Annotated in this window: 53 protein-coding genes and 9 tRNA genes (1 of these 62 only partly in view); 49 read left to right on the top strand and 13 right to left on the bottom strand. The window is 60.2% G+C overall.

Going from position 1 to position 55,668, the window contains the following annotated elements:
- Positions 1-1,022, bottom strand: partial view of a pyridoxal phosphate-dependent aminotransferase gene (locus UIA24_RS17970; protein ID WP_065760468.1) — the 5' portion only. Its footprint begins 190 nt before the window's first position; 1,022 of the gene's 1,212 nt are visible here — the first part of the coding sequence; the start codon lies at positions 1,020-1,022; its stop codon lies beyond the left edge, outside the window.
- Positions 1,023-1,187: 165 nt separating this feature from the next.
- Between UIA24_RS17970 and msrB the strand changes: the two genes are divergently transcribed.
- Together msrB and UIA24_RS17960 are read left to right on the top strand one after the other, a co-directional pair.
- Positions 1,188-1,583 (top strand): peptide-methionine (R)-S-oxide reductase MsrB, encoded by a 396-nt coding sequence (gene msrB / locus UIA24_RS17965; RefSeq protein ID WP_065760467.1) that lies wholly within the window; start codon positions 1,188-1,190, stop codon positions 1,581-1,583.
- Positions 1,584-1,611: 28 nt separating this feature from the next.
- Positions 1,612-2,097, top strand: coding sequence for a glutathione peroxidase (locus UIA24_RS17960; RefSeq protein ID WP_065760466.1), 486 nt, complete (start codon positions 1,612-1,614; stop codon positions 2,095-2,097).
- Positions 2,098-2,121: 24 nt separating this feature from the next.
- Here UIA24_RS17960 and UIA24_RS17955 read toward each other — a convergent pair whose 3' ends face one another.
- The gene (locus UIA24_RS17955; protein ID WP_330523470.1) at positions 2,122-4,473 is read right to left on the bottom strand and encodes a response regulator; all 2,352 of its coding nucleotides are present in this window, start codon (positions 4,471-4,473) and stop codon (positions 2,122-2,124) included.
- 81 nt (positions 4,474-4,554) lie between these two features.
- Between UIA24_RS17955 and UIA24_RS17950 the strand changes: the two genes are divergently transcribed.
- The gene (locus tag UIA24_RS17950) at positions 4,555-5,448 is read left to right on the top strand and encodes an ATP-binding protein (RefSeq protein WP_065760464.1); all 894 of its coding nucleotides are present in this window, start codon (positions 4,555-4,557) and stop codon (positions 5,446-5,448) included.
- Positions 5,441-5,935 carry a GAF domain-containing protein gene (locus tag UIA24_RS17945; RefSeq protein ID WP_330523469.1) on the top strand — a complete coding sequence of 165 codons (495 nt, stop codon included), beginning with the start codon at positions 5,441-5,443 and terminating at the stop codon, positions 5,933-5,935. The genes UIA24_RS17950 and UIA24_RS17945 overlap by 8 nt, the downstream gene beginning before the upstream one ends.
- Positions 5,936-6,066: 131 nt before the next feature.
- Here the strand turns inward: UIA24_RS17945 and UIA24_RS17940 are convergent, their stop codons facing one another.
- Positions 6,067-6,834, bottom strand: a complete 768-nt coding sequence (locus tag UIA24_RS17940; RefSeq protein WP_065760462.1) for a hypothetical protein — start codon at positions 6,832-6,834, stop codon at positions 6,067-6,069.
- A gap of 285 nt (positions 6,835-7,119) precedes the next feature.
- Between UIA24_RS17940 and UIA24_RS17935 the strand changes: the two genes are divergently transcribed.
- The 4 genes from UIA24_RS17935 (at position 7,120) to UIA24_RS17920 (ending at position 7,532) form a co-directional block, all read left to right on the top strand.
- Positions 7,120-7,195, top strand: a tRNA-Glu gene (locus UIA24_RS17935).
- Between the two features lie 2 nt (positions 7,196-7,197).
- Positions 7,198-7,273: transfer RNA gene (locus UIA24_RS17930), tRNA-Gly, on the top strand.
- Between the two features lie 103 nt (positions 7,274-7,376).
- Positions 7,377-7,452 (top strand) — tRNA-Glu (locus UIA24_RS17925).
- 4 nt (positions 7,453-7,456) lie between these two features.
- Positions 7,457-7,532 (top strand) — tRNA-Gly (locus UIA24_RS17920).
- A 194-nt stretch (positions 7,533-7,726) separates the two neighbouring features.
- On the opposite strand, the gene UIA24_RS17915 is transcribed toward UIA24_RS17920, so the two are convergent.
- Positions 7,727-8,137: a PA2817 family protein gene (locus UIA24_RS17915; RefSeq protein WP_065761473.1), complete on the bottom strand. Its 411-nt coding sequence runs from the start codon at positions 8,135-8,137 to the stop codon at positions 7,727-7,729.
- Positions 8,138-8,212: 75 nt separating this feature from the next.
- Positions 8,213-10,660, bottom strand: coding sequence for an acyl-CoA dehydrogenase (locus tag UIA24_RS17910; protein WP_330523468.1), 2,448 nt, complete (start codon positions 10,658-10,660; stop codon positions 8,213-8,215).
- Between the two features lie 188 nt (positions 10,661-10,848).
- Here UIA24_RS17910 and UIA24_RS17905 point away from each other — a divergent pair, with 188 nt between their 5' ends.
- From UIA24_RS17905 to UIA24_RS17895, 3 genes are all read left to right on the top strand, one after another.
- Entirely contained in the window at positions 10,849-11,472 is a 624-nt protein-coding gene (locus UIA24_RS17905; protein WP_099775465.1) for a glutathione S-transferase family protein, read from the top strand.
- Between the two features lie 123 nt (positions 11,473-11,595).
- On the top strand, positions 11,596-12,528 hold the full coding sequence (locus tag UIA24_RS17900; RefSeq protein WP_065761470.1) for an ABC transporter ATP-binding protein: 933 nt from the start codon (positions 11,596-11,598) through the stop codon (positions 12,526-12,528).
- Positions 12,525-13,304 (top strand): ABC transporter permease, encoded by a 780-nt coding sequence (locus UIA24_RS17895; protein ID WP_099775464.1) that lies wholly within the window; start codon positions 12,525-12,527, stop codon positions 13,302-13,304. Before UIA24_RS17900 ends, UIA24_RS17895 begins: the two co-directional genes overlap by 4 nt.
- Here UIA24_RS17895 and UIA24_RS17890 read toward each other — a convergent pair.
- Positions 13,272-13,811 carry a DUF2062 domain-containing protein gene (locus UIA24_RS17890; protein WP_065761468.1) on the bottom strand — a complete coding sequence of 180 codons (540 nt, stop codon included), beginning with the start codon at positions 13,809-13,811 and terminating at the stop codon, positions 13,272-13,274. The genes UIA24_RS17895 and UIA24_RS17890 overlap by 33 nt on opposite strands.
- 141 nt (positions 13,812-13,952) lie before the next feature.
- On the opposite strand from UIA24_RS17890, the gene UIA24_RS17885 reads away from it, so the two are divergent.
- The 8 genes from UIA24_RS17885 (at position 13,953) to murB (ending at position 20,776) form a co-directional block, all read left to right on the top strand.
- Complete coding sequence (locus UIA24_RS17885) at positions 13,953-16,166, top strand: DNA internalization-related competence protein ComEC/Rec2 (RefSeq protein WP_330523466.1); 2,214 nt, start codon at positions 13,953-13,955, stop codon at positions 16,164-16,166.
- 71 nt (positions 16,167-16,237) lie between these two features.
- The gene (locus UIA24_RS17880; protein WP_177442416.1) at positions 16,238-16,873 is read left to right on the top strand and encodes a MotA/TolQ/ExbB proton channel family protein; all 636 of its coding nucleotides are present in this window, start codon (positions 16,238-16,240) and stop codon (positions 16,871-16,873) included.
- Positions 16,870-17,301, top strand: a complete 432-nt coding sequence (locus UIA24_RS17875) for an ExbD/TolR family protein (protein ID WP_065761466.1) — start codon at positions 16,870-16,872, stop codon at positions 17,299-17,301. The genes UIA24_RS17880 and UIA24_RS17875 overlap by 4 nt, the downstream gene beginning before the upstream one ends.
- Positions 17,301-18,311: a tetraacyldisaccharide 4'-kinase gene (lpxK, locus tag UIA24_RS17870; protein WP_330523465.1), complete on the top strand. Its 1,011-nt coding sequence runs from the start codon at positions 17,301-17,303 to the stop codon at positions 18,309-18,311. The genes UIA24_RS17875 and lpxK overlap by 1 nt, the downstream gene beginning before the upstream one ends.
- A 38-nt stretch (positions 18,312-18,349) precedes the next feature.
- Positions 18,350-18,535 (top strand): Trm112 family protein, encoded by a 186-nt coding sequence (locus tag UIA24_RS17865; RefSeq protein ID WP_065761464.1) that lies wholly within the window; start codon positions 18,350-18,352, stop codon positions 18,533-18,535.
- Positions 18,532-19,296, top strand: coding sequence for a 3-deoxy-manno-octulosonate cytidylyltransferase (kdsB, locus tag UIA24_RS17860; protein WP_065761463.1), 765 nt, complete (start codon positions 18,532-18,534; stop codon positions 19,294-19,296). The genes UIA24_RS17865 and kdsB overlap by 4 nt, the downstream gene beginning before the upstream one ends.
- Complete coding sequence (locus UIA24_RS17855) at positions 19,296-19,760, top strand: low molecular weight protein-tyrosine-phosphatase (RefSeq protein ID WP_065761462.1); 465 nt, start codon at positions 19,296-19,298, stop codon at positions 19,758-19,760. The genes kdsB and UIA24_RS17855 overlap by 1 nt, the downstream gene beginning before the upstream one ends.
- Positions 19,757-20,776, top strand: coding sequence for a UDP-N-acetylmuramate dehydrogenase (gene murB / locus UIA24_RS17850; RefSeq protein WP_330523464.1), 1,020 nt, complete (start codon positions 19,757-19,759; stop codon positions 20,774-20,776). The genes UIA24_RS17855 and murB overlap by 4 nt, the downstream gene beginning before the upstream one ends.
- A 110-nt stretch (positions 20,777-20,886) precedes the next feature.
- Here murB and rne read toward each other — a convergent pair whose 3' ends face one another.
- Entirely contained in the window at positions 20,887-24,018 is a 3,132-nt protein-coding gene (gene rne / locus UIA24_RS17845; protein WP_330523463.1) for a ribonuclease E, read from the bottom strand.
- 746 nt (positions 24,019-24,764) lie between these two features.
- Between rne and rluC the strand changes: the two genes are divergently transcribed.
- Genes rluC through UIA24_RS17830 form a run of 3 tightly spaced genes read left to right on the top strand, consistent with a single transcriptional unit; the run spans position 24,765 to position 27,390 of the window.
- Positions 24,765-25,721, top strand: a complete 957-nt coding sequence (gene rluC, locus UIA24_RS17840; RefSeq protein WP_065761306.1) for a 23S rRNA pseudouridine(955/2504/2580) synthase RluC — start codon at positions 24,765-24,767, stop codon at positions 25,719-25,721.
- A complete protein-coding gene (locus UIA24_RS17835; protein WP_330523462.1) occupies positions 25,711-26,400 on the top strand; it encodes an HAD family hydrolase in 690 nt (229 codons plus the stop codon). Before rluC ends, UIA24_RS17835 begins: the two co-directional genes overlap by 11 nt.
- A 6-nt stretch (positions 26,401-26,406) precedes the next feature.
- Positions 26,407-27,390 (top strand): S49 family peptidase, encoded by a 984-nt coding sequence (locus UIA24_RS17830; protein WP_102053577.1) that lies wholly within the window; start codon positions 26,407-26,409, stop codon positions 27,388-27,390.
- A gap of 60 nt (positions 27,391-27,450) precedes the next feature.
- Here UIA24_RS17830 and UIA24_RS17825 read toward each other — a convergent pair whose 3' ends face one another.
- Complete coding sequence (locus UIA24_RS17825; RefSeq protein WP_065761309.1) at positions 27,451-28,029, bottom strand: Maf family protein; 579 nt, start codon at positions 28,027-28,029, stop codon at positions 27,451-27,453.
- A 95-nt stretch (positions 28,030-28,124) separates the two neighbouring features.
- Between UIA24_RS17825 and UIA24_RS17820 the strand changes: the two genes are divergently transcribed.
- The 12 genes from UIA24_RS17820 (at position 28,125) to UIA24_RS17765 (ending at position 37,859) form a co-directional block, all read left to right on the top strand.
- On the top strand, positions 28,125-28,652 hold the full coding sequence (locus UIA24_RS17820; RefSeq protein ID WP_065761310.1) for a YceD family protein: 528 nt from the start codon (positions 28,125-28,127) through the stop codon (positions 28,650-28,652).
- A 13-nt stretch (positions 28,653-28,665) separates the two neighbouring features.
- Positions 28,666-28,848, top strand: a complete 183-nt coding sequence (gene rpmF / locus UIA24_RS17815; RefSeq protein WP_010447173.1) for a 50S ribosomal protein L32 — start codon at positions 28,666-28,668, stop codon at positions 28,846-28,848.
- Between the two features lie 3 nt (positions 28,849-28,851).
- Positions 28,852-29,862 carry a phosphate acyltransferase PlsX gene (plsX, locus tag UIA24_RS17810; RefSeq protein WP_083199879.1) on the top strand — a complete coding sequence of 337 codons (1,011 nt, stop codon included), beginning with the start codon at positions 28,852-28,854 and terminating at the stop codon, positions 29,860-29,862.
- A 129-nt stretch (positions 29,863-29,991) separates the two neighbouring features.
- Positions 29,992-30,930, top strand: a complete 939-nt coding sequence (gene fabD, locus UIA24_RS17805) for an ACP S-malonyltransferase (RefSeq protein ID WP_065761311.1) — start codon at positions 29,992-29,994, stop codon at positions 30,928-30,930.
- Positions 30,931-30,947: 17 nt separating this feature from the next.
- Positions 30,948-31,688, top strand: a complete 741-nt coding sequence (gene fabG, locus UIA24_RS17800) for a 3-oxoacyl-ACP reductase FabG (protein WP_065761312.1) — start codon at positions 30,948-30,950, stop codon at positions 31,686-31,688.
- 196 nt (positions 31,689-31,884) lie between these two features.
- The gene (gene acpP / locus UIA24_RS17795) at positions 31,885-32,121 is read left to right on the top strand and encodes an acyl carrier protein (protein WP_003175607.1); all 237 of its coding nucleotides are present in this window, start codon (positions 31,885-31,887) and stop codon (positions 32,119-32,121) included.
- A gap of 104 nt (positions 32,122-32,225) precedes the next feature.
- On the top strand, positions 32,226-33,470 hold the full coding sequence (fabF, locus tag UIA24_RS17790; protein WP_099775455.1) for a beta-ketoacyl-ACP synthase II: 1,245 nt from the start codon (positions 32,226-32,228) through the stop codon (positions 33,468-33,470).
- Positions 33,470-34,285 (top strand): aminodeoxychorismate lyase, encoded by an 816-nt coding sequence (pabC, locus tag UIA24_RS17785; protein WP_065761314.1) that lies wholly within the window; start codon positions 33,470-33,472, stop codon positions 34,283-34,285. Before fabF ends, pabC begins: the two co-directional genes overlap by 1 nt.
- 3 nt (positions 34,286-34,288) lie before the next feature.
- A complete protein-coding gene (gene mltG / locus UIA24_RS17780) occupies positions 34,289-35,413 on the top strand; it encodes an endolytic transglycosylase MltG (RefSeq protein ID WP_065761315.1) in 1,125 nt (374 codons plus the stop codon).
- 9 nt (positions 35,414-35,422) lie between these two features.
- A complete protein-coding gene (gene tmk, locus UIA24_RS17775) occupies positions 35,423-36,055 on the top strand; it encodes a dTMP kinase (RefSeq protein WP_065761316.1) in 633 nt (210 codons plus the stop codon).
- Positions 36,048-37,034: a DNA polymerase III subunit delta' gene (locus UIA24_RS17770; protein WP_065761317.1), complete on the top strand. Its 987-nt coding sequence runs from the start codon at positions 36,048-36,050 to the stop codon at positions 37,032-37,034. Before tmk ends, UIA24_RS17770 begins: the two co-directional genes overlap by 8 nt.
- A 36-nt stretch (positions 37,035-37,070) precedes the next feature.
- Positions 37,071-37,859 (top strand): TatD family hydrolase, encoded by a 789-nt coding sequence (locus UIA24_RS17765; RefSeq protein WP_065761318.1) that lies wholly within the window; start codon positions 37,071-37,073, stop codon positions 37,857-37,859.
- Positions 37,860-38,079: 220 nt separating this feature from the next.
- On the opposite strand, the gene UIA24_RS17760 is transcribed toward UIA24_RS17765, so the two are convergent.
- A complete protein-coding gene (locus tag UIA24_RS17760) occupies positions 38,080-39,213 on the bottom strand; it encodes an aminotransferase class V-fold PLP-dependent enzyme (protein WP_330523458.1) in 1,134 nt (377 codons plus the stop codon).
- Positions 39,214-39,285: 72 nt separating this feature from the next.
- On the opposite strand from UIA24_RS17760, the gene UIA24_RS17755 reads away from it, so the two are divergent.
- The 4 genes from UIA24_RS17755 (at position 39,286) to UIA24_RS17740 (ending at position 42,273) form a co-directional block, all read left to right on the top strand.
- Entirely contained in the window at positions 39,286-39,924 is a 639-nt protein-coding gene (locus tag UIA24_RS17755; protein WP_330523457.1) for a TetR/AcrR family transcriptional regulator, read from the top strand.
- Positions 39,925-40,050: 126 nt separating this feature from the next.
- Positions 40,051-41,019: a GTP 3',8-cyclase MoaA gene (locus UIA24_RS17750; RefSeq protein ID WP_330523456.1), complete on the top strand. Its 969-nt coding sequence runs from the start codon at positions 40,051-40,053 to the stop codon at positions 41,017-41,019.
- 80 nt (positions 41,020-41,099) lie between these two features.
- The gene (locus UIA24_RS17745) at positions 41,100-41,702 is read left to right on the top strand and encodes a DUF4823 domain-containing protein (protein ID WP_065761483.1); all 603 of its coding nucleotides are present in this window, start codon (positions 41,100-41,102) and stop codon (positions 41,700-41,702) included.
- Positions 41,703-41,712: 10 nt separating this feature from the next.
- Positions 41,713-42,273 carry a DUF1285 domain-containing protein gene (locus UIA24_RS17740; RefSeq protein ID WP_330523455.1) on the top strand — a complete coding sequence of 187 codons (561 nt, stop codon included), beginning with the start codon at positions 41,713-41,715 and terminating at the stop codon, positions 42,271-42,273.
- A gap of 100 nt (positions 42,274-42,373) precedes the next feature.
- Here the strand turns inward: UIA24_RS17740 and UIA24_RS17735 are convergent.
- Positions 42,374-42,449: transfer RNA gene (locus UIA24_RS17735), tRNA-Asn, on the bottom strand.
- A gap of 72 nt (positions 42,450-42,521) precedes the next feature.
- A complete protein-coding gene (locus UIA24_RS17730; RefSeq protein WP_330523454.1) occupies positions 42,522-43,718 on the bottom strand; it encodes an amino acid aminotransferase in 1,197 nt (398 codons plus the stop codon).
- A 293-nt stretch (positions 43,719-44,011) separates the two neighbouring features.
- Here UIA24_RS17730 and uvrB point away from each other — a divergent pair, with 293 nt between their 5' ends.
- Entirely contained in the window at positions 44,012-46,027 is a 2,016-nt protein-coding gene (gene uvrB / locus UIA24_RS17725; protein WP_099775452.1) for an excinuclease ABC subunit UvrB, read from the top strand.
- Positions 46,028-46,036: 9 nt separating this feature from the next.
- Here the strand turns inward: uvrB and UIA24_RS17720 are convergent, their stop codons facing one another.
- Both UIA24_RS17720 and UIA24_RS17715 read right to left on the bottom strand, forming a co-directional pair.
- Positions 46,037-47,587 carry an MDR family MFS transporter gene (locus UIA24_RS17720; protein WP_099775451.1) on the bottom strand — a complete coding sequence of 517 codons (1,551 nt, stop codon included), beginning with the start codon at positions 47,585-47,587 and terminating at the stop codon, positions 46,037-46,039.
- A complete protein-coding gene (locus UIA24_RS17715; RefSeq protein ID WP_065761488.1) occupies positions 47,577-48,632 on the bottom strand; it encodes an HlyD family secretion protein in 1,056 nt (351 codons plus the stop codon). Before UIA24_RS17715 ends, UIA24_RS17720 begins: the two co-directional genes overlap by 11 nt.
- Before the next feature lie 144 nt (positions 48,633-48,776).
- On the opposite strand from UIA24_RS17715, the gene gltX reads away from it, so the two are divergent.
- The 10 genes from gltX (at position 48,777) to UIA24_RS17665 (ending at position 54,594) form a co-directional block, all read left to right on the top strand.
- Positions 48,777-50,258, top strand: a complete 1,482-nt coding sequence (gene gltX / locus UIA24_RS17710) for a glutamate--tRNA ligase (protein WP_102053701.1) — start codon at positions 48,777-48,779, stop codon at positions 50,256-50,258.
- 252 nt (positions 50,259-50,510) lie between these two features.
- A tRNA-Ala gene (locus UIA24_RS17705) sits at positions 50,511-50,586 on the top strand.
- Between the two features lie 75 nt (positions 50,587-50,661).
- Positions 50,662-50,737 (top strand) — tRNA-Glu (locus tag UIA24_RS17700).
- A gap of 53 nt (positions 50,738-50,790) precedes the next feature.
- Positions 50,791-50,866: transfer RNA gene (locus UIA24_RS17695), tRNA-Ala, on the top strand.
- Positions 50,867-50,910: 44 nt separating this feature from the next.
- A tRNA-Glu gene (locus tag UIA24_RS17690) sits at positions 50,911-50,986 on the top strand.
- Between the two features lie 165 nt (positions 50,987-51,151).
- Positions 51,152-51,691, top strand: a complete 540-nt coding sequence (locus UIA24_RS17685; protein ID WP_330523453.1) for a TetR/AcrR family transcriptional regulator — start codon at positions 51,152-51,154, stop codon at positions 51,689-51,691.
- A 21-nt stretch (positions 51,692-51,712) separates the two neighbouring features.
- Positions 51,713-52,546: an alpha/beta hydrolase gene (locus UIA24_RS17680; RefSeq protein ID WP_330523452.1), complete on the top strand. Its 834-nt coding sequence runs from the start codon at positions 51,713-51,715 to the stop codon at positions 52,544-52,546.
- 44 nt (positions 52,547-52,590) lie between these two features.
- Positions 52,591-53,031, top strand: coding sequence for an acyl-CoA thioesterase (locus tag UIA24_RS17675; RefSeq protein ID WP_065761957.1), 441 nt, complete (start codon positions 52,591-52,593; stop codon positions 53,029-53,031).
- Positions 53,032-53,080: 49 nt separating this feature from the next.
- Positions 53,081-54,040 (top strand): tRNA dihydrouridine synthase, encoded by a 960-nt coding sequence (locus UIA24_RS17670; protein ID WP_102053699.1) that lies wholly within the window; start codon positions 53,081-53,083, stop codon positions 54,038-54,040.
- Between the two features lie 110 nt (positions 54,041-54,150).
- The gene (locus UIA24_RS17665) at positions 54,151-54,594 is read left to right on the top strand and encodes an Hsp20 family protein (RefSeq protein ID WP_099775446.1); all 444 of its coding nucleotides are present in this window, start codon (positions 54,151-54,153) and stop codon (positions 54,592-54,594) included.
- The last annotated feature ends 1,074 nt before the right edge of the window (positions 54,595-55,668 follow it).

The following is a 55,668-nucleotide window of genomic DNA, read 5'->3' as shown; positions in this document are numbered from 1 at the left end:
ACTTTCGGATCGATTTTCGGGAACGCATAGAGTGCACCCATCGGCTTCACGCAGCTGACGCCGGGGATGTCGTTGAGCAGTTCCCAAGTGCGATTGCGTTGCTCGAGCAGACGGCCCTGTGGCAGTACCAGGTCGTTGATGCTCTGGTAGCCGCCCAGTGCGGTCTGGATGGCGTGCTGGCTCGGCACGTTGGCACACAGGCGCATGTTGGCCAGCATGTCGATGCCTTCGATGTAGCTCTGGGCATGCAGCTTGGGCCCGGAGATGGCCAGCCAGCCGGAACGGAAGCCAGCAACCCGGTAGGACTTGGACAGGCCGTTGAAGGTCAGGCAGAGCAGGTCGGGTGCCAACGAGGCGGTGCTGATGTGCACGGCTTCGTCATAGAGAATCTTGTCGTAGATCTCGTCGGAGAACACTACCAGGTTGTGCTGACGTGCCAGCTCGAGCATGCCCAGCAGCAGTTCGCGGGAATACACCGCGCCGGTCGGGTTGTTCGGGTTGATGATCACCATGGCCTTGGTGTTTGGTGTGATCTTGGCCTTGATGTCGTCCAGGTCTGGGAACCAGTCGGCCTGTTCGTCGCACAGGTAGTGAACCGGTTTGCCACCCGCCAGGCTGACTGCGGCGGTCCACAGTGGGTAGTCCGGTGCCGGGATCAGGACTTCGTCACCGTTGTTGAGCAGTGCCTGCATCGACATCACGATCAGTTCGGATACGCCGTTGCCCAGGTAGATGTCTTCGATGCCGACACCTTCTACCTGTTTCTGCTGGTAGTACTGCATCACGGCCTTGCGCGCACTGAACAGGCCTTTGGAGTCGCTGTAGCCTTGTGCAGTCGGCAGGTTGCGGATCACATCCTGGAGAATTTCCTCCGGTGCCTCGAAACCAAAGGGCGCCGGGTTGCCGATGTTCAGCTTGAGGATGCGGTGGCCTTCCTCTTCCAGGCGTTTGGCGTGCTTGAGCACCGGGCCGCGAATGTCATAGCAGACATTGGCGAGCTTGTTCGATTTGCTGACCTGCATGATGTGATCCCGATTAGAAAAGATCGCCGCGCATTGCGCTGTGAAAACGTTTGAAATGCGTGTAACGCGGGTGCCAGACTGGCGTCTGATGAGGCGCAATAATACGTGCCACCCGCGTTGCCGAAAAGACACGACGCGGGCTTTTTCCGTTACAGAGGTTTCCCCATGGACAAGATCGACAAAACCCTCGACGAATGGCGTGCAATGCTTGACCCGGAGCAGTACCAGGTCTGTCGTCTGAAGGGCACCGAGCGGCCGTTCAGTGGCAAGTACAACGCAACCAGGACTGATGGCGTCTACCATTGCATCTGCTGCAGCGCGCCGTTGTTCGACTCTCGGGCAAAATTCGATTCGGGCTGCGGCTGGCCCAGCTTTTACGAGCCGATTGCCGACAGCGCCATGATCGAAATCCGTGATACCTCGCACGGCATGATCCGTACCGAGGTGACGTGCGCGGTCTGCGATGCCCACCTTGGGCATGTGTTTCCCGATGGCCCGCCGCCGACAGGCCTGCGTTATTGCATCAATTCGGTGTGCCTGGACCTGGTTCCTCGAACCTGACCTGTGGACTATTCAAGGAGAGTCGGTCATGGCTGACGCACTGTTGAGCATCCCTTGCACCACGATCAAGGGTGAGCAGAAAACCCTGGTGGACTTCCCGGCCAAGGCGGTGTTGCTGGTCAATACCGCCAGCGAATGCGGGTTCACCGGGCAGTACAAGGGCCTTGAGCAGCTCTGGCAGCGTTACCGTGAGCGAGGCCTGGTGGTGCTGGCATTTCCCTGCAACCAGTTCGGTAAGCAGGAGCCGGGTGATGAACGGGCCATTGCAGGTTTCTGTGAGTTGAACTTCGGCGTCAGCTTTCCGCTGTTTGCCAAGGTCGATGTCAACGGGCCTGCGGCTCATCCCTTGTTCGTTGAGCTGAAAAAGCGGGCCCCGGGGTTGCTGGGGTCTCAGGCGATCAAGTGGAACTTCACCAAGTTCCTCTTCGACCCGGCAACGGGCCGGGTCAGTCGTTTTGCGCCCAGTACCAAGCCGGAGGCCTTGGTGGAGCAGATCGAGTCGCTGCTCAAGTGAGCACTGTCGGCAGTATGCGGCGTGTTACAGGGGCACCCACTGATTGATCAGGGTGAGCAGCTCCTCGCGGCGAAACGGTTTGGCCAGGTAGTCGTTCATGCCCGCCGCGCGGCAGCGCTCACGTTCCTCGGGCATGGCGTTGGCGGTCAGGGCGATAATCGGCAGCGTTGGCCAGCGTCCGCTCTGGCGGATCCTCCGGCTGGCCTCGTAGCCATCCATCACCGGCATGTTGCAGTCCATCAGCACCAGGTCGAAGTCGTTTCGCTCAAGCTGTTCCAGAGCCTCCACGCCTTGCTTGGCGACACTGACGTCGCAGCCGAGCTTGGCCAGCATGCCTTTCGCGACCAGTTGGTTAACCGGGTTGTCCTCGACCAGCAGGATGTGTGCTCGACGCTCGCTGTTCGGGCTGCCCTGCTGGGGTGGCGAGGTGGGGCTGTCTGAGTCGTGCAGGGCGCGTTGCAATGACTGGTACAGGGCGCTGCGGGTGAGGGGGCGTGCTTGTTGTTGCAAGGGCGCCAGTTGTGCGGCGTGTTCGCTGGACAGGAAGTTACCGTATGCCGTGATCAGCAGGATCGGTGCTGTGACGGTGGGGCGCAGGTCGAACAGCCCGCTCAGGTTGTCGGTGATCAGCAGATCAGGTTGCTGTTCGGGCAGCGTGTCGAGGTTGTCGTGCCGCCGATAATCAAGGCCCCAGGCAGGCAACAGTGTCGCCAGCAGTTCATCCAGGCCGCTGTCTGCAGTGCTGATGGCAGCAATCCGTCCTTGTAACGGTGCTGGTGCGATTGCCAGCGTGTGGGCTGGCAACGGTAACTCGGCACTGAACTGGCTGCCAAAACCTGCTTCGGAACTGATGCTGAGGCGGCCTTGCATGGCCTCGCAGAGATTATTGGTCAGGGTCAGGCCCAGGCCGGTGCCACCATACTGGCGTGTGATGCCAGCCCCGGCCTGGGTGAAGGGTTGAAATATCCTGACTTGTGCATCGTAGGGAATACCAATGCCCGTATCGCAGACATCCAGGCGTACGCCGCCAGATTCGCTGCGCAGGCGTACGTCCACGCGCCCAAAGCGGGTGAATTTCAGGGCGTTGGACAGCAGGTTGCTGACGATCTGCCTGACCCGAGTCGGGTCGCCAAGCACCAGGGCTGGAAATTTCGGATCGATCAGGCAGGTGAGCTCGACGCTGGGGGCGGCATTCTGCGAAAGCAGGCTGGCGGTGTCCTCCACCAGTGTGCCGAGGTCGAACGGGATTCGTTCCAGCTCCAGCTGTCCGGCATCGAACTTGGAGAGGTCCAGAATATCGTTGAGCAGTTCCACCAGTACTTTGCCTGAGTCGTGGGCAATCGACAGTTGCTGGCGCTGTTCGGCATTCAGTGGGCTGTCCAGTGAAAGTGCGATCATGCCCAGCAAACCGTTCAGCGGTGTGCGGATTTCGTGGCTCATGTTGGCCAGGAAGGCTGCTCGAGCCTGCGCCATGTCCAGGGCGCGGCGTCGGGCGACTTCGAGTTCTTCATTGGAACGGCTGAGGCTTGCGTTGCTGGCCCGCAGTTCATTGGTGCGTGCCGAGACGATGTTTTCCAGTTCGCTCAGGTAGTCAGTCAGGCGATTTTCGGCATTGCGCCGTTGTTGGATCTCGGTCGCCATGCTGACGAATTGCTGGTTGGCGACTTTTACCAATACCCCAATCTCATCCTGTTCATGGCCTGGCGGGAAGGAGAGCTTGTTTTGGTTGGGGTTGCGTGAGTCACTGTTGCTCAGCGCACGGATTACCCGAACCAGCGGTTTGGTCAGCATGAAGTAAAACAGGGTCAGCAGAATGCACGTCAGCACCAGGCTGCGTACAAAGCCGCTGAGCAGGGTGACTTCCGCACGTTTCAGGAAGCGGCTGCCGAAGGCGAAGGTATCGACTTCCAGAAACAGCGTGCCGAGGTACTCATCCGGCATGTGGCTGAGCTGCAGGCGTTCCTGGAATTCACGATGTTCGCCGAACAGAAAATCGCTGAGCACCCGGTAGCGGCTTTCCAGGCGTGGGCGCTGGACATCAGCCAATACGGTGTCGTTGTTGTCGATCAGGCGTACCTGGATGATCGCGGGCGACTGCAGCAGGCCCTGAGCCAGTTCCTGGGCGAGCTCCGAGTCGATGTTGTAGGCAATTCGGGAGGCCGGGTTGTGACTGATTTCCAGGAGTGCACGCATCTCGCGGTTGATGGAGGCGTCTTCACTGGCATAATCGATGCCGATCTGGAGAAGACTGAGCAAGGTACCCAGGACGAAGCCTGCCAGGACTGTCAGCCTGGCTTGCTTATAGGACAGGCGATTGGTGAACTTGATATCCATGGGTTCCGAGCCAGTTTCACATTCCGTGCGCTGCGCAAGCATAGCCGATCAGCCCCGGCTCCTGGCACGTCCTGTTGCATATTCCGCTTGCCCATTTGCCTGAATCTGTCTTGAGGAATTGATGTGGACTCTCGTGTGAATGCTTTTCTTGAGCGCGCTGAAGCTGTATTGGCGCGGTTGGAACCTCTTTTGCCTGCGCCACGCCCGGCCATTGATTGGGGGCATTGCCTGGCTGCCCGTTGGCAGCGTGAAGGGCGCAGTGGCTTCCTGCTGCCGCTGGACGTGAGCCTGGACATGCGCTTGTCCGACCTGATCGGCATCGATCAGCAGCGTGAGCAGTTAAGGCGCAATACCCGTCAGTTTCTCGATGGTATGCCGGCCAACCATGCGCTGCTGTGGGGATCGCGTGGCACGGGTAAATCGTCGTTGGTGCGCGCGTTGCTGGCAGAGTATGCGACGGCAGGTTTGCGGTTGATCGAAATCGAGCGTGACCACTTGGCGGATTTGCCGCGGGTGGTTGAGCAGTTGCACAAACTGCCTCAGCGCTTTGTGTTGTTCTGTGACGACCTCTCGTTCGAGGCCGGGGAGGGCGACTATCGCGTGCTCAAAAGTGTGCTGGATGGTTCGTTGGAGCAGGCGCCGGACAATGTGTTGTTATACGCCACGTCCAACCGTCGGCACCTCGTGCCAGAGAAGCAGAGCGACAATGAAAACTGGAAAATGATCGACGGCGAGCTTCACCCCAACGAGGCGGTGGAGGACAAGATCGCCCTGTCTGACCGTTTTGGCCTGTGGCTGTCGTTCTATCCCTTCACTCAGGAACACTTTCTGGATGTGGTCGAGCACTGGATCAGTCAGCTGGCGCAAGCCTCGGACCTGGTCTGGGTTCGTGATGAAACACTGGAAAAGGCTGCGATTCGCTGGGCCACGGGGCGTGGCAATCGTAATGGCCGTTGTGCTTATCAGTTCGCCCGTTACTGGGTAGGACTTAAATTGCTGGAGCAGAAACATGATTGATTTGAATGCAACCGGTGCCGGCTTGTCTGGCTATGGTCTGCTGGCTGCGCAACTGGAGGCCTTGCTGGCTGACGAGCGCGACTTTATTGCCAATGCTGCTCAGTTCTCGGCCTTTCTCTATAGCCAGGTCGATGACCTGAACTGGGCGGGCTTCTACCTTAATCGTAACGAAGAGTTGGTGTTGGGGCCGTTTCAGGGGCAGGTTGCCTGTGTGCGTATTCCGTTTGGCCGTGGGGTGTGCGGTGCCGCTGCCGCTACTCGGCAGACCCAGCGGGTTGAAGATGTGCATGCGTTTCCAGGGCACATTGCCTGCGACAGCGCCTCGAACAGCGAGCTGGTGATCCCGCTGGTCAAGGACGGGTGCTTGATTGGGGTGCTGGACCTGGACAGCCCGAAGCTTGCGCGGTTTACGGTTGAGGATCAGGCCGGGCTGGAACGTCTTGCCGAGATCTTCCTGCGCTCAACGGACTGCTCCCGGGGGAGGTAGGCAGCACGCTGCTCACGGGCAAGTCTGCTTCCAGGGTGTTGCACACGGTATGGAAGCGGGGCTCGCTAACATTGCAGGCGTTGTGTTCTCACTGACACCCCCTGATGCCGTTGCAGGGGGTGTTTCCTGTTTCAGTCGTAGATGACTTTCTTCTTCCAGTCTTCCGTGGTGTCGGACTTCAAGCCCTCGGTGAGTTCGTTGACCTCGTCTTCGGCAGGTTCAAGCGTACTCAGCACCTGTGCATTGGCGCGCGCCAGCAGCTTCTCCATATAAGCGAGCTGCTCCTGGTAGACAGCAGGTTCCGGCTGCTTTCGCAGGTATTGCACGCCGCGCTCGAAGGCCAGGCGGGCATGGCCCGGTTGGTTCTGCTGCAAGGCCTGTTGGCCCAGGTTGTTGAAGAACTCGATATGCAGCAGCACCAGGATATGACGGACTTCCTTGACCCAGTACTTGGCTTCGTTGGTCGGCAGGAAACCTTCCTGGGCCGCACGGGTCACTTGATTGTGCAAGCCTTCAAGCAGAAAGCGCACATCCTTGGCGCGGGCTTCGGTCTGGATCGGCCCTGGCGGGTTGTTTACCGGCAAGGCCTCACCTTTGGCAATCAATCCTTCCAGTTCGGCGATGCGCGCCTTGATCTCACTGTTGTGCTTGTCCAGCGCCAGTTGGCGCAGGTTCAGGTTGAGCTCCAGGCGAGTCAGCAGCAGCTTCAAGGCCGGGGTCATCAACTGGCCAGGAAAGGTTTCTGTGATTTCGCCACAACGGCGCAGGCGTTCGGCCAGCTCGACTTTCAGTCGGGCCCGCTCCAGCTTGTTGTTCTCGACTACATTGTTCAGGTAGCCGATCACGATCAATAGTGCGATCCCGGCCACTATAAGCAGGGTGATCAGAAGTGGTGTCACCGTTAACGCCTCATGCAGGGTTATTTACCGTTTGAGTGTAGTGGCTTAGCTTTTAACCGGATAGACCTGTTCGAGGGTCGTCGCTCATCAGTAAAGGCGCAGTGCCTTCCCCTGTGTCGGCTGATCCTGCCGAGCCTTGAGCGGGCTGGAAAGCAGGGGGAAGTCATTGATTTAAATAAATTTGTATCTGGGGGTTGACGACTCTTCAAAGCACCCCTAGAATGCGCGCCACTTGCAGCGTAAAGCACACAGCGAAACGCAGCAGGGAGTGAAAAGTTGTAGTGTGTCCCCTTCGTCTAGTGGCCTAGGACACCGCCCTTTCACGGCGGTAACAGGGGTTCGAGTCCCCTAGGGGACGCCAATGCGGGAATAGCTCAGTTGGTAGAGCACGACCTTGCCAAGGTCGGGGTCGCGAGTTCGAGTCTCGTTTCCCGCTCCAGTTTTAACGGTCTTGCCCAAGGGCAGGGCTGGTAAGAAAATCCAGGTTAGGGTCTAAGATTCTGATCTGGTCACTGAAACATGCGTTGCATGTTTTGGGCAGCGTCCCCTTCGTCTAGTGGCCTAGGACACCGCCCTTTCACGGCGGTAACAGGGGTTCGAGTCCCCTAGGGGACGCCATTTTGCGGGAATAGCTCAGTTGGTAGAGCACGACCTTGCCAAGGTCGGGGTCGCGAGTTCGAGTCTCGTTTCCCGCTCCAATTCAAAGAAAACGCCGTTCGATTGAACGGCGTTTTTTTTGCCTTTGAAAAGCCCATGCACGGTATTTTCCGCCTCAGGATCAGGCCTGTGCGGTTTGCTGCTCTGGCTTTGCTGCGCTGGTCGTTGTGTCAGTAGCCTTGAGCGGTGTTCAGGCAGCGCCCTTGAAGAGCCCTGCCTTCACCTTTGCGTTGTCTTAGTGCTTGCTGTCGTCGTTCGACATGCTCAGCAGCTGTTTTTCCTGGTTCCAGTCGAACGGCTCGTCATTCTGCTCCGCTTCATAGCGGCGCTCTTCCAGTGCCTGATACAGGTCCAGCTCGTCGTCTGGCATGAAATGCAGGCAATCGCCACCGAAGAACCACAGCAGGTCGCGTGGCACCAGGTGGGCAATCTGTGGGTAACGCTGAATGACCTGGCACATCAGGTCCTGGCCCAGGTATTGGCTTTCCAGTGGGTCTTGTGGAAGTTGCGTCAGCAGTTCGTCGAAGCGTTCGAGGAACAGGGCATGGCTCTCTTCCGGTACCTGTTCGGCCTCGCCCAGTGCAACCAGAATGGTGCGCAGGTGGTTGAGCAGGTTGAGATGGTAATCCAGATGCGCGTTGGCCATGCTGGCGATCCTCTTGAGCAAAACGGGCGCGGGAGTATACGGCCCCCGGCGCCCGATGTCCCGGTTCGATTGCCTTTAGCGCACCTTGCCGGCGACCGGTAGCAGTGCATCCTTGTCGAAGGCGTCCACGTCAATGACCCGGCGTCGCGCCCGTTCTGCAGCGTGCAGGGTGAGTGCTTCGCTGGCCTGAAGAACACCAGCCTGCAAGGCTGCGTCAATGGGGGACTGCCCGGGCGCGGGCACTACCTGACCGCTTTTCAGGGCCTGGTGCAGGGTGTGCTGCAATGGTTCACTGGCGACGAGTTGTTGGCTGGCATGGTGCAAGGCGCCAACCGGGTCTTCGGCGTTCTCTGGCCGGTAGCAGCCGGACAGCAGCGCCTCCAGTGCCGGGTCGCCTTGCGCTCGACCGATCAGCGCCGCGACTTCAGCGTCCAGTTCATCGCTTGGGCCGGTATGGCGGCGCCCAAACGGAAACACCAGCAGCCGCAGCGTGCAGCCGAGAAAGCGATTGGGGAAGTTGTCGAGCAAGCGGTCCAGGGCTTTTTCAGATTGGCCGAGGTTTTCTTCCATGGCCCAGCGCAGCAACGGTTGCAAGTGATCGGGTGACGCCTGGTCGTAATAGTGCTTCAGTGCTGCCGAGCTCAGGTACAGGTGGCTGAGCACATCACCCAGGCGAGCCGAAAGCCGTTCGCGCCGTTTCAAGCTGCCTCCCAGCAGCATCATGCACAGGTCTGCCAGCAAGGCAAAGGCGGCAGCCTGGCGATTCAGGGCGCGGAAATAGCCTTGGCTGAGGGCGTCGCCCGGCGCTTTCTCGAAATGCCCCAGGCCAAGGCCGAGTATCAGGGTGCTGGCGGCATTGCCCATGGCAAAACTGATGTGGCGCAGCACAAGGGCGTCGAACTCCTTGAGTGCCTGATCGTGGTCCTCGCGCCCGGCCAAGGCCATTTCCTTGAGCACAAAGGGGTGGCAGCGGATTGCCCCCTGACCAAAGATCATCAGGTTGCGCGAAAGGATATTGGCGCCTTCGACGGTGATGAAGATTGGCGCACCTTGCCAATTGCGGCCCAGGTAATTGTTCGGCCCCATGATGATGCCCTTGCCGCCATGAACGTCCATGGCGTGCTGGATGCATTCGCGGCCGCGCTCGGTCAGGTGGTACTTGAGAATGGCCGAGAGGACCGACGGTTTTTCCCCGAGATCGACCGCCTTGGCCGTCAGTATGCGAGCGCTGTCCATCAACCAGGCGTTGCCGGCGATGCGCGCAAGGGACTCCTGGATGCCCTCGAAGGCGGCCAGCGGCACGTTGAACTGCTCACGAATTCGCGCGTATTGGCCGGTCACCAGGCTGGTGTACTTGGCAGCGCCTGTACCCACAGCCGGCAGTGAGATGGAGCGGCCCACCGAGAGGCAGTTCATCAGCATCATCCAGCCTTTGCCCAGCATGGCTTGGCCGCCGATGAGGTAATCCAGCGGTATGAACACATCTTTGCCGCTATTGGGGCCGTTCATGAAGGCGGCACCGAGCGGTAGATGACGTTTGCCGATCTCGACACCGGGCGTGTCGGTAGGAATCAGCGCCAGGCTGATGCCGAGGTCGTCTATGTCGCCCAGCAGGTGTTCGGGGTCGTAGGCTTTGAAGGCCAGACCCAGCAGGGTGGCTACCGGGCCAAGGGTGATGTAGCGCTTTTCCCAGTTCAGGCGCAGGCCGAGCACTTCCTGACCTTGCCATTGGCCCTTGCAGACGATGCCGGTGTCGGGCATCGACCCGGCATCGGAGCCGGCCAGTGGCCCTGTCAGGGCAAAGCAGGGGATTTCATCGCCGCGTGCCAGGCGAGGCAGGTAATGGTTGCGTTGTGCTTCGGTGCCATAGTGCAGCAGCAGCTCGGCAGGGCCCAGCGAGTTGGGAACCATCACGGTGGAGGCCAGATCGCCGCTGCGGGTCGCCAGTTTCATGGCGACCTGTGAGTGGGCATAGGCCGAGAAACCCTTGCCGCCATATGCTTTGGGAATGATCAAGGCAAAGAAGCCCTGTTCCTTGATAAAGGCCCAGGCCTCAGGGGGCAGGTCGAGGTCCTGGCTGATCTGCCAGTCGCTGACCATGGCGCAGAGCTGTTCGGTCGGGCCGTCGATGAAGGCCTGTTCCTCTTCGCTCAATTGTGCTTTTGGGTACGCCAGCAGGGTGTTCCAGTTCGGGCGACCGCTGAACAGCTCGCCATCCCACCACACCGAACCGGCATCGATTGCGTCGCGCTCGGTTTGTGACAGGGGGGGGAGCGTGCGCTGGAACCAGGCAAACAAGGGGGCGCTGAACCATTTAAGGCGCAATTCTGGCAGCACAAAAATGCATGACTTGATGATCAGCATCAACCAGAGCAGGGTCATCAACCACGTGGGGGCGCTGCTGAACAGGCCCATTGCCAGCAAGTAGGCAGCAACGATGCCCAGAATCGGCAGTACAGCGATGCGGCGATGCATCAAGTAGGCTGAACCGACTACGAGAACCACGAACCACAACAGCAACATAGGTCTTCCTCCGTGAAACGTCAGGGCAACGGGTCGTCCCTGACAGCGTAGACGGCATCGCCCAAACGGCCGCCTCAGATCACTGACCGTGGCGCTGGGCAGGTGTTCAGTAGTGAGTGTGTCGAACGATTACCTGAGCAAACGACTGGGTTAGACTGAGGGCACCACAAATGGCTTAAGGATTTGTCATGCTCAAGATTTGGGGCCGAAAGAACTCGACCAATGTCAGGAAGGTACTGTGGTGTGCAGAGGAGCTGGGCCTGGACTACCAGTCGATTGACGCTGGCGGTGCTTTCGGGGTGGTGCAAGAGCCGGAATACCTGGCGAAGAATCCGAATGGGCTGGTGCCACTGATCGAAGAGGACGGCCTGGTGCTGTGGGAGTCCAACACCATCGTGCGCTATCTGGCGGCACGTCATGCGCCGGATTCGAGCTGGTACCCGAGCGATGTTCGGCAGCGGGCCGAGGCGGAAAAATGGATGGACTGGGTAACCTCCTCCTTGGCTACGCCGTTTCGCCCATTGTTTTGGGGCATGCTGCGGACACCGGCAGAACAGCGTGATTGGGTCGCCATCAACGCAGCGCACAAGACCTGCGCCCAGGTCTTGTCAATTGCCGATCAGGCGCTGGCGCGGCAACCTTACCTCAGCGGTGATGCACTCGGCGTTGGCGATGTGCCGCTGGGCTGTTTCGCCTATGCCTGGTTCGAGATGCCCATTGAGCGTCCAGAGATGCGTCACCTGCGTGCCTGGTATGAACGGCTGAAGGAGCGCCCGGCCTATCAGGTTGCCGTGATGACGGCGCTGACCTGATTGCAGCGCTTATTCTGATAGTTATTATCGATACACGTGACTGTACTTGTGTGGCCGCGCCCCTCACCATGGCCACTCAGCCTGTTGTTCTTAAACCCTTCCACACTGGTGCATAGACCCGTTATGAGTTCTGCTCTGTCCATAAGGCAGCTAACCAAGACCTACGGCAACGGCTTCCAGGCCCTCAAGGGCATTGACCTGGATGTCGCCGAAGGTGACTTTTTTGCCTTGCTCGGCCCCAATGGCGCCGGCAAATCCACCACCATCGGCATCCTCTCCACGCTGGTGAACAAGACCAGCGGTACCGTGAAGGTCTTTGGCCATGACCTGGACCGCGAACCTGCCGCGCTCAAGCGCTGCCTCGGCGTGGTGCCCCAGGAGTTCAACTTCAACCAGTTCGAGAAGACGTTCGACATCGTCGTGACCCAGGCGGGTTACTACGGCATTCCGTCGAAGGTGGCCAAGGCGCGTGCCGAACAGTATTTGACCCAACTGGGGCTGTGGGACAAGCGCAATGTGCCATCGCGTTCGTTGTCCGGTGGCATGAAGCGCCGCCTGATGATTGCCCGGGCGCTGGTTCATGAGCCGCGCTTGCTGATCCTCGATGAGCCAACCGCTGGTGTGGACATCGAGTTGCGGCGTTCGATGTGGAGTTTCCTGACTGAGCTGAACGAGCAGGGCATCACCATCATCCTGACGACGCATTACCTCGAAGAGGCTGAGCAACTGTGCCGCAACATCGGCATCATTGATCACGGCACCATTGTCGAAAACACCAGCATGCGCAAACTGCTCGGTTCGTTGCATGTGGAGACCTTCCTGCTCGACCTGAAGCAGGAGTTGCCCCAGGCCCCGCAGTTGGCCGGCTACCCGTGCCGACTGATCAGCCCGCACACCCTGGAAGTCCAGGTGGACAAGGCCATGGGCATCACCGCGCTGTTCGGCCAATTGGCCCTGCAGAACATCGAGGTGCAAAGCCTGCGTAACAAAACCAACCGTCTTGAGGAGCTGTTTGTGTCCCTGGTGGAGAAGAATCTGGCGAAGGTGGCGGTATGAGTTCGGAGCTGCGCGGCAATCTGGTCGCCCTCAACACTATCGTCTACCGCGAAGTGCGCCGTTTTACCCGGATCTGGCCGCAGACCCTGCTGCCGCCGGCGATCACCATGGTCTTGTATTTCGTGATTTTCGGTAACCTGATCGGTCGGCAGATCGGTGATATGGGTGGCTTCACCTATATGGAATACATCGTGCCGGGCCTGATCATGATGTCGGTGATCACCAACTCCTATGGCAACGTGGTTTCCAGTTTCTTTGGCAGCAAGTTCCAGCGCTCCATCGAGGAGCTGATGGTCTCGCCAGTGTCGCCACACACCATCCTTATTGGCTACACCCTGGGTGGCGTGTTGCGCGGGTTGGCGGTAGGGGTCATCGTGACCCTGTTGTCACTGTTCTTTACCCAACTGCAGGTGCACCATCTGGGTGTAACGGTGTTGGTGGTGTTGCTGACGGCAACGATCTTCTCGCTGTTGGGCTTCATCAACGCAGTGTTTGCACGTAATTTCGACGATATCTCGATTATCCCGACATTCGTGCTGACCCCGTTGACCTACCTGGGGGGCGTTTTCTACTCGATCAACCTGCTGCCGCCGTTCTGGCAGACGGTATCGTTGGCCAACCCCGTGCTGCACATGGTCAACTCGTTCCGCTACGGCATACTGGGCGTGTCCGATATTCGCATTGGCGTGGCCATCAGCTTCATGCTGGTCGCGACCGCCGTGCTGTACGTCGGCTGCGTGCGGCTACTGGTCAGTGGTCGAGGAATGCGTAGCTGATTTTTCCTTGCGCTGGCGCCACTGCCTGCCCACCCACCAGCGCCAATAGAGCATGGTCAGGCAGTAGGCCAGCCCACCCAGCAGCAGGCCGCAGACCACTGAGCCCAGCAGGAAGGGTTGCCACAGTGTCGAGAGCTGATCGGTGATCCATTCCCAGGTCAGCTCGTCGGGCAGGGTGCGGGGAGGGATCTGCATCAGCCAGGCGCCCATCTGATAGGTGCAGAAGAACACCGGCGGCATGGTAATCGGGTTGGTCAGCCAGACCAGGCTGACGGAAATCGGCATGTTGCCCCGCGCCAGTATCGCCAGGCTGGCGGCCAGCAACATTTGCATCGGGATCGGTATGAATGCGGCGAACAGGCCGACGGCCATGGCGCGTGCCACTGAATGGCGATTCAGGTGCCAGAGGTTGGGGTCGTGCAGCAGTCGCCCGAGAAAGCGTAAGGATTTGTGTTCCCGAATGCTGGTCGGATCGGGCATGTAGCGTTTGAAAAGTCGACGCGGCATGTGGGTTCTCGGCGTTCTTGATCCGCCAGTATGCACGGATTCTAAAAGCCTCCAATTCAGACTTTGTGACAATTAATAAGCAAGCATATGCCGTCGCTGATCTAAGCCTCTGGGGTGATTCTTTTTCAGGAGCTTCAGATCATGCGCACAGGGATGATTGCGCTTGCACTCGGGCTGTTATGCCTGCGTTGGCTTCCTGCACTGCCTTCGGTCGGGGTGTGGGTTGCGCTGATACTGCTTGGGCTGTGCTGTCTGCCGTCGCGGGCCTACCCCTTGGGGTGTTTCCTGCTGGGTTTTTGCTGGGCCTGTGTATCGGCGCAAGGCGCGCTGGATGATCGCCTGTCGCCAGAGCTGGACGGCCGCACGCTGTGGGTGGAGGGGCGAGTGGTTGGCTTGCCTGAACACACGGCGCAGTCGGTGCGCTTTGAACTTGCCGAGGTCACCTCACGCCGCGCCCAGTTGCCTCAGCGCTTGCGTCTGAGCTGGTATGGCGGGCCGCCTGTTAACAGCGGAGAGCGCTGGCGCCTTGCCGTCAGCCTCAAGCGTCCGGCGGGCCTGCTCAACCCTCATGCGGCCGATCAGGAAATGACCCTGTTGGCGCGTCGTATCGGCGCGACCGGCAGTGTCAAGGACGGTGAGCGCCTGGCGCCCGCGAGCATGGCCTGGCGCGACGCGATTCGACAACGGCTAATGGCGGTCGATGCCCAAGGGCGCGAAGGGGTACTGGCTGCCCTGGTGCTAGGCGATGGCAGTGGCCTGGCACGCGCTGACTGGCAGGCGCTGCAGGCCACCGGCACGGTACACCTGTTGGTGATCTCAGGGCAGCACATTGGGTTGCTGGCCGGGTTGGTCTATGCGGTGGTGGCGGGGCTGGCGCGTTTCGGGCTCTGGCCGCGTGCGCTGCCCTGGTTGCCCGCGGCCTGCTTGCTGGCGCTTGCCGCTGCGCTGGGGTACGGCCTGCTCGCCGGGTTTCAGGTGCCAGTGCGTCGAGCCTGCATCATGTTGGCGGTGGTGTTGCTCTGGCGTCTGCGTTTTCGTCATCTGGGGGTAACGCTGCCGTGGCTGCTGGCGCTCAATGCGGTATTGCTGATTGAACCGCTGGCCAGCCTGCAGCCGGGGTTCTGGTTGTCCTTTGGTGCTGTCGCGATCCTGATCTTCACCTTTAGCGGGCGGCTGGGTGCCTGGCGTGTCTGGCAGGCATGGACCCGGGCGCAATGGATGATCGCCTTGGGGTTGCTGCCATTCTTGCTGGTGCTTGGGTTGCCCGTGAGCCTCAGTGCGCCGCTGGCCAATCTACTGGCGGTGCCCTGGATCAGTCTGCTGGTGTTGCCCGTAGCCCTGGCAGGGACGTTACTGCTGGGTGTGCCGGTTCTCGGTACAAGCCTGCTGTGGCTGGCAGGTGGTTTGCTCGATGTGCTGTTTCGTGTGCTCGGGCAGGTCGCCGACTGGCAGCCGGCCTGGGTGCCGGCTGCCTTGCCGTTATGGGCATGGCTGCTGGTCTGCCTTGGGGTGTTCCTGGTGTTGTTGCCCAAAGGGCTGCCGATGCGGGTATTGGGTTGGCCTGCTGTCCTGCTGGCGGCGTTTGCCCCGCGTGATGAGGTGCCAGAGGGGCAGTTGGACGTCTGGCAACTGGATGTAGGGCAGGGGCAGGCCTTCATTCTGCGTACCCGTCACCACACCCTGTTGTATGACGCGGGGCCGGCCATGGGGGAGGTCGATCTGGGGGAGCGCATCGTACTGCCTACGCTCCTTAAGCTGGGGGTGAGTACGCTCGACCTGATGTTGCTCAGTCATGCCGATGCCGACCACGCCGGAGGCGCGCTGGCGGTGAAGCGTGGTTTACCGGTTGCGCGGGTGCTGGCCGGTGAGGTGCAGAGGTTGCCCCAGGCCTTGCAGGCGCAGCCCTGTGTTGCCGGTGAACACTGGGAGTGGGATGGCGTACGCTTTTCTGTATGGCAATGGCACGATGCCGCCGACAGCAATCAAGGCTCATGCGTGTTGTGGGTCGAGGCGTCGGGTGAGCGTTTGCTGCTCACCGGGGACATCGATGCGGACGGTGAGCGCGCCTGGCTCCAGGCCGCGACAGCGCCCCACGTCGACTGGCTGCAGGCGCCCCATCATGGTAGCCGCAGCGCTTCCAGCCTGGCTTTTCTTGAGGCGTTGGCACCCAAGGGGGTCTTCATTTCGCGTGGGCGTTACAACGCCTTCGGCCATCCTCATCCCGAGGTGATGGCGCGTTTTGCGATGTTGGGTATCACGTCCTACGACAGCGCAGTGGAAGGCGCGCTGTCGCTGCGCTTGGGACGTTTTGCCGAGCCTGAAGGGATACGCAGCCAGCGGCGCTTCTGGCGTTAGCCGACATGACGACCTGCGGGCGGTGGGAGCCCTATGGTAAAGTGGCGGACTTTTTCGAGGGGGTCGTTACTGTGTGGGAATTGGTCAAGTCTGGCGGTTGGATGATGCTGCCGATCATTCTGAGTTCCATCGCCGCCATGGCGATCGTCGCCGAGCGCCTGTGGACCCTGCGCGCCAGCCGCGTCACCCCGCCACACCTGCTGGGTCAGGTCTGGCGCTGGATTCAGGACAAGCAACTCAATAGCGAAAAGCTCAAGGCCTTGCGCGCCGATTCGCCACTGGGCGAGATCCTCGCCGCGGGCCTTGCGAACTCGCGGCACGGTCGCGAAATCATGAAAGAGTGCATTGAGGAAGCCGCTGCCCGGGTCATTCACGAGCTGGAGCGCTACATCAATGCACTGGGCACCATTGCGGCCATGGCGCCACTGCTCGGCTTGCTGGGTACGGTGTTGGGCATGATCGATATCTTCAGCTCGTTCATGGGCACGGGCATGTCGGCCAACGCCTCGGTGCTGGCGGGCGGTATTTCCAAAGCGTTGATCACCACGGCGGCCGGCCTGATGGTGGGTATCCCTGCGGTCTTTTTCCACCGCTTCCTGCAGCGACGTATCGACGAACTGGTAGTGGGTATGGAGCAAGAAGCAATCAAGCTGGTCGAAGTGGTTCAGGGCGACCGTGATGTTGATCTGGCCGAGGGCAGGGCGTGAAATTCCGGCGCAAGCCACGGGAGACCGTGGACATCAACCTGGCCTCACTCATCGATGTGGTGTTCATCCTCCTGCTGTTCTTTGTGGTCACCACCACCTTCACGCGTGAAACCCAGTTGCGCGTCGAGTTGCCGGAGGCGGTCAGTGGTACGCCGGCCCCGGAGTCGGAGCTCAAGCAGCTGGAAATCACCATCAGTGCTGAGGGCGTGTACTCGCTGAACAATAACCTGCTGCCCAAGAGTGATCTGGCGACGCTGATCGATGCCTTGCAAAAAGAGTCGGGTGGGGACACCCGCCTGCCGTTGTCGATCAGCGCTGATGGCAAGACGCCGCATCAGGCGGTGGTCACCGCGATGGATGCGGCGGGCAAGCTGGGCTTCAGCCAGTTGCGCATGACCACGGTCGAGGCGGCGCCGGGGAATCCTTGATGGCCTTTGCCGATCGATTGCTCAAGGCCTGGTATGCCGGGCATCCGGCCCTTGCCTTGTTGCGGCCGCTGGAAGCCCTCTACCGGCGCGTGGTGTTGCGCAAGCGCCAGCGTTTTCTGGCCGGTGAGAGCAGCAGTTACCGTGCCCCGGTACCGGTGGTGGTAGTGGGTAATATCACCGTCGGCGGTACCGGCAAGACCCCCCTGATTCTTTGGCTGATCGAACACTGCCGCCGCCAGGGGCTGCGTGTCGGTGTGGTGAGCCGCGGCTATGGCGCCACACCGCCGCAGCTCCCCTGGCGCGTGCGTGCCGACCAGTCTGCTGCTCAGGCGGGCGATGAGCCGTTGTTGATCGTCCAGCGTAGCGGTGTGCCGCTGATGATCGATCCCGAGCGGTCGCGCGCGGTCCAGGCGTTGTTGGCTGCCGAGCCGCTGGACCTCATCCTCAGTGATGACGGTTTGCAGCATTATCGGCTGGCCCGCGATCTGGAACTGGTGCTGATCGATGCCGCGCGCGGCCTGGGCAATCGTCGCTGCCTGCCGGCGGGCCCACTGCGTGAGCCGGTCGAGCGCCTGCATGAGGTCGATGCGGTACTGTTCAATGGTGCTGCGGCCGACAGTGACGAAGGCTATGCCTTTGGGCTTGAGCCGACCGCGCTGGTCAATGTTCGCAGTGGCGAGCGTCGTGGCGTCGAGCATTTTCCGCCTGGCCAGGCCGTGCATGCGGTGGCCGGGATCGGCAATCCGCAGCGTTTCTTCAATACCTTGCAGGGGCTAAACTGGCGACCAGAGCCACATCCCTTTGCCGATCATGCGGTCTATAGCGCCGAGGCCTTGAACTTTACGCCGTCCTTGCCGCTGGTGATGACCGAAAAGGATGCGGTGAAATGCCGTGCCTTCGCCGCTGCCGACTGGTGGTACCTTGCTGTAGATGCGGTGCCTTCGCCGGCCTTCGCCCGCTGGTTCGACGGCCAACTGGCGCGTTTGCTGCCCGGGCATCGGCAACCCTGAACCTTTTCTTTTTCCGGCCACAGGCCTGAGGAATTTCCATGGACACCAAACTGCTCGATATCCTTGCTTGCCCGATCACCAAGGGCCCGCTCAAGCTCAGTGCTGACAAGACCGAGCTGATCAGCAAGGGCGCCGGTCTTGCCTACCCGATTCGCGACGGTATCCCGGTCATGCTGGAGAGCGAAGCGCGCACCCTGACCGACGAAGAGCGCCTGGAAAAATGAGTCAAGCGTTCACGGTTGTGATTCCGGCCCGTTTGCGTTCCACCCGGCTGCCGGGCAAACCGCTGCTGCTGATTGCCGGCAAGCCGATGATCCAGCATGTCTGGGAGCAGGCGCGCAAGAGCAGCGCGGCACGGGTGGTCGTGGCCACCGATGATGCCGAGATCTTCAAGGCCTGTGAGGCCTTTGGCGCTGAAGTGCTGATGACCCGTGAGGATCATGACTCGGGTACCGACCGTCTGGCCGAAGTGGCGACCCAGTTGGGCCTGCCTGCCGACGCGATCGTGGTCAACGTGCAGGGCGACGAGCCCCTGATTCCGCCCGTGATCATCGATCAGGTGGCGGCTAACCTGGCCGCTCACCCGGAGGCCGGTATCGCTACCCTGGCCGAACCGATTACCGAGGTCGAGGCCTTGTTCAATCCGAATGCGGTCAAGGTAGTCAGTGATTGCAACGGTCTGGCCCTGACCTTCAGTCGTGCCCCGTTGCCATTTGCCCGTGATGCCTTTGCGCAGAGTCGCGATCAGCTTCCGCCGGGTGTGCCGTATCGCCGACACATTGGCATGTATGCCTACCGTGCCGGTTTCCTGCAGGACTTCGTCGGCTGGGGGGCGTGCTGGTTGGAGAAAACCGAGTCGCTTGAGCAGTTGCGGGCGCTCTGGAACGGTGTGCGTATCCATGTGGCCGATGCCCTGGAGGCCCCGCCGGTAGGGGTTGATACCCCTGAAGATCTCGAGCGCGTGCGGCGCTTGCTGGAGGCTTGATGCGGGTTCTTTTTGTCTGCCTGGGCAACATCTGCCGCTCGCCGACCGCTGAGGGTGTTTTGCGCCATCAGTTGAAGGAGGCGGGCCTGGCTGAGGTGATCGAGGTGGCATCGGCCGGAACTGGTGACTGGCATGTCGGCAACCCTCCAGACAGCCGTACCCGGCGTGCGGCTCAGTTGCGTGGCTATGATCTGTCCCAGCAGCGTGCGCAGCAGGTCAGTGTCGCCGACTTCGAGCGTTACGACCTGATCCTGGCGATGGATAACAGTAATCTGGGGCACTTGCAGGCGATGCGCCCAGCGCAGGCCAAGGCAGAGCTGGACCTGTTTCTGCGGCGCTTCGAGGGGGCTGTCGATGAAGTGCCAGACCCTTACTACGGTGGCGAGCAGGGCTTTGAGCAGGTGCTCGACCTGATCGAGAGCGCCTGTCGGGGGCTGGTTATCGAGTTGAAGGGGCGTTTATGAGCGTACAGGTGCTATCAGGTGTTTCGCTCAAGTCTTACAACACCTTCGGTATTGATGTGCGTGCAGCGCATTTTGCCGAAGCGCACACCGATGCGGAGGTGCGTGAGGTATTGGCCCATGCGGCTGCGCAGCAGTGGCCGGTGCTGGTGATTGGTGGCGGCAGCAATCTGTTGCTCACGGCCAATATCGACGCGTTGGTACTGCGCATGGCCAGCAAGGGGGTGCGGATTCTCGCCGATGACGGGCAGCGGGTCATCGTGGAGGCCGAGGCTGGTGAGCCTTGGCATGCGTTTGTCCAATGGACCCTGGCGCAGGGGCTGTCGGGGCTTGAAAACCTCAGCCTTATTCCGGGTACGGTCGGTGCTGCGCCGATGCAGAACATCGGTGCTTACGGCGTAGAGATCAAGGATGTATTTGTCGGGCTGACTGCGTTAGATCGTCAGACTGGTGAACTGCATGAGTTTGCCCTTGAAGACTGTGCATTTGCCTACCGTGACAGCCTGTTCAAGCGTAATCCCGGGCGTTGGTTGATCCTGCGTGTGCGCTTTGCGCTGAGCCGGGTCATGCACTTGCATCTGGACTATGGGCCAGTGCGTCAGCGCTTGAGCGAGCAGGGTATCGAACAGCCAACGGCGCAGAATGTCAGCGATGCGATTTGCAGCATTCGCCGGGAAAAACTGCCGGACCCTGCTGAATTGGGCAATGCGGGAAGTTTCTTCAAGAACCCAGTGGTGTCTGCTGCGTTGGCTGAGCATATTCGTCAGGCTCATCCAGGGCTTGTGGCATACCCTCAGGCAGATGGTCGGGTGAAGTTGGCGGCGGGCTGGTTGATCGAACTGGCCGGCTGGAAAGGCTATCGTGATGGCGATGCTGGAGTTCACCGACTTCAGGCATTGGTGCTGGTCAATTACGGCCAGGCCAGTGGCGCACAGCTTCATCGGCTGGCACAGAAGATCCAGGTCGATATCCTTGAGCGTTTTGGTGTCGAACTGGAGATGGAGCCTAATCTGTACTGAGTGTGGCGCAGCCGCCGTGTGCGGTGTCGCGGTGAGTCCGAGTTGAGTTTCAAGCCAATAAAAAAGCCCCGCCAGCGTTAGCTGGCGGGGCTTTTTTTCAGCCGTTGGAATCAGGCGAGCGGTTTAGGCTCTTCTGTGGTTTCCAGGGCCTTTGGGCTTTGCTCGGTCACTTCTTCTGCCGTTACGACAGCTTCGGTGGACGGTTGCTCGGCTTGTGCGGGGGCTTCTACTGGTGCCTCGACGGCGGCAGCAGGTACCTCTGCGGCTTTAGCGGCTGCCGCGGCTGCAGCAGCTTCAGCTTCGCGCTTGCGACGACGCACTTCGCGTGGGTCGTTTGGTGCGCGGCCACTGCTTGCTTGCGGCAGGGCAGGTGCTTCGGCGGCGACTACCGGCTCGGCAGCGGGTGCTTCAACCACAACCGGAGCAGGTGCTTCGACTGCAGGCTCGGCTTCCTTGGCAGCAGCGATCGGGGCCTCGACCACAACTTCAGCTGGGGCTGGGGTGACTTCCACCACCGGAGCCGCGCCGGGTTCAACGGCTTCGACAGGTGCCGCAGGCTGTTCGGCGGCAGGGGCAATGTCGACCACGGCAGCTTCAACTACTGCAGCTTCAACTACCGTAGGTGCGGCTTCTACCGGTGCTGCTTCGACTGCAGGTGCAGCCTCTGCGACGACCTCGGTAGCGGCTACACGTGCTTCGACAGCAGCGGTAGCGTTTTCAGCTTGCTGGTTGGCCTGTGCTTCGGCTTCAGCGCTGATGGTTGCGCCTGCAGCAACGACAACGCCCGCCGCCTGTTCGGCACTCGACTCTTCAGCCGCTTCTTCGCTGCCTTCAACGACGTTGCCATTGGCATCACGTTGACGTTCACGACGGTTGCTACGGCGACGCTGACCGCGAGAGCGGCGACGTGGGCGCTCGCCATCGGCGCCTTCGGCTTCTTCTTGCAGCAGCTCTTCGTTTGGCAGTTGCTCTTCGGTCGCTTCGGCAGCAACCTCGGCAGGACGTGGCTGACGCTCTTCACGTGGTGGGCGCGGTTGGCGCTCTTCGCGTGGTGCACGTTCTTCGCGTGGTGCACGCTCTTCACGTGGCGCGCGTTCTTCACGCGGTGCACGCTCTTCGCGTGGAGCGCGTTCTTCGCGGGCTACGCGTTCTTCACGAGGGGCGCGCTCAGGACGCTCTTCGCGTACGGCCGGTGCGGCGGCAGCAGCCGGTGCAGTGGCATCCAGGGGCTCGCGCAGTTCACGAACGCGTTCGTCACGGCGACGCTCTTCACGCGGTGGGCGTGGTTGGCGCTCTTCGCGCGGCGGGCGTGGTGCGCGTTCTTCGCGGGCCGGGGTTTCTTCACGGGCTTCGCGCGGCTGACGCTCTTCGCGTGGGGCACGCTCGGCGCGTTCTTCACGTGGCTTGCGCTCTTCGTCGCGACGACCGTTGCGGCTGCGGCTCTGCTGACGACCGCTACGGCGCTCTTCGTTGCGCTGTGGGCGTTCGGCGGCCGGCTTCTCGGTGACAACCGGTGCGGCGGCAGGCGTTTCCTTGCTGGCGAACAGGCTGACCAGCGACTTGACCAGGCCTTTGAACAGGCTTGGCTCTGGCGCAACGTGCACAGGGGCGGCAGGCTGTTCTGGTGCGGCAGGTACCGGTGCATTGGCGCGGGCCGGTGCAGTCTTGACCGCAGCTTCCTGGCGAACCAGGGTGCGAGTCGCGGCAACTGGCTGGACTTCTTCGGTCTCGGTGGCGGCGATTTCGTAGCTGGACTGGCCGCTCAGCGCTTCTGGATTGTCATCGCGCAGGCGCTGCACTTCGAAGTGCGGGGTTTCAAGGTGATCATTTGGCAGGATCACGATGCGTGCACGGGTACGCAGTTCGATTTTGGTGATCGAGTTGCGTTTTTCGTTGAGCAGGAACGCTGCGACCGGAATCGGCACTTGGGCGCGCACTTCAGCAGTGCGGTCCTTCAGGGCTTCTTCTTCGATCAGGCGCAGGATGGCCAGCGACAGGGATTCGACGTCACGGATGATGCCGGTGCCGCTGCAGCGTGGGCAGACGATGCCGCTGCTCTCGCCCAGAGATGGGCGCAGGCGTTGGCGGGACATTTCCAGCAGGCCGAAACGCGAGATGCGGCCAACCTGAACGCGTGCGCGGTCGGCTTCCAGGCATTCACGTACCTTCTCTTCGACTGCGCGCTGGTTTTTCGCCGGCGTCATGTCGATGAAGTCGATGACGATCAGGCCACCAATGTCGCGCAGGCGCAGTTGGCGAGCGATTTCTTCGGCTGCTTCCAGGTTGGTCTGCAGCGCGGTCTCCTCGATGTCGCTACCTTTGGTGGCGCGCGCCGAGTTGATGTCGATGGAGACCAGGGCTTCGGTTGGATCGATGACGATCGAGCCGCCCGACGGCAGTTCGACCACGCGCTGGAAGGCGGTTTCGATCTGGCTTTCGATCTGGAAACGATTGAACAGCGGGACGCTGTCTTCGTAGAGCTTGATCTTGCTGGCGTACTGCGGCATCACCTGACGGATGAAGGTCAGGGCTTCTTCCTGGGCGTCGATGCTGTCGATCAGTACTTCGCCGATGTCCTGGCGCAGGTAGTCGCGGATGGCACGAATGATGACATTGCTTTCCTGGTAGATCAGGAAAGGAGCCGCGCGGTCCAGGGAGGCTTCCTTGATTGCAGTCCAGAGCTGCAGCAGGTAGTCCAGGTCCCATTGCATCTCTTCGCTGCTGCGGCCCAGGCCGGCAGTGCGAACGATCAGGCCCATGTCGGCAGGGGCGACCAGGCCATTGAGGGCTTCGCGCAGTTCGTTGCGCTCTTCGCCTTCGATGCGGCGCGAGATGCCACCGGCACGCGGGTTGTTCGGCATCAGTACCAGGTAGCGGCCAGCCAGGCTGATGAAGGTGGTCAGGGCGGCGCCCTTGTTGCCACGCTCTTCTTTCTCGACCTGGACGATGACTTCCTGGCCTTCGCTCAATACTTCCTTGATGTTGACGCGGCCTTCTGGGGCCTTCTTGAAGTATTCGCGGGAAATTTCTTTCAGTGGCAGGAAGCCATGGCGCTCAGAACCGAAGTCGACAAATGCGGCTTCGAGGCTGGGTTCGATCCGGGTAATCCGGCCTTTATAGATGTTGGCTTTCTTCTGCTCGCGAGCGCCGGACTCGATATCCAGGTCGTAGAGACGTTGGCCGTCCACCAGAGCAACACGCAACTCTTCGGGTTGAGTTGCGTTAATCAGCATTCTTTTCATGTAGTACCGTCGGTTTCCGGGCTGCCGGAAACGGCGTTCGGCACACACGACTTCTCACGGTCGGTGTCAGGGTGCGTCAGGGGTGGCGGGCCACTCCCGTGTCTAGCGAGATTCGGCCTGACTGGAATCCAGTGCTGCCGAAGTCGCGACGACGCGTCCTGCTAGCTGTGGTGTCAAATGCACTCAGTCAGGAGGAGGAATCAGCCTTCGGCCATGGACGCCACGGGGGCATCTTGATCAAGAACGGGTCTGGACGAGTGGGCCCGTAGAGGCCTGTCGACCGGACGCATTACTACACGGTCCGACGGTTGTGCATCTCCACCCTACACGTATCCCTGATAATTCGGGTGCTGCCGCGCGCTGAATCCGCAACGGGTTGCATTTATCGCCGGCTCCGTACGGGAGCCCGCGCATTTATGGCTAAGGCTTGTATTTCCGAAGCGTTCGCCATAACTGCGCGGAAGCGATTGCACTGACGGAGTGGCATCGAAAAAAACGTGAAGGGAGGGTAATGCACCGCTCTTTTTGTTTTTTATCGGTCTTCTCTCGTCTGCGCTGGTGGCTATTCCAGGCATTTTGTAAACTGGCAAACACCCCGTCGGACGGCCTCGCGTCCTCAAGAATTGCGTAGGTCAGGGCCGGCTCAAAGCCATTGGTCCGCTGGCCAGCCGCTTTTGGCGGCGTTCGCGACTATAGCAGCAATCATTAAGTGCTTCAAATCCATAAAAAATTGTTATGATGCGCAAATGACGACCAATACCCCTCCGACCCCCGGCGTTCAGCTGATTGAGGTCGCGCCGGAACTTGCCGGCCAACGTATCGACAATTTTCTTATCACTGCACTCAAGGGCGTTCCCAAGACCTTGATTTACCGCATTTTGCGTAAAGGCGAAGTGCGGGTTAACAAGGGGCGGATCAAGCCTGAGTACAAATTGCAGGCGGGCGATGTGGTGCGCGTGCCGCCCGTTCGTCTGCCCGAGCGCGACGAGCCGGCGCCGGTTGCCCAGGGTTTGCTGCAGCGCCTGGAAGCGGCCATTGTCTACGAAGACAAGGCACTGATCGTGCTGAACAAGCCTGCCGGGATCGCCGTGCATGGTGGCAGCGGCCTGAGCTTCGGTGTCATTGAAGCCTTCCGTCAGTTGCGCCCCGATGCCAAGGAGCTGGAGCTGGTCCACCGCCTCGATCGGGATACCTCTGGCCTGCTGATGATCGCCAAGAAGCGCAGCATGCTGCGCCACCTGCACGCGGCCTTGCGCGGTGACGGCGTAGACAAGCGCTACATGGCGCTGGTGCGCGGTCATTGGGCGACGGCCAAGAAGCAGGTCAGCGCGCCGTTGCTCAAGAGCAACCTGCGCTCCGGTGAGCGGATGGTCGAGGTGAACCCTGAAGGCAAGGAGGCGTTGACGCTGTTCCGTGTTCTGCGCCGTTTCGGTGAGTTCGCCACGATGGTCGAGGCGCGTCCGGTGACGGGGCGTACTCACCAGATCCGGGTGCATGCCTTGCATGCCGGGCATTGCATTGCCGGCGACAGCAAGTATGGCGATGAAGACTTCACTCGCGAGATCCGTGAGCTGGGTGGCAAGCGCTTGTTCCTGCATGCCTATGCCTTGAATGTGCCGATGCCTGATGGCGGCGTGCTCAAGCTTGAGGCGCCGGTGGATGACATGTGGTCCAAGACTGTGGAGCGTCTGAGTGCGTCGTGAGTACGACCTGCTGATCTTCGATTGGGACGGCACACTGGCCGACTCGATCGGGCGTATTGTCGAGGCGATGCACCTGGCGGCAGATCGTGGCGGCCACCCGCGCAGCGAAGTCGAGGCGGTCAAGGGTATTATTGGTCTGGCCTTGCCTGAGGCAATCAGCACGCTGTATCCGCAGCTTGATGCGTCGGCGGTGGCGGCGTTCCGGCAGCACTATGCTGACGTTTACATGGCGCTGGATGAGCAGCCATCGCCGTTGTACGACGGGGTTGTCGAGGCGCTTGAGGCGTTTCGCGCGGATGGCTATCGGCTGGCGGTTGCGACCGGAAAGGCGCGTCGCGGCCTTGATCGGGTGCTCCAGGCCAATGGCTGGGAGCATTTCTTCGATATCACCCGTGCCGCTGACGAGACCCGGGGCAAGCCCCATCCCTTGATGTTGGAAGAGATTCTCGCGCATTGTGGTGTCGAGCCTGCGCGTGCGCTGATGGTCGGGGATTCGGCGTTTGACCTGTTGATGGCGCGCAATGCAGGTGTGCATTCGGTTGCGGTCGGTCATGGTGCGATGTCGCTGGAGGTGTTGCGCGCCTATGAGCCTCGGCTGTCCATCGATCATTTTTCTCAGTTGCAGGATTGGCTGGGCCTTGCTGGCGCGCCGGTCGGCTGTGACGGTATCCCAGGGTAGGTGAGCATGGCTGATGAATGGAAAGCGCCCAGCGCTGAAAAGAATGAAGAGCAGAAAAGCTGGCAGTTGCTTGAAAAAACGCTGCTGGCCGGCGTGCAGGAGCAGCGGCGCGCCAGGCGCTGGGGCATCTTTTTCAAGCTGTTGACCTTCGCTTATCTGTTTGGCGCCCTGATGCTGTTCACGCCGTTGATGGATGTCGAGAAGGCGGCGGCTCGTGGCTCCAGTCATACCGCGCTGATCGAAGTGCGTGGCATGATCGCTGATCAGGAGCCTGCCAGTGCCGACAACATAGTCGGTAGCTTGCGTGCGGCGTTTGAAGATCCCAAGACCAAGGGTGTGATCCTGCGCATTAACAGCCCGGGCGGCAGCCCGGTGCAGTCTGGGTACATTTATGACGAGATTCTTCGTCTGCGTGCGCAGTACCCGGCGATCAAGGTGTACGCCGTCATCAGTGACCTGGGGGCGTCTGGTGCCTATTACATCGCCAGTGCGGCTGATCAGATTTATGCCGACAAGGCCAGCCTGGTAGGGTCGATTGGTGTGACTGCTGCAGGTTATGGCTTTGTCGGAACCATGGAGAAGCTGGGTGTTGAGCGCCGTACCTACACGGCCGGCGAGCACAAGGCATTCCTGGATCCGTTCCAGCCGCAGAAGCCTGAAGAAACCAGGTTCTGGCAGGGTGTGCTGGAGACCACTCATCGGCAGTTCATTGCCAGCGTCAAGCAGGGGCGAGGTGAGCGACTCAAGGATAAAGAGCATCCAGAGTTGTTCAGCGGCCTGATCTGGTCGGGCGAGCAGGCGGTGAAGTTGGGGCTGGTGGACGGCCTTGGCAGTGCCAGTTATGTCGCGCGCGATGTGATCGGCGAGAAAAACCTGGTGGACTTTACGATTGAAGAGTCGCCGTTTGATCGCTTCTCCAAGCGCCTGGGGGCCAGTGTTGCCGAGCATTTGGCAATGTGGATGGGTTTTCAGGGGCCGACGCTGCGCTGATCGTGTCGCGGTGTTGCGTGTTTAGGCAGAAGCCGACCTGAGGGTCGGCTTTTTTGCGCCTCAAGGAATGGTGACGCCTTCCTTGAGCAGCATGTCCACCAGGCGAATCAGCGGCAGGCCCACCAGGCTGGTTGCGTCGACGCCGTGGGTGCTTTGAAACAGGCTGACGCCCAGGCCTTCGGCCTTGAAGCTGCCGGCGCAGTCATAGGGTTGTTCGGTGCGCAGGTAGCGCTCGATGCGTGGCAGATCCAGTTCGCGCATGTTGACCGTGAAAGGCACGCAGTCAACCTGAGCGTGGCCAGTGCTGCTGTTGAGCAGGGCAAGCCCGGTGAGGAAGGTGACATGATTGCCGCTGGCTGCCAGCAGCTGTTCGCAGGCCTTGTCGAAAGTGTGCGGCTTGCCGAGAATCTGCTCGCCCAGTACCGCGACCTGGTCGGAACCGATGATCAGGTGGTTGGCGTGGGTGGTGGCCAGCGCTTCGGCTTTTTCCAGTGCCAGGCGCTTCACCAGCTCTACGGCGGGCTCTTCATCCAGGCGTCGCTCGTCAATGTCCGGGGCGGCCCAGTTGAAGGGGAGTTGCAGGCGCGCCAGCAATTCGCGCCGGTAGGGTGAGCTTGAAGCCAGTAATAAAGGCAGCATGATGAACTCCTGAGCGGGTTCGCCAATTCTAACATGAGCCATGGGGCCTAATTTCCTTTGACAGGGGCGGGGGGCATCCCTAGAATGCTGCGCCTATGTTGAATGACCCGATTCCACCTCACGTTGACCCGCGCAAATTGGCAGATCGTGGCGTTTCCCTTGAAGGGAAAGTGCTGCTGGCCGATTTGGAGAGACTCTGCGACCCGCTTTCCGACAATGTCGGTATGGTGCAGGCGAAATTCGATTTTGAGCGAGACGAGCAGAAGACAGTGGTTATACACACTGACCTCAACGTCGAAGTCAAAATGGTTTGCCAGCGTTGTCTTGAGCTGGTTACCCTGCCGATCCATAGCGAATGTACTTACGCTGTGGTGAAGGAGGGTTCGAATACCCAGTCGTTACCGAAAGGTTATGACGTGCTGGAACTGGGCGAAGATCCATTGGATCTGCAGGCATTGATCGAGGAGGAGCTTTTGCTCGCCTTGCCCATTGTGCCTGCTCATCATCCGGAAGAATGCCAGCAGCCGGCGGGCGCCGATGAGCCCGAGCCGAGCGAGGACGAGGTAACGCGGTCCAACCCGTTCAGTGTATTGGCGCAGTTAAAGCGTGACCCAAACGTTTAGGAGTTAATCAATTATGGCTGTTCAGCAGAACAAAAAATCCCGCTCTGCCCGTGACATGCGCCGTTCGCACGACGCCCTCGAGGCCAGCGCTCTGTCCGTAGAAAAAACCACCGGTGAAGTTCACCTGCGCCACCACGTATCGCCAGAAGGCGTATACCGTGGTCGTAAAGTGATCGACAAGGGCGCTGACGAGTAATCCTTGTCCGCTCAGATCATCGCGATCGACGCAATGGGCGGGGACTTCGGTCCCCGCAGCATTGTTCAGGCGAGCATTGCTTGCCTTTCGGCTACCCCCTCGCTGCACCTGACCCTCGTTGGTCAACCCTCCCTCCTTGAAGATTTGATCGCTGGCCAGTCGGCAGCAGATCGCTCGCGTCTGCAGATTGTTGCGGCCAGTGAAGTGATCGGCATGGATGAGCGGCCTTCGCAGGCGTTGCGTGGCAAGCCGGATTCGTCCATGCGCGTCGCCCTTGAATTATTGCGTGATGGCAAGGTTCAGGCCTGCGTGAGTGCTGGCAATACCGGTGCGCTGATGGCGCTGTCGCGTTATGTGCTGAAAACGCTGCCAGGTGTTGATCGCCCGGCGATGGTGGCAGCCATTCCTACGCAGGCAGGCTACTGTCAGTTGCTTGATTTGGGGGCCAATGTCGATTGCAGTGCCGAGCACCTCTATCAGTTTGCAGTGATGGGCTCGGTGGCGGCTCAGGCGCTGGGTGTCTATCGTCCGCGCGTGGCGCTGCTCAACATAGGCACTGAAGACATCAAGGGTAATCAGCAGGTCAAGCTGGCTGCCAGCCTGTTGCAGAATGCCAAGGGCTTGAACTACATCGGCTTCGTCGAGGGTGATGGCTTGTACCGTGGTGAGGCTGATGTCGTGGTCTGCGACGGTTTTGTCGGCAATATCCTGCTCAAATCCAGTGAAGGCCTGGCAACCATGATCGGTGCGCGTATTCAGGCGCTGTTCCGTGAGGGGGTGTTTGCTCGCGTGGCAGGTGCCATGGCCATGCCATTGCTCAAGCGCTTGCAGGCCGATCTTGCGCCAGCGCGACACAATGGTGCGAGCTTTCTGGGGTTGCAGGGTATTGTTATCAAAAGCCATGGTTCTGCGGGCGTTCAGGGGTTTCAGAGTGCTATTCAGCGTGCACTGATCGAAATCCAGGAAGATCTGCCGCAGCGCTTGCATGGGCGTCTTGAGGATCTGTTGCTTTAGGCATATCGGCAAGGAAGTGGTTAAATGTGACCGCTTGGTTCTCGTTACCATCCAATTTTCAGTTTCTTGCGATCAGTCCTGCGACTGTTCGCTCAATTTTCGACGACAAGATCATTAGGGGCTTGTTCAATGTCTGCATCCCTCGCATTCGTCTTTCCGGGTCAAGGTTCGCAGTCCCTCGGCATGCTGGCCGAGCTGGGCGCCCAGTACCCACTGGTCATCGATACCTTCCGCGAGGCCTCCGAGGCTCTGGGTTATGATCTCTGGGCACTGACCCAGCAGGGCCCGGAAGAGCAACTCAATCAAACTGACAAAACTCAGCCGGCTATCCTGACCGCTTCGATCGCCCTGTGGCGCCTGTGGTTGGCGGAGGGTGGTGCTCGCCCTGCGTTCGTCGCCGGTCACAGCCTGGGCGAATACAGCGCCCTGGTGGCCGCGGGTAGCTTGTCCCTCGGCGATGCCGTGAAACTGGTCGAGCGTCGCGGTCAGCTGATGCAGGAGGCCGTACCGGCCGGGCAGGGCGCCATGGCTGCGGTCTTGGGCCTGGATGATGCGGATGTCATCGCTGTGTGCGCTGAAGCGGCACAGGGTGACGTCGTCAGCGCGGTCAACTTCAACTCGCCTGGCCAGGTCGTCATCGCCGGTTCGAAGGCCGCTGTCGAGCGCGCAATCGAAGGGTGCAAGGCGCGTGGCGCCAAGCGTGCCTTGCCATTGCCGGTCAGCGTGCCGTCGCACTGTGAACTGATGCGTCCGGCTGCTGAGCGGTTCGCTGAATCGGTTGCTGCCATCGATTGGCAGGCGCCACAGATTCCGGTCGTGCAGAACGTCAACGCGACGGTCTCTGCTGACCTGGACACGCTCAAGCGCGACTTGCTGGAGCAGTTGTTCAAGCCAGTGCGCTGGGTTGAATGCGTTCAGTACCTCGCAGCACAAGGCGCTACCTCGCTGGTCGAGTGCGGCCCAGGCAAGGTCCTGGCCGGTTTGAACAAGCGCTGCGCCGACGGTGTGACCACCTATAACCTCAATACCCCAGACGCTGTCGCCGCCACCCGTGCGGCGCTGGCCTGAAATTAGGAGAAGCTTGCATGAGCCTGCAAGGTAAAGTTGCACTGGTGACTGGTGCCAGCCGTGGCATTGGCCAGGCCATCGCCCTGGAGTTGGGTCGCCTGGGCGCTACGGTCATCGGTACGGCAACCTCGGCTGCTGGTGCCGAGCGCATCGCTGCGACCCTCAAGGAGCACGGTATCGCGGGTACCGGCCTTGAGCTGAACGTCACCAGTGATGAGTCGGTTACCGCCACCCTGGCCGCGATTCAGGAGCAGTTCGGTGCGCCGACGATCCTGGTCAACAACGCCGGTATCACCCGCGACAACCTGATGCTGCGGATGAAGGATGACGAGTGGTTCGATGTTATCGATACCAACCTCAACAGCCTGTACCGTTTGTCCAAGGGTGTGCTGCGCGGCATGACCAAGGCACGCTGGGGTCGTATCATCAGCATCGGTTCGGTAGTCGGTGCCATGGGTAACGTCGGTCAGGTCAACTATGCAGCTGCCAAAGCTGGCCTGGAAGGCTTCAGCCGTGCGCTGGCGCGTGAAGTGGGCTCCCGTGCGATCACCGTCAACTCGGTGGCGCCTGGTTTCATCGACACTGACATGACGCGCGAGCTGCCAGAAGCGCAGCGCGAAGCCCTGCAGACCCAGATTCCTCTGGGGCGTCTGGGACAAGCCGAGGAAATCGCCAAAGTCGTGGCTTTCCTGGCGTCCGAGGGTGCAGGTTATGTCACCGGTGCAACCATTCCGGTCAACGGCGGGATGTACATGTAAGGCAAATGTGACGGATTGCTTCAAAAAAATGTCATACGTGGCGTGTAAAATCCGTTATAAAGCTGCAACCAAATTCTAGTCAGCGGTTGGGTGTGACGTTCGAGAAGCGCTTGGCGCTTGAAAAGCCAAACTCTTTCTATACACTTACACCCCGGCCAGCTGCCTGACATATGTCCATTAGGAGTGAAAACAAGGTATGAGCACCATCGAAGAACGCGTCAAGAAAATCGTCGCCGAGCAACTGGGCGTTAAAGAAGAAGAAGTAGTGAACACTGCTTCCTTCGTCGAAGATCTGGGTGCCGATTCCCTTGACACCGTTGAGCTGGTGATGGCTCTGGAAGAGGAATTCGAGACCGAAATCCCTGACGAAGAAGCCGAGAAGATCACTACTGTTCAAGCAGCTATCGACTACGTCACCAGCCACCAGGCTTAAGACGTTGTAGTCGTCGCTTCTTGTCATGGAAAAACCGCACTGCCTTCACTGGCGTGCGGTTTTTTCTTTGCGAGAGATGTAGACCTTAGAAAAAGGAGAGTGCTGTGTCGCGTAGACGCGTCGTGGTCACCGGTATGGGTATGCTGTCGCCACTGGGTACGGACGTGCCGAGCAGTTGGCAGGGCATTCTGGCTGGCCGCAGTGGCATTGGTCTGATCGAACATACAGACCTTTCTGCTTACTCCACCCGTTTTGGCGGCTCGGTAAAGGGCTTCGAGGTTGAGCAGTACCTGTCGGTCAAGGAAGCTCGCAAACTCGACCTTTTTATCCAGTACGGCCTGGCGGCCGGTTTTCAGGCAGTGCGTAATGCTGGCCTGGAAGTGACCGATGCCAACCGTGAGCGTATCGGCGTGGCCATGGGTTCGGGCATCGGTGGCCTGACCAATATCGAAGAAACCAGCCGCACCTTGCATGAGCAGGGGCCTCGGCGTATTTCGCCGTTCTTCGTGCCAGGCTCGATCATCAACATGATTTCCGGCTTCCTGTCGATCCACCTGGGCGTACAGGGGCCTAACTACGCCATTGCCACGGCATGCACGACCGGTACGCATTGCATTGGCATGGCCGCACGCAATATCGCCTTTGGCGAAGCCGATGTGATGATTGCCGGTGGTGCTGAAATGGCTGCGTGTGGCTTGGGTATGGGGGGCTTTGGCGCTTCTCGTGCGCTGTCGACCCGCAACGACGAGCCGACCCGTGCCAGTCGTCCATGGGACAAGGGCCGTGATGGCTTTGTTCTGGCCGACGGCGCCGGTGCGCTGGTGCTTGAAGAGCTGGAGCACGCCAAGGCCCGTGGTGCGACCATTTATGCCGAGCTGGTAGGTTTCGGTATGAGCGGCGACGCGTATCACATGACCTCGCCACCGGAAACCGGTGCCGGTGCTGCACGCTGCATGGCCAATGCCCTGCGTGATGCTCGCCTCGACCCGAGCGAAGTCAGCTACATCAACGCCCATGGCACGTCGACTTCGGCGGGTGACCTGGCGGAAGCATCGGCGATCAAGTCGGTGTTTGGTGAGCATGCGTACAAGCTGGCGGTCAGTTCCACCAAGTCCATGACCGGTCACCTGCTGGGCGCTGCCGGGGCTGTGGAAGCGATCTTCAGCGTGCTGTCGATCAACGGCCAGGTGGCTCCACCGACCATCAACCTCGATGAGCCGGACGAAGGGTGTGACCTGGACTTCGTGCCGCATCAGGCGCGTGAAATGTCGATCGATGTGGTGTTGTCCAACTCCTTCGGTTTTGGCGGTACCAACGGCTCGCTGGTGTTCCGCCGGTTCGCCGGTTGATGCAAAGCTGGGTCGATGGTCAGCCGGCCGATACCCTGGCACTGCAAAGTCGAGGGTTGGCCTACGGCGATGGTCTGTTTGAGACCATCGCGGTCAAGGCCGGCAGGCCATCATTGTTCGAGTATCACCTCGAACGCTTGGCGCTGGGTTGCCAGCGCCTTGCGATTAACGCCGATCTGGCACTGATTCGCGATGAGTTGAGCCGTTACGCCAGCCTGCTGGGCGAGGGCGTGCTCAAGCTCATTCTGACCCGGGGTGACAGTCAGCGTGGCTATGCGCCCGCCGCTGGCGTGCCGCCGCGGCGTATCTTGCAGGGCAATCCGCCAGCGGCTTACCCCGCTGGCAATGCCGAGCATGGTGTGAAGCTGTTCGAATGCCGTACCCGCCTGGCGGAACAGCCGCTGTTGGCGGGGCTCAAGCACCTCAATCGTCTTGAGCAGGTATTGGCCCGTTCCGAGTGGCAGGATCCCGACTATGCCGAAGGGTTGATGCGTGACATCACCGGCCGCGTGGTCGAAGGGGTCTACAGCAATCTGTTTCTGGTCAGGGATGGCGTGTTGTTGACTGCCGACCTCAGCCGTTGCGGGGTTGCCGGGGTCATGCGTGCGGCGCTGATGGTCGAGGCTGCGCGCCTCGGGATCGACGTTCGTGTCGGCGACCTGGCCCTTGAGGATCTTGCGCGAGCCGATGAGGTCTTTCTCTGTAACAGTGTTTACGGTATCTGGCCGGTGTGCTCGTGTGGATCGATGAACTGGTCGTCGGGCCCGGTCACCCGTAAACTGCAGGCCATTGCCCGTACGTTACTGGATGCCTGATTTGTGAGACGTAAATTCTTGGTACTGCTGGAGATCGGCCTGATCCTGGGTGGCCTGCTGTTGGGGTACTCCGCCTGGAAGTTGAACTCGGCCCTTCAGCAGCCGCTGCATGTGTCCCAGGAGCAGTTGCTCGATGTGCCGACCGGTACGACGCCCAATCGCATGTTCTACCGTATGCAAACGGATGGCTTGCTCAAGGATGCTTTCTGGTTACGCCTGTACTGGCGTTTCAATATGGTCGGTGTGCCGCTGCACACAGGCGAGTATCGTCTCAGCCCAGGCATGAGCGTGCGCGAGCTTTTCGAGCTGTGGCGTCGCGGTGAGGTGGTGCAGTACAACCTGACGCTGGTTGAAGGCTGGAACTTCCGTCAGGTGCGCGCCGCTTTGGCCAAGCACGAAAAAATCGAACAGACGCTTAACGGTCTGAGCGACAGCGAGGTCATGGAAAAGCTCGGGCACGCTGGTGTGTTTCCGGAGGGGCGCTTTTTCCCGGATACCTACCGCTTTGTGCGCGGCATGACCGATGTCGAGTTCCTCCAGCAAGCGTATGCGCGCCTGGAAGAGGTGCTGGCTCAGGAGTGGAATGCCCGTGCCCCTGAAACCCCTTATCGCGATCCTTATCAGGCGCTGATCATGGCTTCGCTGGTGGAAAAGGAAACCGGCGTTCCTCAGGAACGTGCCCAGATCGCGGGTGTATTTGTGCGACGCATGCAAATCGGCATGTTGCTGCAGACGGACCCAACGGTGATTTATGGCATGGGCGAGCGCTACAACGGCAAGATCACCCGTGCTGACCTGCGCGAGCCGACCCCTTACAACACCTATGTGAATGCGGGCTTGCCGCCGACGCCAATTGCCATGGTGGGGCGTGAGGCGATTCATGCGGCGTTGAACCCATTGCCTGGCAGCAGCCTGTACTTCGTGGCGCGTGGCGATGGCAGTCATGTCTTCTCCGATGACCTGGACGCGCACAATTCAGCGGTGCGTGAGTATCAGCTCAAGCGTCGCGCCGATTATCGCTCGAGCCCGGCACCGCAAGCCCAACAGTCGACACCCGATGACATGGTCGTCGAACCGAGCGAGTCTTCGACAGCGGTCGATGAGTCCTCCCGTACTGATCAAAATTAAGGACTGCCTGTGAGCGGCTTGTTTATTACCCTGGAAGGCCCTGAAGGTGCGGGCAAGAGCACCAACCGCGAGTACCTGGCCGAGCACCTGCGCAGCCAGGGCGTGGACGTGCTGCTGACCCGGGAGCCGGGTGGCACGCCGCTGGCGGAGCGTATTCGCGAGCTGTTGCTGGCGCCCAGTGAAGAGCTGATGCACCCCGATACCGAGCTGTTGTTGGTCTTCGCTGCGCGTGCCCAGCACCTGGCCGAAGTGATCCGCCCGGCATTGGCACGGGGCACCGTCGTGCTTTGTGATCGCTTCACGGATGCGACCTACGCTTATCAGGGTGGCGGTCGCGGCTTGTCGCTAGAGCGCATTGCCACGCTTGAGCAGTTCGTTCAGGGTGAGTTGCGCCCTGACCTGACCCTGGTGTTCGATCTGCCGGTGGAGGTTGGCCTGGCGCGCGCTGCCGCGCGTGGCCGTCTCGACCGCTTCGAGCAGGAGGGGCAGGCGTTTTTCGAGGCTGTGCGTCAGGCTTATCTGGCGCGTGCCGAGGCCACGCCTGCGCGTTATCGCCTGATCGATGCCGCCTTGCCGCTGGAGCAGGTGCAGCGTGCCATTGATGCCTTGCTGCCTGAAATCCTGGAGCGTTGCCGTGGCTGAGGCCTACCCTTGGCAGGACGCGCTGTGGCAACAGTTGGCAGGGCGTACGCAGCATGCTCATGCCTACCTGCTGCACGGTCCTCAGGGCATCGGCAAGCGGGCGTTGGCCGAGCGCCTGATGGCCTTGCTGTTGTGCCAGCGTCCCAAGGGGCTGCAGGCCTGCGGTGAGTGCAAGTCATGCCTGTTGCTGGCGGCTGGCAGCCATCCGGACAACTATGTCCTGGAGCCGGAAGATACCGACAAGCCGATCAAGGTCGATCAGGTGCGTGACCTGGTGTCGTTCATCGTCCAGACTGCCCAGTTGGGTGGTCGCAAGGTGGTGCTGATCGAGCCGGTAGAAGCGATGAACATCAATGCGGCCAACGCCCTGCTCAAGAGCCTTGAGGAGCCGTCCGGCGATACCGTGTTGTTGTTGGTGAGCCACCAGCCCAGCCGGCTGCTGCCGACCATCAAGAGCCGCTGCCTGCAGCAAGCTTGCCCATTGCCGGGTTTCGAGCAGAGCCTGGCCTGGCTCGGCAAGGCGTTGCCCGACAGTGACGAGCAAGAGCGCCTGGAGTTGTTGACCTTGGCTGCGGGCTCGCCGCTGGCGGCTGTCAGCTTGCAGGCACAGGGCGTGCGCGAGCAGCGTGCGCTGGTGGTCGACGGGGTGAAGAAGTTGCTCAAGCAACAGTCGTCGCCCAGCCAGCTTGCCGAGGCCTGGAGCGCGGTGCCGCTGTTGTTGCTGTTCGACTGGTTTTGCGACTGGTCCAACCTGGTCCTGCGCTACCAGTTGACTCAGGATGAGGAGGGGCTTGGCCTCGCCGACATGCGCAAGGTGGTGCAGTACCTTGCGCAAAAAAGCAGCCAGAGCAAGGTGCTGGAAATTCAGGACTGGATTCTTGCCCAGCGCCAGAAGGTGCTGGCCAAAGCCAACCTTAACCGCGTGTTGCTGCTCGAGTCCTTGCTGGCCTCATGGGCGATGCTTACGGCTCAGCGCTGAGCGCCGATTTTTCAATTACTTCTGTGTAAAGACCTCATGCTTGTAGATTCCCATTGCCACCTCGACCGTCTCGACCTTACCGCCTGCCAGGGCTCTCTGGATGCTGCCCTGGATGCTGCCAGGGCGAGGGGGGTTGGGCACTTTCTGTGCATTGGCGTCAGTGCGGAGAATGCCGCAGCGGTGAAGGCGGTTACTGAGCGCTACGGTGATGTCGACTGCTCGGTAGGGGTTCACCCGCTAGACCTGGCGCCCGGTGCCGAGCCGGCCCTGGACTGGTTGCTGCAGGAGCTGAATCACCCCCATGTCGTGGCGATCGGTGAGACCGGCCTGGATTATCACTATGAGCCTGAAGCTGCCGAGCTGCAGCAGGACTCTTTTCGCCTGCACCTGGATGCCGCGCGTATCACCGGCAAGCCGGTGATCGTGCATACCCGTGCGGCGCGCGCCGATACCCTGGCACTGCTGCGTGAAGCTGCATTGCCGCAGGCTGGCGTGCTGCATTGCTTTACCGAGGACTGGGACATGGCCAAGGCTGCGTTGGATCTGGGTTTCTACATTTCCCTTTCTGGCATCGTCACCTTCCGTAATGCGGATGCCTTGCGCGATGTCGCACGCCAGGTGCCGGTCGATCGCCTGCTGGTGGAAACCGACTCGCCGTACCTTGCGCCGATTCCATACCGCGGCAAGCCAAACCTGCCGCAGTATGTGCGGGAAGTGGCGGAGTTCGTTGCCATGCTGCGTGGGGAAACCTACGAGCGGCTTGCCGAGCAGACTACGGCTAACTTCAAGCGCCTGTTTCCATTGGCGCGTGTCGCCAAGCACTGAATCGCAGGCAAAAAAAACCCGGGTTCTGGGGGGTGAATCCGGGTTAAGACCATTAGGAGTAAAACAAAGGTACTCAGTCCTTTCGCACCTTTATCAGCGCGACACTTGGGGGGGGGTATGCCGCGCTAACAGTTCAAGTATTGGTCAGGATTGGCGCTATTCCACTGCAGGTTGGTCGATTTTTAAACAAATTTGGAATACGCGTGGGGTTGTTGAGCACTCATTGCTCTGCAAGCCGGCGTACCAAGGCCAGTGTTTCGTCGATCACGCGCTTATCTGTGTAAAAATGTGGGGAAAAGCGTATACCCGGTCCTCGCGGTATGCAGACGACCTGTTCGGCTTTGAGTGACTGGTACACCTGCGCATGTTCCTGGCCATCGATGCTGAACGAAACAATCCCGGCGCGGCGGGATGGCTCCAGTGGGCTGTGCAGGCGCACGCCGGGGATGGCGGCAAGCCCATTGCTCAACCATTGCACGCGTTCTTCGATGGCGCTGGCCACGCGCTCCATGCCCACTTCTTCCAGCAGCGACAGGCTGGCCTCCAGGGCCACAGCACCGAGCATGTTCGGGCTGCCACATTCAAAGCGCCGTGCGCTGCGCGCCGGTTCCCAAGTGGTACGGTTGTAATCACCCATGTATTCAAGCATATGCCAGCCATACTCGCTGAGTTCCAGCTGTGGCCGAATTTCGGCGCGGCAGTAGAACACCCCGAGCCCCTCCGGGCCGAGCATCCACTTGTGGCCGTCAGCCATGGCAAAGTCGCAGTCATAGGCCTGGACATCAAAGGGCAGGGCGCCCAGTTGCTGGATGGCATCGATGCAGAACAGCACGTTGCGCTCGCGGCAACCGCGCCCCAGGCGCGTGAGGTCCAGGCGAAGCCCGCTGGCGAACTGCACGGCACTGATTGCCAGTAGCCGCGTGCGCGCATCACAGGCCTCCAGCAGGTCGCCTTCCGGGTCGTGGCCCTTGAGGCTGACTTGTCGGACCTTCACGCCTTGGTTGGCCAGCGCCTCCCAGACCACCCGATTGGAAGGGAACTCCTCATCGCTGATGACGATTTGATCGCCAGCCTGCCAGTCGAGGCCGAAGGCGACGAACGACAGTGCTTCCGAGGTGTTTTTGACCAGCGCGATATCATCCGTCGACGGTGCGTTCGTCAGACGCTTGAGCCGTTCGCGAAGTCTCTGCTCCATGGCCATCCAGTCTGGATAGTCGCGAGCGCCGATCAAAACGTTCTCGTTGGCGAAGCGTGAGACCGCCTCGCTCGCGCGTTTTGGCCAAGGGGCGACGGCGGCATGGTTCAGATAGCGGAGGCCGTCAGCGTGTGGGAACTCATCATGAAACATAGACATGGTTGGATGATCCGTGCATTTTGGCGCAAGTTAGGCATAATACCTGGCTTCGATTTTGATCCAGTCCTTCTTATGCAGAAAGAACCTCGTAAGGTCCGTGAGTTTCGTCGCCGTGAGCAAGAGATTCTCGACACCGCGCTCAAGCTGTTTCTCGAACAGGGTGAAGACAGTGTCACCGTCGAGATGATCGCTGATGCTGTCGGTATCGGCAAAGGCACGATCTACAAGCACTTCAAGTCCAAGGCGGAGATCTACCTGCGCCTGATGCTCGACTATGAGCGCGATTTGAACCAATTGCTGCACTCTGCCGACGTCGACCGCGATAAGGAAGCCCTGTCGCGTGCCTATTTCGAATTCCGGATGCGTGATCCGCAGCGCTACCGGTTGTTCGACCGCCTGGAAGAAAAGGTGGTCAAGGGCAATCAGGTGCCGGAGATGGTCGAGGAGCTACACAAGATCCGCGCATCCAACTTCGACCGTCTGACCCTGTTGATCAAAGGGCGCATCAGTGAAGGCAAGCTTGAGGATGTCCCACCATACTTCCATTACTGTGCCGCCTGGGCGTTGGTGCATGGTGCCGTAGCGCTCTATCACTCGCCGTTCTGGAGCAATGTGCTGGAAGATCAGGAAGGTTTTTTCCAGTTCCTGATGGATATCGGTGTGCGCATGGGCAACAAGCGCAAGCGTGACCCGGAAGTCTCGGGCAACTGAGCTGCTCGACAGTGCTGTAGTACTACTGGCGTGAGTCACTCGGGAATATACTCGAGGATGAGGCTTGCAAATACCTGATTTTTGAGTCAGGTTTTGCAGGCCAACTTCATTCGTGCCGGAGTCATCATGATCGTCGATCATCAAGGCAGACGCTTTCGCAATTTGCGTGTCAGCCTTACTGCCGCCTGCAACTACGCTTGCACCTATTGTGTGCCGGACGGCAAGCGGCTGGTCGCGGCTCAGGATGAGCTGTCGGCTGAGGCAATGGCGCGTGGTGTTGCCTACCTGATCGAGGCGGCCGGTATCGAGCGCCTGCGCATCACGGGCGGGGAACCGCTGGTCAGCCCGAAACTTGAAGCCTTTCTCAAGGCCGTTGCCGGTTTCGGCCTGGATGAAATCAGCCTGACCACCAACGGCCAATTGCTGGCGCGCAAGCTGCCGTTGCTGATAGAGGCCGGAATTGCTCGGCTTAACGTCTCCCTCGATACCCTGAATGCCGAAGCCTTTCGCAGCATTGCGCGTGGCGGTGACCTGGCCACTGTGCTCGACGGCATGCGTCAAGCCAGTGCCGCTGGAATGAAGATCAAGGTCAATATGGTGCCGCTGAACGGGCAGAACCTTGATCAGGTGCTACCGCTGCTGGATTACTGCCTGGAGCACGGCTATGAGCTTCGCTTCATCGAGTTGATGCGCATGGGGCATTTGGCGCGCGACAGCAATGCTTTCTTGCAGCAGTTTGTTGGCCTGCAGCAGTTGCTGCAGGTAATTGGTGAGCGCTACGAGTACTTGCAGGCCGATGCGCCGGTCGATGCGACCGCCTTGCGCTACTGCATTCCCGATCAGGGCTTCTTTGGTGTGATTGCCAATGAAAGCGTGCCGTTTTGTCGTACCTGCTCGCGTTTGCGGTTGTCGTCTACAGGCTGGTTGCATGGCTGCCTCTCTTCCAGCAATCGTCACTATGTCGGTGATCTTCTGGACAAGCCGCGCCACCAGGCACTTCCCGCGTTGCAGGGCTTGCTGGTCAAGGCATTGGCTGACAAGCAGCCGGTGGCCTTCTCCGGTGGTGCAACGGTGATGAAAATCATCGGCGGTTAACCTGGTCCTTCTGGAGCTGGCGCAAAATCTGCATCTGCCGACTATTCGCCGGTTTTCCGTCGCCGGCCATTGGAGGAAAGATGCGTAGCCTGGTTGTGCTGCTGGCGCTGACGGCGCTGAGCGGCTGCATGAATGTCAGCGATATGGGCGAGGGTGCCCGTTACCATTTGAGCGATGCCGGCTTGCTCGATCACAGTGAGACTCGGCGCTCGATGTCATTGCGGCTGCAACCCGACTCGTTTATCTATATCGGTCAGGGGGCGTTCGTACCGCCTGGCGGCGCTTACCCGCGCCCTAACGTTGTGGCTGAAGAGGCGTTCAAGGGGTTCATTGAGTACTTCCCGATGGTGCGTCGTGCTCAGGGGCCATTGGGGCTCGAAGACGCGTTGAATGAGGCGCGGTCAGTGGGGGCGCATTACCTGTTGTATGCACGCTTTGCCAAGGCCGATGACCGTATTGGCAATGGCGACGAATGGTATGACCAGCAGGCGGTCGATCGTCTGGGGATCGACACCGGTGTGATTCAGTTGATGTTGATCGAAACCAATACCCGCTACTTGATCGATACGGCTCGGATCAAGAGTCGTGGCGGTTTGCTGACGTTCCACGACAATAAACCGGAAGATTTGCTTGCCCAGCCGCTGGAAGACTACGCTCGCAGCCTGTTGGGCATGAGTCTTTGAGGAAGGGATGATGGACGGTACCGGCAAGGCTAACGATTTATTGGCGCAGATCCCCAAAACAGAAAAGGGGCTGCCACCGGTGCATCTGTGGAATCCGGACTTCTGTGGCGATATCGACATGCGTATCGCCCGTGATGGCACCTGGTACTACATGGGTACCCCGATCGGTCGCAAGCCGATGGTTCGGTTGTTCTCGACCATCATCCGTCGAGATGGCGATGACTACTTCCTGATTACGCCGGTAGAGAAGGTAGGTATCAAGGTTGACGATGCGCCTTTCGTTGCTATCAGCCTGGAGGTGCAGGGGAGTGGCGAGCAGCAACTGCTGCGCTTTACCAGCAACGTTGACGAACAGGTTGATGCCGGTGCTGAGCACCCATTGCGTTTTGAAATTGACCCGCTAACGCAGGAGCCTTCGCCCTACGTACACATGCGCAGCAACCTTGAAGCGCTTATCCACCGCAATGTGTTCTACCAGTTGGTGGAGCTGGCGGTGCATCGGCGGATTGATGAGGAAGACTGGCTGGGTGTGTGGAGTGGGGGGCGTTTCTTCCCGATCGGTCGAGCCTGATAGCGCGGTCGTTCAGCACATTGATTGTCAGTATGGATTGTCAGTGTGCTGAAACGAAAAAACCTCCAGTGCTTGCGCAACTGGAGGTTTTTCATATGTTTGGCTCCGCGACCTGGACTCGAACCAGGGACCCAATGATTAACAGTCATTTGCTCTACCGACTGAGCTATCGCGGAATCTGTTGCGTATCTTACTGATTGCTAAGGGGAAGTCAAGCTTTTGCTAACTTCCCCTTGGCAAAAAACAGCTTACAGCACCTCGACGATTGCCTTGGTCACCACGTGAATGTTGCTCTGGTTCAGCGTGGCGACGCAAATGCGGCCGGTATCCAGGGCATAGATACCGAATTCGCTCTTCAGGCGGGCAACCTGTTCAACTGTCAGGCCGGAGTAGGAGAACATCCCGCGCTGGCGACCGACGAAGCTGAAGTCGCGCTTGGCGCCGTATTCGGCCAGCAGTTCGACCATCTGCTTGCGCATGCCGTGGATGCGCTGGCGCATTTCACCCAGCTCGGCTTCCCACATGGCACGCAGTTCCGGGCTGTTGAGCACGGCGGCGACGATGCTCGCACCGTGAGTCGGTGGGTTGGAGTAGTTGGTGCGAATAACGCGTTTGACCTGCGACAGTACCCGTGCGCTTTCTTCCTTCGACTCGGTCACGATGGACAGTGCGCCAACGCGCTCACCGTACAGCGAGAACGACTTGGAGAACGAGCTGGAAACGAAGAAGCTCAGGCCCGACTCAGCGAACAGGCGCACAGCAGCGGCGTCTTCGGTGATGCCGTCGCCAAAGCCCTGGTAGGCCATGTCGAGGAATGGCACGTGACCTTTGGCCTTGATGGCCTCCAGGACGTTTTTCCAGTCTTCTGGGCTCAGGTCGACGCCAGTCGGGTTGTGGCAGCAGGCGTGCAGGACGATGATGGAACCCGACGGCAGGGCGTTCAGGTCTTCCAGCATGCCGGCGCGGTTTACGTCATTGGTGGCGGCATCGTAGTAACGGTAGTTCTGTACCGGGAAACCAGCGGCTTCAAACAGCGCGCGGTGGTTTTCCCAGCTTGGGTCACTGATGGCGACGACAGCGTTTGGCGACAGTTGCTTGAGGAAGTCGGCACCAATCTTCAGTGCGCCGGTACCACCGACGGCCTGGGTGGTGATCACGCGGCCAGCGGCCAGCAGTGGCGACTCGGCACCGAACAGCAGCTTCTGTACCGCCTGATCGTAGGCAACAATGCCGTCGATTGGCAGGTAGCCGCGGGAGGCGTGCAGGGCTGCGCGTTGGGTTTCGGCTTCGATGACCGCGCGCAGCAGTGGAATGCGCCCCTCTTCGTTGCAGTAGACCCCTACACCCAAGTTGACCTTGTTGGTGCGGGTATCGGCGTTGAATGCTTCGTTGAGGCCCAGAATGGGATCGCGTGGTGCCAGCTCGACAGCGGAAAACAGGCTCATTATTACCTTGGCTCTGAATGGAGGGTGAAAGAGGTCGCACGCTCCAGTCGGATGCACTAGAGCGGTGCATAAACGGGGAGTCAGTATAGTGATACCCATCGGTCACGGCGACAGCCTGACGCAGCTTTTCCTGCTGTTTGGCCGATTATTTTTTTACCGTTAGTCGATTTACCGGGTTGAATGCAGGAAAAGCACCGCATGTCAGGTTGAAACTGGCGTCAGGTGCCCTTCATTCGGTATAAATACTGTCTATAAATACAGTTGCCTGTATCCGTACATTTCAGGGGTTTGTCATGTCCGAGTTTCAACTCGTCACCCGTTTCCAGCCAGCTGGTGATCAGCCAGAAGCCATCCGCCTGATGGTCGAAGGTATCGAGGCCGGGCTTGCACATCAGACCCTGCTCGGTGTGACCGGCTCTGGCAAGACGTTCAGCATTGCCAACGTCATCGCTCAGGTTCAGCGGCCAACATTGGTACTGGCGCCGAACAAGACCCTTGCGGCGCAGTTGTACGGCGAATTCAAGGCGTTTTTCCCGAACAACGCCGTGGAGTACTTCGTTTCGTACTACGACTACTACCAGCCTGAGGCCTATGTACCGTCGTCTGACACCTTCATCGAGAAAGATGCGTCGATCAACGACCATATCGAGCAGATGCGCCTGTCGGCGACCAAGGCGTTGCTGGAGCGACGCGACGCGATCATCGTGACCACCGTGTCCTGCATCTACGGTCTGGGCAGCCCGGAGACCTACCTGAAAATGGTGCTGCACGTGGACCGTGGCGACAAGCTCGACCAGCGTGCCTTGCTGCGTCGTCTGGCCGACCTGCAGTACACCCGCAATGAAATGGATTTTGCCCGTGCCACCTTTCGCGTGCGCGGCGATGTGATCGATGTGTTTCCGGCCGAATCGGACCTGGAGGCCATTCGCATCGAGTTGTTCGATGACGAAGTGGAGAACATTGCCGCGTTTGATCCCTTGACTGGCGAAGTGATTCGCAAGCTGCCGCGCTTCACCTTTTACCCCAAGAGTCACTACGTCACTCCGCGTGAAACCCTGCTGGAGGCGGTGGAGGGCATCAAGGAGGAGCTCAAGGAGCGTCTGGAGTACCTGCACAAGGCGAACAAGCTGGTCGAGGCGCAGCGTCTTGAGCAGCGTACCCGTTTCGACCTGGAGATGATCCTCGAGCTGGGCTACTGCAACGGTATCGAAAACTACTCGCGCTACCTCTCGGGACGTCCTGCCGGTGCGCCGCCGCCGACCTTGTACGACTACCTGCCCGATGACGCCTTGCTGGTCATCGACGAATCCCACGTCAGTGTTCCTCAGGTTGGCGCCATGTACAAAGGCGACCGTTCGCGCAAGGAAACCCTGGTCGAGTACGGTTTTCGCTTGCCGTCGGCGCTGGATAACCGACCGATGCGTTTCGATGAATGGGAGAGCGTCAGTCCCCAGACCATTTTTGTCTCGGCAACCCCGGGGCCTTACGAGGCCGAGCATGCGGGGCGGGTGGTTGAGCAAGTGGTGCGGCCGACAGGGCTGGTCGATCCGCAGGTCGAGATACGTCCGGCAACCACGCAGGTGGACGATCTGCTTTCGGAGATCCGCAAGCGTGTCGCGGTCGAGGAGCGAGTGCTGGTGACCACCCTGACCAAGCGCATGGCTGAAGACCTGACCGACTACCTTGCTGATCATGATGTTCGGGTGCGTTACCTGCACTCGGACATCGACACGGTCGAGCGGGTCGAGATTATCCGCGACCTGCGCCTTGGAACCTTCGATGTCCTGGTAGGCATCAACCTGTTGCGCGAAGGCCTGGATATGCCGGAAGTGTCGCTGGTGGCCATTCTCGATGCCGACAAAGAAGGTTTTCTGCGTTCGGAACGCTCGCTGATTCAGACCATTGGCCGGGCTGCGCGGAACCTCAATGGCCGGGCGATTCTCTATGCCGACCGTATGACCGGTTCGATGCAGCGCGCCATCGATGAAACCGAGCGCCGTCGGGAGAAGCAGGTGGCCTTTAACCTGGCCAATGGCATCGTGCCCAAGGGCGTGGTCAAGGACATCACCGATATCATGGAAGGGGCCACTGTCCCCGGTTCGCGCAGCAAGAAACGCAAAGGCATGGCCAAGGCGGCAGAGGACAGTGCGCGTTACGAAGCCGAACTGCGTTCACCGGCCGAGATCACCAAGCGCATCAAGCAGCTGGAAGAGAAAATGTACCAGTTGGCCCGAGACCTGGAATTCGAGGCAGCGGCCCAATTGCGGGACGAGATCGCGGCCTTGCGTGAGCGCTTGTTGACGGTCTGACCGCACACGTCAGTGTGCTTCCCCGGCCTTGAGTCCTGCTGGCAGTTTACGTGTCAGCAGGACCGCCAGCATGCTGATTGCCAACCCGAGCCCAACCCAGTGGAACGCATCGTTGTAGGCCATGATTTGCGCCTGCTGATGGGTGATCTCGCTGAGCTTGCCCAATGCTGCGGTTTCACTGCCGAGCTTCTCCGCAAGCAACCCCAGGCGTTCGGCAACCTGCGGATTGCTGGGCACCAGTGATTCGCGCAAATAGTCGAAGTAGACCTTGGTGCGGGCGTCCAGCAAGGTTGCCAGCAGGGCAATGCCGATGGCACCCCCGAGGTTGCGCAGGATATTGAACAGGCTCGATGCCGAGCCCGCGTCCTGGGGCAGGATGTAAGCGGTAGCAATCAGCGAAATGGTCACCATGATCATCGGTTGGCCGAGGGCGCGGATGATCTGGATCTGGTTGAACTGACTGCCGGCAAAGTCCGGGTTCAGTACCCCGGAGCTGAAGCTGGCGATGCCGAACAGGGCAAAGCCCAGCGTGCAGAGGATTTTTGGCGAAATCACCTTCATCAATTGTGGAACCAGCGGAATCAGAAACAGCTGGGGGATGCCCATCCACATGATGACTTCACCGATCTGCAGGGCGTTGTAGTGCTGAATTTGCGCCAGGTACAGCGGCAGCAGGTAGACCGAGCCATACAAGCCAAAGCCCATGCCGAGGCTGGCAATACTGCACAGGCCAAAATTACGGTTGCCAAGGATGCGCAGGTTGATCAGCGGGTTGGGTTTGGAAAACTGCAGAATGACAAAGGTAATCAGGCTGAAGGTGGCGATGCTGAGCAGGCTGACGATCAGGCTCGATTCGAGCCAGTCTTTGCGGTGACCTTCCTCCAGGAAGACCTGCAGGCAGCCCAGGCCTATACCCAGGCTGACGATGCCTGCGTAGTCGGTGCTTTTTAGCAGCTCCCAGTGCGACGCCTTTTTCTCCAGGCCATAGAGCATGCCGGCAATCATCAGCAGCCCGGGCGGGATGTTGATATAGAAGATGTATTCCCAGCCCCAGTTTTCGGTCAGCCAGCCGCCCAGTGTCGGGCCGATGGAGGGCGCGAAGGTGGCGGTCATGGCAAACATGGCCATGCCCTTGGCGCGGTGGTGTTCCGGTAGCTTGATCAGGGTGAGGCTGAAGGCCAGCGGGATAAGTGCGCCGCCGGTGAAGCCCTGCATTGCACGAAAGATGATCATGCTTTCCAGGTTCCAGGCCATCGAACACAGCAAGGATGACCCCAGAAAGCCCAGCGATACCCAGGTCGCCAGGCGTCGAGCCGAAAGCAGTTGTACCAGCCACGCGGTGAGCGGAATCATGATGATTTCCGCGACCAGATACGAGGTGGAAATCCAGGAACCTTCTTCCAGGGTCGCTGACAGCGCCCCCTGGATATCCTGGAGCGAGGCGTTGGTGATCTGGATGTCCAGCACCGCCATGAACGCGCCAAGCATCGCGCTCATGACGGCAATCCAGTCCCGTCGGCTCGGTTCGCCGATGGGGCGGATCAAGGCGTCACCGGCCATTGTCAGGGTTGCCGGTGCTGCGCAGGTCGACTGTGGCAGTGACAGACATGCCAGGCCGAATCTTGCCGTGCAGTGCGTTGTCTGGGGCGAAGGTCAGTTTCACCGGAATGCGCTGAACCACCTTGGTGAAGTTGCCAGTGGCGTTGTCCGGTGGCAGCAGGCTGAACTGGGCGCCAGAGGCTGCGAACAGACTGTCGATCCGGGCTTCGATCGGCGTATCCGGGTAGCTGTCGAAGCGCAGTTCGGCGCGCTGGCCGGGTTGCATCTTGCCGATCTGGGTTTCCTTGAAGTTGGCCTGAACCCAGATGTCCTGGTCTGGAACGATCGACAGCAGGTAGGCGCCGGCCTGCACATATTGGCCATTGCGCGCGGCACGTTGCCCGATAAAGCCGCTGATCGGCGCATGGATTTCGCTGCGCGTCAGGTTCAGTTCGGCCTGGGCCAGCTCGGCGCGGGCACTGGCGATCTGTGCGTCGAGGCGTTTGATCTCGGCACTGAGGGCGTTGACCTGTTGGCGCTGGCCCTGCAGGTCAGCCTGGGCCTTGCTCACCTGGGAACGTGCGACATGGCTTTCCGCTGACAGCGTGGTAACGCGCTCCTCCGAGACAAAACCGGGTTTACGCAGTGCTTCTGCCCGATTGAGGTCCAATTGGGTGCGCCCGAGCGTGGCTTCGTTGGCGGCAACCTGTGCTTGCCCTGCGGCGATCAGGCTGGCTTGTTGGGTCAGGCGGCTTTCGGCTTGCAAGCGCTCGGCCTCTCGTGTCGCGAGGTTGGCGCGAGCGTGTTCCACCGCCAGGTCGAAGTCGTCACGTTCCAGGCGAACCAGTACCTGGCCTTTCTCCACCCGTTGGTTGTCCTCGACCAGTACCTCGTCGATACGTGCGCCAAGTTGGCTGGAAATACGCGTGATTTCACCTTGAACATAGGCGTTGTCGGTGGTTTCGTAGAAGCGTCCCTTGAGGTACCAGTGCGCCAGGAAGGCGAGGGCGATGAGCAGAGCCAGCGTGAAGAAAATCAGCAGGCGACGTTTGAGTTGGGCAGGCATGGGTACGATCGTTCTAAAAATGTAAGCAGATTTAACAGCGTTTGGATCCGCTGGCACAAGTGACGATCGCGCCCATTGCTGGAGCCGAGTGCCCGCTCCCTGTTAACATCCAGCCTTTGTTTCATCTCTTGTTCGAGACTCTCAATGACCACCGTTCGCACGCGAATCGCGCCATCGCCGACTGGCGATCCCCATGTCGGCACCGCTTACATCGCCCTGTTCAACTACTGCTTTGCCAAGCAGCACGGCGGTGAGTTCATCCTGCGTATCGAAGATACCGACCAACTGCGATCGACCCGTGAGTCCGAGCAGCAGATCTTCGACGCCCTGCGCTGGCTCGGTATCGAGTGGAGCGAAGGGCCGGACGTCGGTGGCCCGCACGGCCCTTACCGGCAGAGTGAGCGTGGCGATATCTACAAGCAGTACGCTCAGCAACTGGTCGACATGGGGCACGCCTTCCCATGCTTCTGCACCGCCGAAGAACTGGACCAGATGCGTGCCGAGCAGATCGCGCGTGGCGAGACGCCGCGTTATGACGGTCGCGCCTTGCTGCTCTCGCCTGAGGAAGTACAGCGCCGTCTGGCAGCGGGCGAGCCTCACGTTATCCGCATGAAGGTACCGACCGAAGGTGTCTGCGTGGTGCCGGACATGCTCCGTGGCGACGTTGAAATCCCGTGGGACCGTATGGACATGCAGGTCTTGATGAAGACCGATGGCCTGCCGACCTACTTCCTGGCCAACGTCGTCGATGACCACCTGATGGGCATCACCCACGTCTTGCGCGGTGAAGAATGGCTGCCCTCGGCACCGAAGCTGATCAAGCTCTACGAGTACTTCGGCTGGGAGCAGCCGGTGCTGTGCTACATGCCGCTGCTGCGTAACCCGGACAAGAGCAAGCTGTCCAAGCGCAAGAACCCGACCTCGGTGACGTTCTACGAGCGTATGGGCTTCATGCCCGAGGCCATGCTCAACTACCTGGGGCGCATGGGCTGGTCGATGCCGGACGAGCGTGAGAAGTTCTCCCTGGCCGAGATGGTCGAGCATTTCGATCTGTCGCGGGTTTCCCTGGGTGGGCCGATCTTCGATATCGAGAAGCTGTCCTGGCTCAACGGTCAGTGGTTGCGCGATCTGCCGGTCGAGGAGTTTGCTGCTCGCGTTCAGCAGTGGGCCTTCAACAGCGATTACATGATGAAGATCGCACCGCACGTGCAGGGCAGGGTGGAAACCTTCAGCCAGATCGCGCCACTGGGCGGGTTCTTCTTTGAAGGTGGCCTGAAGCTCGATGCGACGCTGTTCGAGCACAAGAAACTGTCCGCTGATCAGGTTCGTCAACTGATGCAGTTGATCCTGTGGAAACTGGAAAGCCTGCGTCAGTGGGAAAAGGATCGCATCACCGGCTGCATTCAGTCCGTGGTCGAGGCGTTGTCGCTTAAGCTGCGCGATGCCATGCCGCTGATGTTTGCCGCGATTACCGGTCAGGCCAGTTCGGTCTCGGTGCTCGACGCCATGGAAATCCTTGGCCCGGACCTGACCCGCTACCGCTTGCGCCAGGCGCTGGACCTGCTGGGTGGTGTGTCGAAGAAAGAAAACAAGGAGTGGGAGAAGCTGTTCGCGTCCATCGCGTAAGCGTGCTGCCTTGCATAACGCCCCTGTGGCGCCGGCAACCCCAGCCTCACGGGGGGGCGTACACCCCTGAATTACCGGGTGTTTTCCCGGTGAGGGCGGTAAGTGTTTGTTATCTCGGAAAAAAACTTTGGATTTTGTTGAAAATTTATTTGACAGGTCTTTGATCCGATCTTAATATGCGCCCCGTCCACAGCGATGAACGAAACGAAGCGCGAAGCACCCAGCCCAGCGATTCAGTTCAAAGCGACTTGTGGGGCTATAGCTCAGCTGGGAGAGCGCCTGCATGGCATGCAGGAGGTCAGCGGTTCGATCCCGCTTAGCTCCACCAATTTCCAGATTCGTAGTTGTTGTATAACTGCGAATACGATCAGGATGAAGTCTGATCGATTGGTAGAAGGGTTGCGTCCCCTTCGTCTAGTGGCCTAGGACACCGCCCTTTCACGGCGGTAACAGGGGTTCGAGTCCCCTAGGGGACGCCAGTTTTACACAAGCGATCTCGTACGAGGTCGCTGCGCCGCGAGGCGAAAAATCTGGGGCTATAGCTCAGCTGGGAGAGCGCCTGCATGGCATGCAGGAGGTCAGCGGTTCGATCCCGCTTAGCTCCACCAATTTTGCCAGGATTCGTGAAAACGGATCTGCACGAAGGTTACATGTCCCCTTCGTCTAGTGGCCTAGGACACCGCCCTTTCACGGCGGTAACAGGGGTTCGAGTCCCCTAGGGGACGCCAATTTACCCGCTTTGCGGGATTTCAAGGCTCATTCGATTATTGAATGAGCCTTTTGTTTTTGTTCCGAAAAAAGTTTTAAGCCTGGCGCGATGAGCGGCGGGCTTTTTTGCTTGCCAAAAAACATTATGTAGATAATATTTCGATCATAATATTTTGAGGTGTGCCATGAACGACAAGAAGGCCAAGACCCGCGATCGGATTCTCGACGCCGCTTGCAGTGCGTTGATTCAGCACGGTCCGGTAGAGCCTAGCGTCAACCAGGTGATGGGGGCGGCTGGGCTTACCGTCGGTGGTTTTTATGCTCATTTCGAAAGCAAGGATTCGTTGATGCTCGAGGCCTTTCGCCAGTTGTTGGGCGAGCGTCGATCCTTGCTGGCACAGGTCGATCCGGCACTTGATGGTGAAGGCCGTCGGGCCCTGGTGGCGGCATTCTACCTGTCACGTAAGCACCGAGATGCGACCGAGCATGCATGCCCGCTGCCCACTTCCTTGAGCGAAATGACGCGCTTGCCCGACAGCTTCCGTCAGGTCCTGGCCGAGCACATCGAGCTGATGATGGTTCAACTGGCCGATCGTCCTGAGGACGCCGACAAGGTCCTGGCTGATCTGGCCTTGATGGTGGGTGGTCTGGCATTGGCGCGTGCGCTTGGTACCGATGAGCTGTCTGACCGTGTCCTGCGTGCCGCCAAGTCGGCGGTGATCTGATCGTGTAACAGGAGCAAAGCGATGAGCCGTTTGAGCTGGATTCGTGGTGTGAACGGTACCCTTGGCCGGCTAGTGCCTGAGCGTGTGGCGAGCACGATGCGCCAGGCCTTCATGACCCCGCGCAACCTTCCGCCCAAGGCCTGGGAGTTGCCGCTGCTGGCCAGTGCCGAGCGGATAACCCTGCGGTTCGGGCTTTCAGCGCTGCGTTGGGGGCAGGGGCCAGCGGTACTGTTGATGCACGGCTGGGAAGGCAGGCCCACTCAGTTCGCGCATTTGATCCAGGCGCTGGTGGCCGCCGGGTATACGGTGGTGGCGCTGGATGGGCCGGCCCATGGCCATTCCCCAGGGCAGCAGGCGCATGTGGTGCTGTTCGCCCGCGCTTTGTTGGAAGCTGCCGCCGAACTGCCACCGTTGCGTGCGGTGATCGGGCACTCGATGGGCGGTGCCAGCGTGCTGCTGGCGTTGCAGTGGGGCTTGCGCGCTGATGCCGCGGTGAGTGTGGCAGCCCCGGCGCGTCTGCTTGAGGTGCTGCGTGGTTTTGCCCAGCATCTGGGCATGCCGTCGCGGGCGCGAGCCGCGTTCATTCGGCAGGTTGAGCGGGACGTCGGTGTGCAGGTGTCACGGCTTGACGTTAACGGTTATCAGCTCGAGCTGCCCGGGTTGATCGTGCATGCGCAGAACGACGAGCGGATTTCGCCCAGTGAAGCACAAGTCATTCATGACGCCTGGTTTGACAGTCGCTTGTTGCTGTTGCCTGAGGGTGGGCATCAACGGGTGCTGTCGGCACCTCAGTTCATCGAGGCGGTATTGGCATTGCTTGAGCGCATTACCTTGGCGGCGCGCCAATCGGCCTGAGCATCCGTTACACTCTGTCGGTCTACCTAGCACCTGGAGCGGGCATGAGTTGGGATCTTGAAACGCCATTCGTCATCGACCTGCGCGTTGGCGCAGAAGACATCGATGGCCTTGGTCATGCCAATAACGCGGTCTATGTGACCTGGCTGGAGCGTTGCGCCTGGCGCCATTCGCAGCGCCTGGGCCTGGATCTGGTCGAGTATCGGCGACTTGACCGGGCGATGGCTGTGGTTCGGCATGAAATCGATTACCTGGCCAGTGCGTATCAGGACGATGAGTTGCAGTTGGCGACCTGGATCGTCGATTGGGATCAGCGCCTGAAAATGACACGTCGTTTTCAGTTGGTGCGTCCCAGCGATGGCGCCACCTTGCTACGGGCGCAGACCACCTTTGTCTGCATCGAGTTGTCCACAGGCAAGCCTAAGCGCATGCCCGCAGAGTTTCTTGAGGGGTATGGTCAGGCGCTGATGGCCGGGGCCCGATAGACCCGGCTTTTTGCTAGACTGCGCGCCTTCTTCGCTCGAGACACAACCTATGCAAATTGCCCTGGCCCCCATGGAGGGGCTGGTCGACAACATTCTGCGCGACGTCCTGACCCGGGTTGGCGGCATCGACTGGTGTGTTACTGAGTTCATTCGGGTCTGCGACCGTTTGTTGCCCGCTGCGCATTTCCACAAGATGGCGCCTGAGTTGGCCTTGGGCGCGCAAACCGCAGCCGGCGTACCGCTGCGCGTGCAATTGCTGGGTTCCGACCCGGTGTGCCTGGCCGAGAACGCCGCGTTGGCCTGTGAGCTTGGCGCGCCGGTGATTGACCTGAACTTTGGTTGCCCGGCCAAGACGGTGAACAAGTCGCGTGGCGGCGCAGTATTGCTCAAGGAGCCTGAACTGCTGCACGCCATTGTTCGCGAGGTGCGGCGGGCAGTGCCGGCGCATATTCCGGTGACCTCGAAGATGCGCCTGGGTTTTGACAGCCCGGACGGTGCGCTTGACTGCGCCACGGCGCTGGCCGAAGGCGGTTCGGCGCACCTGGTGGTGCATGCGCGCACCAAGGTGGATGGCTACAAGCCGCCTGCCCATTGGGAGTGGGTGGCGCGGGTGCAGGACGTGGTCAAGGTGCCGGTGTTTGCCAACGGTGAGGTCTGGACCCTGGAAGACTGGCGACGTTGCCGTGAAATCAGTGGTGTCGAGGACATCATGCTGGGTCGTGGCCTGGTATCCCGGCCAGACCTGGCGCGGCAGATCGCCGCCGAGCGCGATGGGGTCGAATTTGTGCCGCTGGACTGGCAGGCGCTGATGCCGTTGCTCCAGGACTTCTGGCGCCAGGCCAGGGCCGAGCTGACGCCACGTGCGGCACCTGGGCGCCTGAAACAGTGGGTGGCGATGCTGACCCGTACCTACCCCGAAGCGACCGCGCTGTTCACTGAACTGCGCCGGGAAACCGACTGTGATCGCGTCGGGCAATTGATCGGTATGCCGTTCACTGAGGCAGCCTGAAAAATTTTTCAGAGGGCGCTTGAAATCGTTTGTCGGGTCCACATCTAGGGAGTACGCGATGCCGAATTCGGGTCGCGTTGAATCCCTCGCTGATTATCAGGAGATGTACCATGACGACTGCTTTTTCTTTGGCTCCACTGTTCCGCCATTCCGTTGGTTTCGACCGTTTTAATGACCTGTTCGAATCGGCGGCACGTAATGAAGCGGGTAGCAGCTACCCACCTTACAACGTGGAAAAGCATGGCGATGACCACTATCGAATCGTCGTTGCCGCTGCTGGCTTCCAAGAGCAGGACCTTGACCTGCAAGTGGAGAAAGGCGTCTTGACCGTTGTTGGCGGCAAGCGCGACAGCAACGCCGAAAGCGTGACCTACCTGCATCAGGGCATTGCCCAGCGGGCTTTCAAACTGTCGTTCCGGCTGGCCGACCATATTGAGGTCAAGGCCGCAGCCCTGGCCAACGGCCTGCTCAGCATCGACCTGCTGCGCATCGTTCCGGAAGAGGCCAAGGCCAAGCGTATCCCGATCAATGGGAACCAGCCTGCACTCAACTGAGTGCGCATGGCGATGAAAGGGGCGCCTCTGGGTGCCCTCACGCTGCACACGAACCCCCGCTTTTAGCGGGGGTTCGTTTTTTTAAGCCCCAGACATGCTGGCGCAGACACCCCACCGACTGAGCCCGCACAAGCTGTAGGAGCGGGTCTTGCCCGCGATGCAGACGCCGCGTACTTACAGGCACCCCACCGACGTCATCGCAGGCAAGCCAGCTCCAACAGAGCCCACGCAAGCTGTAGGAGCCGGGCTTGCCCGCGATGCAGCCACCGCGAACCCACTGACACCCCACCGACACCATCGCAGACAAGCCTGCTCCAACAAAGACCGCGCAAAGCTGTAGGAGCGGGTCTTGCCCGCGATGCAGACGCCGCGAACGCACGGGCACCGCGCCGACGCCATCGCAGGCAAGCCAGCTCCAACAGAGCCCGCGTAATCTGTAGGAGCCGGGCTTGCCCGCGATACATACGCCGCGAACTAATGGACACCGCGCCGAGGCCATCGCAGGCAAGCCCGGCTCCAACAGGGCCCGCGTACCTGTAGGAGCCGGGCTTGCCCGCGATGCAGGCGCCGCGCACTCGCTGAGACCCCACCGACGCCATCGCAGGCAAGCCAGCTCCAACAGGGCCCGCGCCAGCCTGTAGGAGCCGGGCTTGTCCGCGATACAAACGCCGCGCACTCGCTGAGACCCCACCGACGTCATCGCAGGCAAGCCTGCTCCAACAGGCCCCGCGCAACCTGTAGGAGCGGGTCTTGCCCGCGATACAGACGCCGCGAACTCGCGATCACCCCACCGACGCCATCGCAGGCAAGCCTGCTCCAACAGAGCCCGCGCAAGCTGTGGGAGCGGGTCTTGCCCGCGATACAGACGCCGCGAACTCGCGATCACCCCACCGACGCCATCGCAGGCAAGCCAGCTCCAACAGGGCCCGCACAAGCTGTAGGAGCGGGTCTTGCCCGCGATGCAGGCGCCGCGCACTCGCAGACACCCCACCGACGCCATCGCAGGCAAGCCAGCTCCAACAGAGCCCACGCAAGCTGTAGGAGCCGGGCTTGCCCGCGATGCAGCCACCGCGA

This window comes from Pseudomonas sp. AL 58 (assembly GCF_036348395.1).
Classification (GTDB): Bacteria; Pseudomonadota; Gammaproteobacteria; order Pseudomonadales; family Pseudomonadaceae; genus Aquipseudomonas; species Aquipseudomonas defluvii.
Note: the sequence above shows the minus strand (reverse complement) of the source record. Positions and strands in the feature narration are given on the sequence as shown.

What these genes read in the sequence shown, in the direction of transcription:
- msrB (WP_065760467.1), top strand. Translation starts at nt 1,188, where the DNA reads ATGGACAAGATCGACAAAACCCTCGACGAATGGCGTGCAATGCTTGAC.
- UIA24_RS17960 (WP_065760466.1), top strand. Translation starts at nt 1,612, where the DNA reads ATGGCTGACGCACTGTTGAGCATCCCTTGCACCACGATCAAGGGTGAG.
- UIA24_RS17955 (WP_330523470.1), bottom strand. Translation starts at nt 4,473, where the DNA reads ATGCTTGCGCAGCGCACGGAATGTGAAACTGGCTCGGAACCCATGGAT.
- UIA24_RS17945 (WP_330523469.1), top strand. Translation starts at nt 5,441, where the DNA reads ATGATTGATTTGAATGCAACCGGTGCCGGCTTGTCTGGCTATGGTCTG.
- UIA24_RS17915 (WP_065761473.1), bottom strand. Translation starts at nt 8,137, where the DNA reads ATGGCCAACGCGCATCTGGATTACCATCTCAACCTGCTCAACCACCTG.
- UIA24_RS17910 (WP_330523468.1), bottom strand. Translation starts at nt 10,660, where the DNA reads ATGTTGCTGTTGTGGTTCGTGGTTCTCGTAGTCGGTTCAGCCTACTTG.
- UIA24_RS17905 (WP_099775465.1), top strand. Translation starts at nt 10,849, where the DNA reads ATGCTCAAGATTTGGGGCCGAAAGAACTCGACCAATGTCAGGAAGGTA.
- UIA24_RS17900 (WP_065761470.1), top strand. Translation starts at nt 11,596, where the DNA reads ATGAGTTCTGCTCTGTCCATAAGGCAGCTAACCAAGACCTACGGCAAC.
- UIA24_RS17895 (WP_099775464.1), top strand. Translation starts at nt 12,525, where the DNA reads ATGAGTTCGGAGCTGCGCGGCAATCTGGTCGCCCTCAACACTATCGTC.
- UIA24_RS17890 (WP_065761468.1), bottom strand. Translation starts at nt 13,811, where the DNA reads ATGCCGCGTCGACTTTTCAAACGCTACATGCCCGATCCGACCAGCATT.
- UIA24_RS17885 (WP_330523466.1), top strand. Translation starts at nt 13,953, where the DNA reads ATGCGCACAGGGATGATTGCGCTTGCACTCGGGCTGTTATGCCTGCGT.
- lpxK (WP_330523465.1), top strand. Translation starts at nt 17,301, where the DNA reads ATGGCCTTTGCCGATCGATTGCTCAAGGCCTGGTATGCCGGGCATCCG.
- UIA24_RS17865 (WP_065761464.1), top strand. Translation starts at nt 18,350, where the DNA reads ATGGACACCAAACTGCTCGATATCCTTGCTTGCCCGATCACCAAGGGC.
- kdsB (WP_065761463.1), top strand. Translation starts at nt 18,532, where the DNA reads ATGAGTCAAGCGTTCACGGTTGTGATTCCGGCCCGTTTGCGTTCCACC.
- UIA24_RS17855 (WP_065761462.1), top strand. Translation starts at nt 19,296, where the DNA reads ATGCGGGTTCTTTTTGTCTGCCTGGGCAACATCTGCCGCTCGCCGACC.
- murB (WP_330523464.1), top strand. Translation starts at nt 19,757, where the DNA reads ATGAGCGTACAGGTGCTATCAGGTGTTTCGCTCAAGTCTTACAACACC.
- rne (WP_330523463.1), bottom strand. Translation starts at nt 24,018, where the DNA reads ATGAAAAGAATGCTGATTAACGCAACTCAACCCGAAGAGTTGCGTGTT.
- rluC (WP_065761306.1), top strand. Translation starts at nt 24,765, where the DNA reads ATGACGACCAATACCCCTCCGACCCCCGGCGTTCAGCTGATTGAGGTC.
- UIA24_RS17830 (WP_102053577.1), top strand. Translation starts at nt 26,407, where the DNA reads ATGGCTGATGAATGGAAAGCGCCCAGCGCTGAAAAGAATGAAGAGCAG.
- UIA24_RS17825 (WP_065761309.1), bottom strand. Translation starts at nt 28,029, where the DNA reads ATGCTGCCTTTATTACTGGCTTCAAGCTCACCCTACCGGCGCGAATTG.
- UIA24_RS17820 (WP_065761310.1), top strand. Translation starts at nt 28,125, where the DNA reads ATGTTGAATGACCCGATTCCACCTCACGTTGACCCGCGCAAATTGGCA.
- rpmF (WP_010447173.1), top strand. Translation starts at nt 28,666, where the DNA reads ATGGCTGTTCAGCAGAACAAAAAATCCCGCTCTGCCCGTGACATGCGC.
- fabD (WP_065761311.1), top strand. Translation starts at nt 29,992, where the DNA reads ATGTCTGCATCCCTCGCATTCGTCTTTCCGGGTCAAGGTTCGCAGTCC.
- fabG (WP_065761312.1), top strand. Translation starts at nt 30,948, where the DNA reads ATGAGCCTGCAAGGTAAAGTTGCACTGGTGACTGGTGCCAGCCGTGGC.
- acpP (WP_003175607.1), top strand. Translation starts at nt 31,885, where the DNA reads ATGAGCACCATCGAAGAACGCGTCAAGAAAATCGTCGCCGAGCAACTG.
- pabC (WP_065761314.1), top strand. Translation starts at nt 33,470, where the DNA reads ATGCAAAGCTGGGTCGATGGTCAGCCGGCCGATACCCTGGCACTGCAA.
- UIA24_RS17765 (WP_065761318.1), top strand. Translation starts at nt 37,071, where the DNA reads ATGCTTGTAGATTCCCATTGCCACCTCGACCGTCTCGACCTTACCGCC.
- UIA24_RS17760 (WP_330523458.1), bottom strand. Translation starts at nt 39,213, where the DNA reads ATGTCTATGTTTCATGATGAGTTCCCACACGCTGACGGCCTCCGCTAT.
- UIA24_RS17755 (WP_330523457.1), top strand. Translation starts at nt 39,286, where the DNA reads ATGCAGAAAGAACCTCGTAAGGTCCGTGAGTTTCGTCGCCGTGAGCAA.
- UIA24_RS17750 (WP_330523456.1), top strand. Translation starts at nt 40,051, where the DNA reads ATGATCGTCGATCATCAAGGCAGACGCTTTCGCAATTTGCGTGTCAGC.
- UIA24_RS17745 (WP_065761483.1), top strand. Translation starts at nt 41,100, where the DNA reads ATGCGTAGCCTGGTTGTGCTGCTGGCGCTGACGGCGCTGAGCGGCTGC.
- UIA24_RS17740 (WP_330523455.1), top strand. Translation starts at nt 41,713, where the DNA reads ATGGACGGTACCGGCAAGGCTAACGATTTATTGGCGCAGATCCCCAAA.
- UIA24_RS17730 (WP_330523454.1), bottom strand. Translation starts at nt 43,718, where the DNA reads ATGAGCCTGTTTTCCGCTGTCGAGCTGGCACCACGCGATCCCATTCTG.
- uvrB (WP_099775452.1), top strand. Translation starts at nt 44,012, where the DNA reads ATGTCCGAGTTTCAACTCGTCACCCGTTTCCAGCCAGCTGGTGATCAG.
- UIA24_RS17720 (WP_099775451.1), bottom strand. Translation starts at nt 47,587, where the DNA reads ATGGCCGGTGACGCCTTGATCCGCCCCATCGGCGAACCGAGCCGACGG.
- UIA24_RS17715 (WP_065761488.1), bottom strand. Translation starts at nt 48,632, where the DNA reads ATGCCTGCCCAACTCAAACGTCGCCTGCTGATTTTCTTCACGCTGGCT.
- gltX (WP_102053701.1), top strand. Translation starts at nt 48,777, where the DNA reads ATGACCACCGTTCGCACGCGAATCGCGCCATCGCCGACTGGCGATCCC.
- UIA24_RS17685 (WP_330523453.1), top strand. Translation starts at nt 51,152, where the DNA reads ATGAACGACAAGAAGGCCAAGACCCGCGATCGGATTCTCGACGCCGCT.
- UIA24_RS17680 (WP_330523452.1), top strand. Translation starts at nt 51,713, where the DNA reads ATGAGCCGTTTGAGCTGGATTCGTGGTGTGAACGGTACCCTTGGCCGG.
- UIA24_RS17675 (WP_065761957.1), top strand. Translation starts at nt 52,591, where the DNA reads ATGAGTTGGGATCTTGAAACGCCATTCGTCATCGACCTGCGCGTTGGC.
- UIA24_RS17670 (WP_102053699.1), top strand. Translation starts at nt 53,081, where the DNA reads ATGCAAATTGCCCTGGCCCCCATGGAGGGGCTGGTCGACAACATTCTG.
- UIA24_RS17665 (WP_099775446.1), top strand. Translation starts at nt 54,151, where the DNA reads ATGACGACTGCTTTTTCTTTGGCTCCACTGTTCCGCCATTCCGTTGGT.